At 33.5% G+C, this 53539-nt stretch carries 42 protein-coding genes and 5 pseudogenes; 19 read left to right on the top strand and 28 right to left on the bottom strand.

Going from position 1 to position 53539, the window contains the following annotated elements; translation table 11 throughout:
- Positions 1-231: 231 nt before the first annotated feature.
- From ACTDJC_RS21350 to ACTDJC_RS21335, 4 genes are all read right to left on the bottom strand, one after another.
- On the bottom strand, positions 232-756 hold the full coding sequence (locus tag ACTDJC_RS21350) for a DUF2695 domain-containing protein (protein ID WP_440604620.1): 525 nt from the start codon (positions 754-756) through the stop codon (positions 232-234).
- Positions 757-1220: 464 nt separating this feature from the next.
- The gene (locus ACTDJC_RS21345) at positions 1221-2234 is read right to left on the bottom strand and encodes a hypothetical protein (protein WP_440604619.1); all 1014 of its coding nucleotides are present in this window, start codon (positions 2232-2234) and stop codon (positions 1221-1223) included.
- Between the two features lie 239 nt (positions 2235-2473).
- Positions 2474-3337, bottom strand: coding sequence for a septation ring formation regulator EzrA (locus ACTDJC_RS21340; protein WP_440604618.1), 864 nt, complete (start codon positions 3335-3337; stop codon positions 2474-2476).
- A gap of 1554 nt (positions 3338-4891) precedes the next feature.
- Complete coding sequence (locus ACTDJC_RS21335; RefSeq protein WP_440604617.1) at positions 4892-6592, bottom strand: hypothetical protein; 1701 nt, start codon at positions 6590-6592, stop codon at positions 4892-4894.
- Positions 6593-7708: 1116 nt separating this feature from the next.
- Between ACTDJC_RS21335 and ACTDJC_RS21330 the strand changes: the two genes are divergently transcribed.
- Positions 7709-9427, top strand: a complete 1719-nt coding sequence (locus ACTDJC_RS21330; protein ID WP_440604616.1) for a helix-turn-helix domain-containing protein — start codon at positions 7709-7711, stop codon at positions 9425-9427.
- Between the two features lie 261 nt (positions 9428-9688).
- Here ACTDJC_RS21330 and ACTDJC_RS21325 read toward each other — a convergent pair whose 3' ends face one another.
- Positions 9689-9820 carry a hypothetical protein gene (locus ACTDJC_RS21325; protein WP_440604615.1) on the bottom strand — a complete coding sequence of 44 codons (132 nt, stop codon included), beginning with the start codon at positions 9818-9820 and terminating at the stop codon, positions 9689-9691.
- A gap of 672 nt (positions 9821-10492) precedes the next feature.
- Between ACTDJC_RS21325 and ACTDJC_RS21320 the strand changes: the two genes are divergently transcribed.
- The 4 genes from ACTDJC_RS21320 (at position 10493) to ACTDJC_RS21305 (ending at position 12833) form a co-directional block, all read left to right on the top strand.
- The gene (locus ACTDJC_RS21320; RefSeq protein WP_440604614.1) at positions 10493-10789 is read left to right on the top strand and encodes a hypothetical protein; all 297 of its coding nucleotides are present in this window, start codon (positions 10493-10495) and stop codon (positions 10787-10789) included.
- A 2-nt stretch (positions 10790-10791) separates the two neighbouring features.
- Entirely contained in the window at positions 10792-10977 is a 186-nt protein-coding gene (locus ACTDJC_RS21315) for a hypothetical protein (protein ID WP_440604613.1), read from the top strand.
- Positions 10978-11092: 115 nt separating this feature from the next.
- Positions 11093-12277, top strand: coding sequence for an FtsK/SpoIIIE domain-containing protein (locus ACTDJC_RS21310; protein ID WP_440604612.1), 1185 nt, complete (start codon positions 11093-11095; stop codon positions 12275-12277).
- A complete protein-coding gene (locus ACTDJC_RS21305; protein ID WP_440604611.1) occupies positions 12216-12833 on the top strand; it encodes a replication-relaxation family protein in 618 nt (205 codons plus the stop codon). Before ACTDJC_RS21310 ends, ACTDJC_RS21305 begins: the two co-directional genes overlap by 62 nt.
- Positions 12834-12868: 35 nt before the next feature.
- On the opposite strand, the gene ACTDJC_RS21300 is transcribed toward ACTDJC_RS21305, so the two are convergent.
- From ACTDJC_RS21300 to ACTDJC_RS21290, 3 genes are all read right to left on the bottom strand, one after another.
- Complete coding sequence (locus ACTDJC_RS21300; RefSeq protein ID WP_440604610.1) at positions 12869-13093, bottom strand: helix-turn-helix domain-containing protein; 225 nt, start codon at positions 13091-13093, stop codon at positions 12869-12871.
- A 559-nt stretch (positions 13094-13652) separates the two neighbouring features.
- Entirely contained in the window at positions 13653-14102 is a 450-nt protein-coding gene (locus ACTDJC_RS21295; RefSeq protein WP_440604622.1) for a DUF1648 domain-containing protein, read from the bottom strand.
- 53 nt (positions 14103-14155) lie between these two features.
- The gene (locus ACTDJC_RS21290) at positions 14156-14323 is read right to left on the bottom strand and encodes a DUF3800 domain-containing protein (RefSeq protein ID WP_440604609.1); all 168 of its coding nucleotides are present in this window, start codon (positions 14321-14323) and stop codon (positions 14156-14158) included.
- 197 nt (positions 14324-14520) lie between these two features.
- Between ACTDJC_RS21290 and ACTDJC_RS21285 the strand changes: the two genes are divergently transcribed.
- From ACTDJC_RS21285 to ACTDJC_RS21255, 7 genes and pseudogenes are all read left to right on the top strand, one after another.
- Positions 14521-15792: a Y-family DNA polymerase gene (locus tag ACTDJC_RS21285; protein WP_440604608.1), complete on the top strand. Its 1272-nt coding sequence runs from the start codon at positions 14521-14523 to the stop codon at positions 15790-15792.
- 15 nt (positions 15793-15807) lie between these two features.
- A complete protein-coding gene (locus ACTDJC_RS21280; protein WP_440604607.1) occupies positions 15808-16137 on the top strand; it encodes a YolD-like family protein in 330 nt (109 codons plus the stop codon).
- 22 nt (positions 16138-16159) lie between these two features.
- The gene (locus ACTDJC_RS21275) at positions 16160-16588 is read left to right on the top strand and encodes a hypothetical protein (protein ID WP_440604606.1); all 429 of its coding nucleotides are present in this window, start codon (positions 16160-16162) and stop codon (positions 16586-16588) included.
- A gap of 488 nt (positions 16589-17076) precedes the next feature.
- Positions 17077-18402 (top strand): hypothetical protein, encoded by a 1326-nt coding sequence (locus ACTDJC_RS21270; protein WP_440604605.1) that lies wholly within the window; start codon positions 17077-17079, stop codon positions 18400-18402.
- Between the two features lie 435 nt (positions 18403-18837).
- Positions 18838-19524 (top strand): IS6 family transposase, encoded by a 687-nt coding sequence (locus tag ACTDJC_RS21265; RefSeq protein WP_440604604.1) that lies wholly within the window; start codon positions 18838-18840, stop codon positions 19522-19524.
- A 58-nt stretch (positions 19525-19582) separates the two neighbouring features.
- Positions 19583-19843, top strand: a pseudogene (locus ACTDJC_RS21260) (helix-turn-helix domain-containing protein); the annotation flags it as partial.
- Between the two features lie 358 nt (positions 19844-20201).
- Entirely contained in the window at positions 20202-22046 is a 1845-nt protein-coding gene (locus ACTDJC_RS21255) for a pre-toxin TG domain-containing protein (RefSeq protein ID WP_440604603.1), read from the top strand.
- Between the two features lie 47 nt (positions 22047-22093).
- Here ACTDJC_RS21255 and ACTDJC_RS21250 read toward each other — a convergent pair whose 3' ends face one another.
- From ACTDJC_RS21250 to ACTDJC_RS21225, 6 genes and pseudogenes are all read right to left on the bottom strand, one after another.
- Positions 22094-24628: a hypothetical protein gene (locus tag ACTDJC_RS21250; protein ID WP_440604602.1), complete on the bottom strand. Its 2535-nt coding sequence runs from the start codon at positions 24626-24628 to the stop codon at positions 22094-22096.
- Between the two features lie 720 nt (positions 24629-25348).
- Positions 25349-25624, bottom strand: a pseudogene (locus ACTDJC_RS21245) (IS6 family transposase); the annotation flags it as partial.
- 44 nt (positions 25625-25668) lie between these two features.
- Positions 25669-26235, bottom strand: a pseudogene (locus ACTDJC_RS21240) (IS6 family transposase); the annotation flags it as partial.
- Positions 26236-26348: 113 nt separating this feature from the next.
- A complete protein-coding gene (locus tag ACTDJC_RS21235; RefSeq protein WP_440604601.1) occupies positions 26349-27356 on the bottom strand; it encodes a hypothetical protein in 1008 nt (335 codons plus the stop codon).
- 537 nt (positions 27357-27893) lie between these two features.
- On the bottom strand, positions 27894-29330 hold the full coding sequence (dcm, locus tag ACTDJC_RS21230; RefSeq protein ID WP_440604600.1) for a DNA (cytosine-5-)-methyltransferase: 1437 nt from the start codon (positions 29328-29330) through the stop codon (positions 27894-27896).
- On the bottom strand, positions 29323-29517 hold the full coding sequence (locus ACTDJC_RS21225) for a helix-turn-helix domain-containing protein (RefSeq protein ID WP_440604621.1): 195 nt from the start codon (positions 29515-29517) through the stop codon (positions 29323-29325). The genes dcm and ACTDJC_RS21225 overlap by 8 nt, the downstream gene beginning before the upstream one ends.
- Positions 29518-29672: 155 nt before the next feature.
- Here ACTDJC_RS21225 and ACTDJC_RS21220 point away from each other — a divergent pair, with 155 nt between their 5' ends.
- Positions 29673-31145: a MutH/Sau3AI family endonuclease gene (locus ACTDJC_RS21220; RefSeq protein ID WP_440604599.1), complete on the top strand. Its 1473-nt coding sequence runs from the start codon at positions 29673-29675 to the stop codon at positions 31143-31145.
- A 177-nt stretch (positions 31146-31322) separates the two neighbouring features.
- Here ACTDJC_RS21220 and ACTDJC_RS21215 read toward each other — a convergent pair whose 3' ends face one another.
- On the bottom strand, positions 31323-33164 hold the full coding sequence (locus ACTDJC_RS21215) for an AAA family ATPase (RefSeq protein ID WP_440604598.1): 1842 nt from the start codon (positions 33162-33164) through the stop codon (positions 31323-31325).
- Positions 33165-33398: 234 nt separating this feature from the next.
- Between ACTDJC_RS21215 and ACTDJC_RS21210 the strand changes: the two genes are divergently transcribed.
- Positions 33399-34085 carry an IS6 family transposase gene (locus tag ACTDJC_RS21210; protein ID WP_440604597.1) on the top strand — a complete coding sequence of 229 codons (687 nt, stop codon included), beginning with the start codon at positions 33399-33401 and terminating at the stop codon, positions 34083-34085.
- Between the two features lie 61 nt (positions 34086-34146).
- On the opposite strand, the gene ACTDJC_RS21205 is transcribed toward ACTDJC_RS21210, so the two are convergent.
- Both ACTDJC_RS21205 and ACTDJC_RS21200 read right to left on the bottom strand, forming a co-directional pair.
- Positions 34147-34923 (bottom strand): MerR family transcriptional regulator, encoded by a 777-nt coding sequence (locus tag ACTDJC_RS21205; RefSeq protein ID WP_440604596.1) that lies wholly within the window; start codon positions 34921-34923, stop codon positions 34147-34149.
- 444 nt (positions 34924-35367) lie between these two features.
- Positions 35368-36705 (bottom strand): hypothetical protein, encoded by a 1338-nt coding sequence (locus ACTDJC_RS21200; protein WP_440604595.1) that lies wholly within the window; start codon positions 36703-36705, stop codon positions 35368-35370.
- Positions 36706-37155: 450 nt separating this feature from the next.
- On the opposite strand from ACTDJC_RS21200, the gene ACTDJC_RS21195 reads away from it, so the two are divergent.
- Complete coding sequence (locus ACTDJC_RS21195) at positions 37156-38148, top strand: thermonuclease family protein (RefSeq protein ID WP_440604594.1); 993 nt, start codon at positions 37156-37158, stop codon at positions 38146-38148.
- A gap of 76 nt (positions 38149-38224) precedes the next feature.
- Here the strand turns inward: ACTDJC_RS21195 and ACTDJC_RS21190 are convergent, their stop codons facing one another.
- The 3 genes from ACTDJC_RS21190 to ACTDJC_RS21180 all read right to left on the bottom strand — a co-directional run bounded on the left by ACTDJC_RS21190 (position 38225) and on the right by ACTDJC_RS21180 (position 39822).
- On the bottom strand, positions 38225-38686 hold the full coding sequence (locus ACTDJC_RS21190) for a stress protein (RefSeq protein WP_440604593.1): 462 nt from the start codon (positions 38684-38686) through the stop codon (positions 38225-38227).
- A gap of 28 nt (positions 38687-38714) precedes the next feature.
- On the bottom strand, positions 38715-39194 hold the full coding sequence (locus ACTDJC_RS21185; protein WP_440604592.1) for a PH domain-containing protein: 480 nt from the start codon (positions 39192-39194) through the stop codon (positions 38715-38717).
- Between the two features lie 391 nt (positions 39195-39585).
- Positions 39586-39822 carry a hypothetical protein gene (locus tag ACTDJC_RS21180; protein WP_440604591.1) on the bottom strand — a complete coding sequence of 79 codons (237 nt, stop codon included), beginning with the start codon at positions 39820-39822 and terminating at the stop codon, positions 39586-39588.
- 180 nt (positions 39823-40002) lie between these two features.
- Here ACTDJC_RS21180 and ACTDJC_RS21175 point away from each other — a divergent pair, with 180 nt between their 5' ends.
- The gene (locus ACTDJC_RS21175; RefSeq protein WP_440604590.1) at positions 40003-40509 is read left to right on the top strand and encodes a hypothetical protein; all 507 of its coding nucleotides are present in this window, start codon (positions 40003-40005) and stop codon (positions 40507-40509) included.
- 104 nt (positions 40510-40613) lie between these two features.
- On the opposite strand, the gene ACTDJC_RS21170 is transcribed toward ACTDJC_RS21175, so the two are convergent.
- From ACTDJC_RS21170 to ACTDJC_RS21160, 3 genes are all read right to left on the bottom strand, one after another.
- Positions 40614-41276 carry an IS6 family transposase gene (locus tag ACTDJC_RS21170; protein WP_440604589.1) on the bottom strand — a complete coding sequence of 221 codons (663 nt, stop codon included), beginning with the start codon at positions 41274-41276 and terminating at the stop codon, positions 40614-40616.
- Positions 41277-41358: 82 nt separating this feature from the next.
- Complete coding sequence (locus ACTDJC_RS21165) at positions 41359-42279, bottom strand: DUF4435 domain-containing protein (protein ID WP_440604588.1); 921 nt, start codon at positions 42277-42279, stop codon at positions 41359-41361.
- A 1-nt stretch (position 42280) separates the two neighbouring features.
- Positions 42281-43675, bottom strand: a complete 1395-nt coding sequence (locus ACTDJC_RS21160) for an AAA family ATPase (RefSeq protein ID WP_440604587.1) — start codon at positions 43673-43675, stop codon at positions 42281-42283.
- Between the two features lie 864 nt (positions 43676-44539).
- Between ACTDJC_RS21160 and ACTDJC_RS21155 the strand changes: the two genes are divergently transcribed.
- The gene (locus ACTDJC_RS21155) at positions 44540-45382 is read left to right on the top strand and encodes a hypothetical protein (protein WP_440604586.1); all 843 of its coding nucleotides are present in this window, start codon (positions 44540-44542) and stop codon (positions 45380-45382) included.
- A gap of 302 nt (positions 45383-45684) precedes the next feature.
- On the opposite strand, the pseudogene ACTDJC_RS21150 reads toward ACTDJC_RS21155, so the two are convergent.
- A pseudogene (locus ACTDJC_RS21150) lies at positions 45685-46392 on the bottom strand (IS6 family transposase).
- Between the two features lie 312 nt (positions 46393-46704).
- A pseudogene (locus ACTDJC_RS21145) lies at positions 46705-46860 on the bottom strand (tyrosine-type recombinase/integrase); the annotation flags it as partial.
- 577 nt (positions 46861-47437) lie between these two features.
- Here ACTDJC_RS21145 and ACTDJC_RS21140 point away from each other — a divergent pair.
- Both ACTDJC_RS21140 and ACTDJC_RS21135 read left to right on the top strand, forming a co-directional pair.
- A complete protein-coding gene (locus ACTDJC_RS21140) occupies positions 47438-48340 on the top strand; it encodes a hypothetical protein (protein ID WP_440604585.1) in 903 nt (300 codons plus the stop codon).
- A gap of 295 nt (positions 48341-48635) precedes the next feature.
- Entirely contained in the window at positions 48636-50342 is a 1707-nt protein-coding gene (locus tag ACTDJC_RS21135; protein ID WP_440604584.1) for a hypothetical protein, read from the top strand.
- Between the two features lie 96 nt (positions 50343-50438).
- On the opposite strand, the gene ACTDJC_RS21130 is transcribed toward ACTDJC_RS21135, so the two are convergent.
- The 3 genes from ACTDJC_RS21130 to ACTDJC_RS21120 all read right to left on the bottom strand — a co-directional run bounded on the left by ACTDJC_RS21130 (position 50439) and on the right by ACTDJC_RS21120 (position 53128).
- Entirely contained in the window at positions 50439-51125 is a 687-nt protein-coding gene (locus ACTDJC_RS21130; RefSeq protein ID WP_440604583.1) for an IS6 family transposase, read from the bottom strand.
- A gap of 67 nt (positions 51126-51192) precedes the next feature.
- Positions 51193-51513, bottom strand: a complete 321-nt coding sequence (locus ACTDJC_RS21125) for a hypothetical protein (RefSeq protein ID WP_440604582.1) — start codon at positions 51511-51513, stop codon at positions 51193-51195.
- 73 nt (positions 51514-51586) lie between these two features.
- Positions 51587-53128 carry an SIR2 family protein gene (locus ACTDJC_RS21120; protein WP_440604581.1) on the bottom strand — a complete coding sequence of 514 codons (1542 nt, stop codon included), beginning with the start codon at positions 53126-53128 and terminating at the stop codon, positions 51587-51589.
- Positions 53129-53539 lie beyond the last annotated feature (411 nt).

The following is a 53539-nucleotide window of genomic DNA, read 5'->3' as shown; positions in this document are numbered from 1 at the left end:
TAGCGTATAAAATCCGCGTTTTACCGTCAGTACCCCTTCTCCAACATACGAACTATACAAATTACAAAAATCCCTATCAAACTTTGAAAGCGCATCTTAATATCTATACACTAGGCTCTGTTAAACATTAGTGTTGATATTTCACAAAAAGAAAAAGGACCAGTTTTTTCGGGTCCTTTTGTATATCTTCTTCAACTAACCTGCTCCATTAGTGGAAGAAATAATCGGTGTCTAATCCACCACATTTAAGAGAACCTCACAATCACAGAATCCTCCCTGATTCCGCATCGCTTTTATGATTTTTGAGATTTTGCTTTTAGGGACGTTATTTTCCAGCCAACTCTTTGTGTACTTATGCGAATGGTCGCACCCTTTTGAATTTATCATCTCGTCCAAAAATGTTCCAAGCGTCTCCAACTGAACTGGTGATAAATTTATTTCTTCCCACTTACCACTATATTCTTTTAACAGTGCCAGCCTTTTTAAATCCTTTCGATCTCTGCCACCTAATTCCAACGTTTTCTCCTGACAGATGACGGCTTCATTATAATTCAATAAGCATTCTTCCGCTTGGGAAAGCAAACGCCACGCCAAAGCATTATTCGAATTTTCAATGACAAATTCCTTTAAACCCTGCCGAGCACTCAATAAAAAAGGTACAGCTTTTTTTGATGGAGCTCTCCTTTGAAGGGAACCTTGCATCGATAATCGTTGCCCTTGTATAAGGGTTGCTTTTAATTCATTTAATCTATCCATCAAACCACCTTATTCGATTTACTTTAACCTATAATACTATGGACCTTTAAGAGGACTTAAAACCGATTAATATTATATCACTTTATTAAGCTAAGCTGCCCTTATATACAGTATGATTTTTGACCGTATTCATCGTAAATAAAGAAACAAAAACAGCCTATTTTCTAACTTTATTTACTTATTATCTTCAGTAAGTAATTATAGTTTTCAACGTAAACAAAGATAAAGGGTGCACCATATCAATGTTTTGTGTTTGATACTGTATATAACTGCTTTAATAGTTTAAGTGTAAACGAAAATGCAGTTCATGATGTGATGAATCTGTTTCTAGGGTGAGAGTAGCTTTCTTAGAAACGGGAGATATAGAACTATTTTCAACCAAATAAATGAGGTTTCGCTTCTAAGCGAAACCTCTCTTTATTTAGAATTTTTATATGGTAGCTGATTAGTTACTAAATCAGTTTTTATTCGTCTGGATTCGTCACAAGAAACGTTATATCTTCCCAGTTTTTGTTAAACATTAAGGTTGTCTCGTCTAGCTTTTTACCATCTTCTAGAGAATAGCTATGAATTTCTCCTCGTTTTTTCCCGCTTCTTGAAGATTCATTTGTATATTGATAAAGGAAGTATATTTTCTTTTGTTCAATTTGAATATCTGCAATTACGCCCTCTTTTTGACCTAATTCATCAAAAAAGGCTGATGTTTCTTGTATAGAGTAAGTTTTAATCGTTTCATAGTTGGTATTTAATACTTGGATATTCCCAGTCTGTTCAAATATGTATAATTCATTATTTATGACTTCTAAGTGCATTGGTACTGATTTCAATAAAATTTCCTTTTCAATACCTCCGTTGTCCGGATTAATTATAACAAGTCTTGTTGGTAATTTTTGATTTACATTATCGCTAAGTGACAATACAAGCTTGCCATTCCAAACCTGAAACATGGATTTATGAAAAGAAGAAGCGAATAATACATCTTGATTTGGAATTTCTACTTCTTTTAATAATTTATTAGTAGAAAGATTGATAGAAGATACATATACCTTTTGATCTGTTTGAGAGAAAGCGTATAAAGTATTATTTATAATATGAGCACCCTGTATAGTACCTTTTAATTTGATATGTTGTTGTGTCTGTCCTTTTTTTTCATATACTAACTCGCCTATGTAACCATCCTTTTGATTTAAAATACCAATATTCATATCATAAAAGACATAGCCCTGTTCTGCTTGGATAAAATAGGCTCCTGCATTTTTATCTTGTAAATCCTTTGGTTTAGATACAGTTTCAATCTGTCCTTGTTTTGTAACACTATAATGTTTGCCATTTCGACTAGAAGCGAAATAGTATGCATTCTCGTCTTTTGCATTTGTGATAATACTCTGTCCTTCAATAGGAGCCTGCTCTAAAACATTCCCTTCTTTATCGTATGTTGTCAGATACCCCCCCGATTTAAATCCATTTGTATAGGACACTAAATATTCTGCTTTACTGATTTGTTTTAATGCTTTCTCACTACTTTTAGGGAATAAGGAGGTGCTGCTTTCATTAGATATACAGGAAGTTAAAAAAATTATACAACATAAAATAGAGACACTAGATAAAAAACGGAACCTCATATGTTTTTACCCCACCTTCACTTATATACTAATTTAATACTAAAGCGACCATTAACAAACCGCTGATGGTCGCTTTTATATTTTTCTACATTTAATTAACTAGCATAGAAAATTGTTGTATTCCCTGACTTAACTAACTCCGCTGGTGAAACAACTGTATCCCATGTCACGTAATCGATATTGATTCCTTGCTGTTCCCAAGAACGCCAAGCTAATTGAGAGCAGTAGAAAGAGGAAGTAGAGAATTTGTTAAAAAAATACCAGTTATAAGGACTACCAACCTTACTTTGTGCATAGCCCGCAGCATTATAATACTTCGTATTAGAAGCACCTTTTACCCAAAGACCATATACTTTGGATCTTCCTTTCCATGTATTTTGATAATATTGCACACCATTTTTTCCAATAGGGCTCCAGGATTGCGCAAAAGACTCTACGGTACGGGTGTAATCTCTGGATACAATAGCAGCATGCCCTACCCCGATGGCAGAACTACCAGAGTTAATATCGTAGCTTACTAATACATCTCCTTTTGTACCAAGTGGAGATCTTGTTGCAAGTGTAGAAATTGTAGAATTAGAATCAGTAGATTTAGAATCAGTAGATTTAGAGTCAGATAAGATATCTCTATATTCTGGATCATTAAGTTTTACATATTCACCTTCGCTCGCCTTCGCACCAGCTACGAAGTTTTGTTGAGAATTTTTTAATTTTTTTAGATTTGCAATATCGTTAGCTGCTTTTTGTTTTGCTTCTGTTGCGAAGAATTTTTTATCATTTTCCGCTATTTTTATGTACTCCTGAACCTGCTTGTCCGTTAAGCCGTTTTGTTTAAGTTCTACAACTTCCTTCTTTTGAGCTGGTGAGAGATTTCCCTCTGCTGCTGCTGTACTTAAACCAAATCCCCCAAATAGTGTTGCCGATAAAATGGTTGCTGATAAAATACCTTTTACCTTCATTTTATTCACTCCTTTGTAAGATTTTTACTTTACACACACATTATACACTATTTCTTTAGGGAATAAATGGATTTTTTGGAATTTTTTTAATATTTTTTATAATCAGGCAAGCAGAAAATAGCATCTACGTAAGGAGATTATCTCATGGGTTATTTACAACTAGTAGGTGGGGAATATTTGACGCTTACGTTTAAGTACATTTATTCACAATCTCTCCTATAAATTTTAACATAAATATCCATTTGATTTACCAATGAGTTACTCCACAATATGGCCCTTTAACGGAATAATTCTATGTCACTCACTAAAGCGGCCATATCATTCTTATTGAAGGATGACTTGATGAAGTTAAATGTGAGGTTAATGTTTTGCAAAGATATTGTAAAGATATGACAGGGGGCTGAGAAATGAAAGAAGCGGGCATGACTGTATAGCTGCATTCCTGAATGAAAAAACAGGTTTTTGGGTTTTGATGCAACTAATCTCTAAATCTTATACATACTGATACTATCATTCTGAAACAGTCGGTGCTTTAGCAGTGGCTTCTTGAGGACCTAACCGAATTGATGTTTTTACAAGTGAAATTGACAACTAACTGAAGCATAATTGGTTTACCTAATCGTAACTAGTAGATTAGCCTCTCTAGACATTGAGTTCATTTAAATATTTATCAATATATATTAATATTAGAACCTCAACGAATTATTCTAATCCTGGTTATCTTATAAATAATACTCAAAAATCTATACTTTAAACCAAGCTTCAACTACTTCATTTATGTTTCCAAAATAAAATTGTTATCTCTTTAATAAAATCTAATATAAATATATATCTTATATATATTAAAAATATAAAGATTAAACTTATATAGGATCAAAAAATATGGATAAAGTACTACTGTAACAAGGACTTTTACTATACTATACTGTAAAAAATCATAAATGGCAGGATTTAGAAATAAAAAACAAGGCATTATGGAGATACATTACCTACAAATAATCAGAAACTAAAACACATATTTCTACATAAAAAATGAAACAAATTGATTCAGTCTAAAACATATTTATTCAATAGCTAGATTTCTACTCTATCCCCTATATTTCCACAATTTGATGTTATTCATCCCCAATGTATTCACAGAAATAGCCACATACTCCACATAATTCAGTTATTCCACATTACTCACATAAAACTTGATGAATTTAAGTAGATGAGACCATAGAATCCTTATATTACAACAATATTGGGATTATTTTATTCACACTGGACTAGATCTATATACATATCCACTAAATATAAATTTTTCTTTCTGATTTTTTGTAGAAAAAAGACTCTCTTTGAGCATCTGTCTGGAAGAAGGAAAGGAATGTTCTGTGGAAACAGAAGGATAAGAATAAATTTCTTGTATAAGAGTGCATAAAAAAAGGCTCTATTTTCAATAGAGCCTAGTAAAATTTCATATTAGTGGAGTCAACTAGAAGGTCTTTAATTTATAGGGTCAGCACGAATAGCCCTCTACTTTTGATTTTTTCAAAAATAGAGAGCTGCATGCAGTTAATTTGCTTCCATTATTTCTAGTACCTGTTCAGCTGTTGATACCTGGATACCAGAGCGTATTAACCGTTCAAAGGTGCGCGTAAATGTAAGCAGATTAAAACTGTCCGGTACTTCAATGACACGAAGCTTTTCTTTCGGTAATGTATCAATCTTTTCAATGAACCATTCACGAACATCACTAGGAATAGAACGTTCTTTATGACCTCTTGTTTTGAGAAGTTCACGCATTTCAATTTCTAAAGCAACATAAGCATGTAGATTTGTACCTTGTTCATAAGCGTACTTTCTAAATAGCGTTTCTTCTTGATACTTTAGATAATTACGGTGATAGGATTCTTCCGTAACTGGTACTGCGAACTTTTGTTTAAGGAGTTCGTGAGTCTTTCTGAACAAGCTCTTGATACTTCGAAGTGAATACATCGAGAAGTGTAATCCAAAATCGAATACAGCTTGTTCTTTTTGTTCTTTCGGAACATGTTGTGTAATAAGAGGATAAATTCCTTCTTTAGCTGCCGTATCAAGAATTTGATATTGTGATGTTTGATTTAATAATTTTTTAAGAGTGTAAACAAGTTTAGTTGGGTATTCTTCATTGCGATCTACCATGTCACGTAAGCCACGAACTACGCTACGAATTTGTCGATGGCATGTATATTTCAGTATATGAATGAATTTATTCATGTCTCGCGCAAACTCACCAATGTTCATCTCTTGTAAGACCGACTCGATAAAACGAGCTTTACGAGCATAAGTAACTTTTGGTACAAATGGATCACGATATTGTACTTCTCCTGCTTCTTTGGCACATAAGAAGTCGTTATGCAAGGATACATATAATGTTGTGTATCTTTTTTTGTTCTTAACCCCTTTTTCTAGTTTGCAAATTTTGAAAAGGGGAGTACCTGTGCATGATAATGCCGTTGTGATTTCCGTCATGACTGCGCGAATTTGATGCGGATATTTCTTATGTAAAAAGCGATACATCCCGCCAAAGTGAGTTTTGTTTCCTCTTTCATCTTGTTTATCTAAGGAACGTTTAAGTGTAGTCTCTGAATGTTGTTGCATCGCAATGTCCAGGAATAGTTTCTTAGCTGCAACTGACATTTCAAAGAATTCCTTTGTAAATACAACTGGACTAATGTAGACATAAGGGTTTGCTTTTTCTGTCTCTGGATTCATAAAGTCAGTTAACTTAATCGTATATCGACCATCTAATTCATTTTCAATAGAGATAATGTTATGTAAGCTCAATTTCTTTAAAGCTATATAGAATTGAGAATGTTGTATGTATGCTAATTCTTCTTTATATTGCTTATAATCTTCCCAAAGCATATGTACAGTTACATTTGGGATGACCCCATTTGTATAGCACTTCTTATGTAAGTATAGGAATACTTCAAGATCTGCGTTTGTAATACCATACAATTTATGTTTTCTTCCCATTACTTGTGTAACAGTAGAAATGGTTCGGCGTGAAAAAGATGGTTTCGCTTGTGTCACAAAGCCGTCTACATCCGCAATACGTTCCTCATATGTCATATGATCGAGAATATCCCCAAGATATGTATCTTTAAAGCTATAGTATTTCCCTTCAAAAGCTTCAACAAGTTTTTGCCAAGATTTTAATGTGACTAAAACAGCATTGGTAGATTGTCCATTTAAGCTACGTTGATTGCGAATAATAAATGACTTTCCCATCTCTTTCACCTCCTACATATAAATTCAGAAATATATGTCAAAATACTATAAAATATACCAGTTTTTATTATAACAAATCGAAAATTGATGAAAGGTACTCCTTTAAGGGGAATTTTTAAAAGATGAAACACTCGATAAAACCAGGTATGACAAGGGTTTCAAGATTTTTGCAAAAAAACTTTGTGTCAAGGATATGGCAAAAAGTGTTTCATGTATTAATTGTATAAAGTCATTAGTGAAACAACAGTAAAAGCATTGATATATAAGGGGTTTATGAGATATTTAGAGATTTTTAGGTCAAGGATATGGCAAAAGTGTTTCATGTTTATATATAAGTTATTTATTATGACAAAACACGTTAAATGTAGATGGATAGAGGGTTATCAAGGATATATTAAAAAATTTAGGTCAAGGATATGGTAAAAGAAATTTTGTGATTCAAAATTTAAAAGGTCAAGGATATGGCAAAAGTGTTTCATATTTTACATGGTGGCGGAGAAATGCAAAAATAGGATAAAACCCTTGGTACAGAAGGAAATATTGGTGTTTTTTATGTATTTTATGGTCAAGGATATGGCAAAAATGCTTCATAATGCTTTATGTTTTCTATTTGTATAACGTGCTTTAAACCGTTGATATATATAGGTTTAGGACATATTAAAAAATTTTTTCCGAGTATGTACGTGAGAAGAGAAAAATTAGCTAATGTTTCATGTTTTGTTTTTTAGGTCAAGGATATGGTAAGGATGTTTCAAGTTATTCGTTTCAAATGGATATGAAACATTTGAAATCGTATATGGTACAAGGGTTACTAATATAAAGAGCGGTATAGTCTACAATATAAAGAAGTGTTAAGGGGAAAATAGCGTTTCATATTTATTGAATAGGTTCACTATAGGGGAAAAGTGTTTCATATGTTCATTCTTTAGATCAATTGCTGATGTATTGGGGAGTAATGTATAATAAATGTTATTTCGTTTATAAAACCAAAGATAAAAGTGTTTCATTCCTTTTGTAAATATAAATGTGCCCGAAAAATAACAAGTTTTCTATATATTTAGGAGACTACGTTGTGATGTATATGTAAGTAAAGTATAGAAAGGAAGGAGTGACCAAATGGAAAAGTTAACACAAATGTTCACAGATGCTTTATTAATATCTGAGCCACTGTACGGGACTAATAAAGTAATTTGGGATAAATGGACTTCTTTTAGTGCAGACGTAGAAAAAGATAATAGTAAGGTTGTAACTTCTCAATATGTTTCCCCCTCCTTGTCAGCTTTAGTATCATGGCTTAGTAAAAAGAATGATGAAGGAATCACTTCGCTACAAGTTGCTATTAAGTTGAACCAGTATAAGGACGAAATTCATTCGGTACTTGAAAGATATTTAGAAGAAGAGTTTCAAAATATTATTAATGATAAATCAAATGTTGAACCAGTATCCATTTTAGAAAAAAATGAAGATGAAACAGACGATAAAGATTATTTTGAAGTCAATAATTCAGCTGTTTATTTCAAATTACGTGATGGGATTTCAAAAAATCATTTTGAAGATACTTCAAATACGGGGATAAAATCATATCCACTTGAAACGAAGGATAGTAATGCAGTAGCTCAACTTTCTTCTCATCGAGATGAAGATTTAAAGCTTACCAAAGCAAATGAAGCATCCCGGTGGAATACTTTAGTTAATGATGTAATGAGTAATATGGATGATTTGACGGCAGATGTATTAGACTCAATCACTATACAATGGTTAGCACAAGCCAAGTCACCAGATGAATTTATCGAATTTTCCTATGAGCAAGTATTGGACATGTGTAATGTCCCAAAAAAGAAAGTAAGTAAAGGGGAATACTATAGACCCGAAGATAAAATTAAGGTTGCTCAGCGAATTGCTGCTTTAGCGAGTATTTTCATATATTTAAATGATGAAAATGAAGTAGTGGTTTTAAATGATGAAAATGAGCACGATGAGCAATATAAAGTAAGAAGAGAAGTAATCAAAAGATTGTTTGTATTAGATTCTGTTGTACTATGGAGACACAGTACAACGAATGAATATATGGGAATCGAATCTTGTCGTATCAAACCTGGAAGCTTTTTATCTAGTTATTTATATGGCTCAAGTAATACGACAGCCTTATTATCAAAAAAGGCACTAGAGTATAACAGTTACCGACATAAATACCATAAACGTTTAATTCGCTATTTAACATGGCAATGGAGAATACGTCAGATATATTCAACTTTAAAGCGGCCTTATTCCATTGGAGGGGATAACGGATTATTAGCTGTTATGGCAGTCCCACTAAAATGGAAACCGAGTCGAATTCGAGAGCATCTAGAGAATATTCTCACTGATTTGGAACGGGAAAACGTAATTTCTAAGTGGGAGTATACAAGTGAATTAGATGAGAAACGTTTAAATAAGAAGAATTGGTTTAAGGATTATTGGATGAATTTGAATATTACTATTTTTCCACCAGAAGAATTAATTAAATCTATGTACAATTTGCCAAAGAAAAAAACTTTAGAAAGCAATGATGAAACAGCTTTAGAATATGTTGAAAAAAACGAAGATGTTTTTGATATGCCACAAGTGAAAAGGAGTCAAGAGACTTACATATTTGATGAAGAAGTAGTTCGAGAAAAAATACTAAAACGGCATAATATTGACAACATTAGTATACGTGAACTAGCAAAAGAAATTAAAATTTCGGCTCCTACATTATCTAGATTTTGTAACAAGCAAACAAAGCGCTTATCGGCAAATGCAGTTGAAAAAATGTCCAAGTGGTATGAGAGACAAGTAATAATAGAAAAAATGTAACCTATTTTTATATCTGAAAATTAGGTTACAAGGCACTCGAAAGAGTGCTTTTTTATTTGCATTCTAAAATGATATTATTAAAAGTAAAGTGGTTTCAAGTCGAAGAAAGATGTAGCTTTGAAATAAAGTTTGATTAAAAGCATTTTATAAACACGTATTTTATAACAAATTAAAAGGATTCATTTTGATTAAACTTTAATCAAAATGAATCCTTTTCTTTTCAAATGTACTTTCAGTTTTATAAAAAAGTTTGAACAAACCTTACTCTTCATCCTCCTTCCAAACAACAAAGCGTATTGTTACTTCTTCACTTCCACTAACTGGATCACATCCTTTACAATGAAGACCTTCCCAAATTTCTACGCCACATCGTTCACAATATTTAGCCGCCATAAGTGATTCCTCCTTATACGCCCTTAAAAAGCTTGATTTAGTATTCTAACTTACATATTACTTATGCTATTTAAAATCAATTTTATGTGGATCAAAACGAAATATGAGTAAACTTTTTTTCAAAACATCGCAACTTTTTTATAAGCGGTTTGACTGTATTCTAAACAATTAAACTTTGTTTAAATGCAACAATTGGCTAGAGTATATGACTGTCAAACAGTTATATACTCTCTTTATTTTTTAATCTTTTTAACTATTATTCTAGCTGTTGCTTTGAAATTAACTTTAATTAAAAACAGCTTACAAATCCTTATTCTACAGACAATAAAACAAATCCATTTTGAAAAAGTTTAATCAAAACACATTTAGAATTCTTTAATTAAAGGGATAAAGCATCGCACCTTTTTTTAGAAACGTCGCAACTTTCTTCAAAACATCGTAACTTTATTTTAAAGCCACACTTAATAAATAAAAGGGACTCTGTAAATCATTACGGAGTCCCTTTTATTTGCTCATTAGAGCTATGAGCATAAGATCTTTCCTTATTAATGGGTAATTACTATAAAAATAAATAATATTTGGTTGGTCTTTTTTTATGTACAAATTCGAAAAGAAGTCTCTTCATCATATCTATTTAACATGCCTAGAATTTTATATGGATGGTGAGACAATATGAGTCAATATCAAATGTTATACAGTACCCCGTATCTATATTCTTCTCGAACACTAAAACAAATGTACAAAAGCACAAAAAAGGAAGATGACATATGTGCAATACAAGAGCACATGCTACGCCACGAAGTATATTTAAATTCTGAATATCGAGGTTATTATTATTTAAGCCGCAAAATCGAAGAGGATCTACACGATGATGAATATCCTGTATCCTGGAATGAATTGTTGGACGATTATCAATTGTATTCTGACCGTAGTGGCAAGCTCTCTATCAAAAGGAAAGGGAGGGAATAACTTTGACTATTATAGGAGAATTAGGAGTTGTATATGGAGTTACTGGGGCTACTTTATGTGGTATTAAATTTTTGAAAAAGCGTGGTCTTCATCTTCCAGATTGGGTGCTACATGCTGGGCTAAAATGCTTGGTTATTGGAAGCGTTTGGTACCTGCTAGTTGATATGCTTGATATGTTTCTACGTTAGACACTTATCTGGTAGCTGAAGATCGTTGCTACTATCTCTGTTTTTTAAACATTTCTCCTCTTCTATTTTTCCTCAACTACCTCCTTATAAGGAGGTTAAAGGAGGCACTACAATTATGTTAGAACTTTTAATGATTCCTGGTGCTATGTTCACTGCTGCATTATTAAGTAAAAACTTTAAACAAAGTGATAAACACAAGATCGCAAGATTTTTTGAGATTGCTAATATTTGTGTAAAAGAAAAACACAAATTAGAGTATCCCAGGTTCAAGAAACAAGAAGAAAAAGAAAAAAGTACAGTGTATATGTATGAGCTGCCGTTAGGTATTCCCTCTCAACTTATTAGGAAATTGGATGAAGTTATTTCTGAAGGATTGAATAAGCCCGTACGAATTAATTATGAATCTCCTTTTCTATATGTCCAGGTGTTCGAACAAAACATACCCAAAAAATGGGCATGGACGGAAGAACTATTACGTCCTGGGACGTGGAAGGTTGCAATCGGAAAAACATTAGATAGAACTTTATATCATGATTTTGATCAAACTCCTCATATGCTTCTCGGTGGTCTTACTCGAATGGGGAAAACAGTGTTTTTAAAAGTACTCATCACTTCCCTGGTTAAATCTAATCCAAATCATGCCCATTTTTTCATTATAGATCTAAAAGAGGAAGGATTAGAATTCACTGAATACCAGGATTTAAAGCAAGTAGTAGAAGTTGCCGATAGTCCAGAAAAGGCCTATGAAGTATTGGTGAAAGTGATGGCACTTATGCATCAACGAGGAAAATATATGAAGAAAAATCGAATGAAAAACATCGTACAAACAAAAGAAAAAGACCGTTTTTTTATTATTGTTGATGAAGGAGCGGTTCTTGCACCAGCGAAGGGATTGCCTAAAAATGTGAACCGGATGTTAGAAGAGTGTCAGTATATGCTTAGTCACATTTCAAGGATAGGTGGAGCATTAGGGATACGATTGATACTAGCGACCCAATATCCTACTGTAACGTCTGTCCCATCGGTTGTAAAACAAATGAGTGATGCGAAAATAGGATTTCGATTACCAACTACAGTTGCATCACAAGTTGTTTTAGATGAATCTGGATTAGAAAATTTACCTTCGCTTCCAGGTAGAGCATTATTCAAAACAGATCGTATTCACGAGTTGCAAGTTCCTTATCTTTCGGATGAGATGATGAGAACATTATTGCAAGAATATGAGGTGAAGACACAAGATGAAACACCAAAAGCTCAAACAAAAAGCGAGACAAATCGAGATTTTATCGAGTTTAAATAAATTAGAATTTGCAACCAGAAGACAATTACAAGCCATTCACACCTTGGGAAGTATACGGAATGCAAACCGAGTTCTAAAAGATCTCAGGAAATATTGTCATGTGACTACGTATAACCGTGAATATGTATACTACCTTAATAAAAGAGGTTTAGCCCTTTTAGGATTAGATTCAGCTGAAAGAAAAAAGAAACACCATCTTGAACACATACTTTTAAGAAATGAAGCTTGGATGTGGCTAGATTTCCCTGAATGGAAAGTGGAACAAATTATACAGTTTAGACATCAAGGAGAAGAAAAAATAATTATTCCAGATGCTTATTATGTAAAAGATCGGATACCTAATTTTGTTGAGATCGATCGGCTGCAACATATGAAGACGAATGAACAAAAGATACAATACTATGGTTTAATTGCAAGAATTTATAAGGAACAGCAACATATAACGCCTAATGTTTTATTTTTTACCATATCAGATTATCGAGAAAAGAAATTAGAAAGCTATGGCATGAAATATAACGTGTATGTCAGGACATTTCTATTAAAAGATATTCTATAAAAACCAAAAAGCACAAGGATATGCTCTTGTGCTTTTTACATATCCCAAAAATCTGTTACTTTGGCATTTCTCTCGACCTTTTTTATTGCACGAATAATTTTTTGGACAACAGGAAAACTTGGCATATGAGATTTATTATTGCAAAGCCGAGAAATTGTATTGCGACTCACTCCTGTTTCTTCTTCTAATTCTTGTTGTTCAATTCCGTGTCGATCTAGCCATTTTCCTAGTTTAGTTCGATTTTTTCGTTTTCCTTTCATGAAAGTGTCTTCCTTTCTTGTTCCCTATTTAACTGTTATTTTGGACACTTTCAAACTAATTTATACGTATGCACCATTCATGGTGCATACGTCTTTTCTAAGGTGCATATATTAAAAATAGATAAAGAGAATAAAAGATTTTTTGTAATTATTTTGTGGAATATAGCATACATAATAATAGCTACAAGATGCGGATACGCTGAAATATAATTGCATCTTGTTGCAAAGCGTATTCCTAGAAAATAAAAAGCTCAAACTCATTGATATTAAAGGAGTTTGAGCTTTTATTATTTTCTAGATAAAGTGTAACAGGAATAAAAACTCTTAAACTAAGATAGCTGTAGAATGACAATAAAGTTATTAAATTTTAAAACCTCAAACACGCATACCCCCGTCCTAAAATTAGGGCGGAGGTAAAATAAAGTTGTTTAATTTTTGATAAAAATACTTCACTAAACGAAAAAATAACAATAAAGTCGTTTGAAAATCTAAGTTTTATTCCATAAGAGCGCCCGATAACGAAATAACGTCATAAATTAGATTGTTTATTCAGTCCGTATTATTTAATTTTTCGTTGCCTTATTATTCCTACAACAATTGGAATAACTGTCCCAATAATTGTTATCGGTAAAAATAATTTACCAAAACCGCTTCTCCAACCTAAAGCTATTGAAATTGTCTCAAATTGGATTAAAGCAAAAATAACTAAACAAACATTTTTTAATTGATTAATCACTTTTCGGCTATTTAAATAAAACTGCTTAGCATTCGATTCATTAAGTCTTTGTGGATAGTTATTAACTTCTGGAAACTTTTCTAAAGTCTGCATTAAAAGAAGTATGAATGTCCCTATTCCTGGTAGAATCAAAAGTTCCCACTTTGACCCCCAGCGATCTACAACCCCAGCTGCGTTATAATGTCCCGGTACTTCATCGGGTAATCTTCCCCAAATGGTGATTAAAAAAATTATTGATCCTAAGAAAAATGAATATCCAACGATATCCCAAATCCATTCACTTTTTGTTTTTTTGATTTTTATTCTAGGTCGTCCCCATGAATTTACTATATTTCCCCTCCCCCTTCTATGATATCTATAGTAATTCGATTTTCAGCTAGGTATTTCAAATTTCTTTCAACAAACCATCCGGCTAAAATGTAGAAAGGTTGTTGAGGATCTAAATAATTTCCTCCACTGTTACCAGACTCGTCACAATAAATATCGTAGTTCATTTAGTCTCCTTTCAAATCTGAATAGTAAGTATCTTAATTATAGAACTATATTTGATTAATTCCATAAAAACATATTCATCCCTCTTATATAATTTCACATACCATAATTATAATAAAAATTTTAATAAACCATTGTATGAACCCAAAAAATAGGTTTATAATAGGAACAAACGTTCTGTTTTTGGGGGGGTAAAATGATGTTTGATTACTCAAAATGCATGAATCGGATGATATTTTGTATAGACCTTTGTTCATTTTTCGCTAGTTGTGCTTGTGTGATGCGAGGTTTAGATCCACTCAAAGTAAAATTAGCGGTTGTTGGGGATACGAACAGAAATGGATCTATTGTGCTAGCCGCCACTCCTGAATTGAAAAAATTAGGGATTTCTACAGCAACCCGATTATACGAAATACCAAAAGATCCAAACATCATTATTGTAAATGCAACAATGAAAAGGTTTGTTGAAATTTCAAATCAGATTACAGAAATTTATACGAAGTATGTAGCATTAGAGGATCTACACGTTTACTCAATAGACGAGTGCTTTCTAGATATGGAACAGACATCACATTTATTTGGACGTGATCCAATTGTAATTGCTAAAAGGATTCAAAAAGAGATATATGACACAACTGGCATAACCGCATCCATTGGAATTGCGCCTAACCTATTCCTTGCAAAGGTTGCTTTAGATGTGGAAAGTAAACATTCAAGATTCAGGATTTCAATGTGGTCATACGAAGATGTCTCGAAGAAATTATGGGAAATCAAGCCTCTTCAAAAAGTATGGGGAATCGGATCAGCTACTCAAGAAGCACTACATAAAATGGGTCTATTTTCCTTAAAGGATGTTGCAAAAACGCCCAAAGAACATTTAATAAAGGGGTTTGGCAAAGTAAAAGGTGAAGAACTATATCGTTTTTCATATGGTATTGATGAAAGTCGGATTGCTAATAAATACATTCCTAAAAGTACTTCAATAACAAAAGGACAAATATTATTGGAAGATTGTTTTAGTCTAAATAAATTAAAATTACTCATTTTAGAACAGATTGAGGAAACCTGTTTTCGATTACGATCTATGGATAAATGTTGTAGAACGGTTGAGCTTGCTATAGGATACAGCAAATATATTGGTAGAGGATTTAAGCGAGCAATTACCTTAGAACAACCGACCTGTTTAACTGAGGAGGTTTATGAGGCGTGCTTACAACTGTTAAAAAAATTTCATTCTGGGCATCCAGTGCGCCAAATACATATAACTTTAAAGAATTTGACCAGGGACGATGCAATTCAAATGTCCTTATTTGAAGATACCTCAAAAAAAGATGTTCAAAGGAAATTAGCAAAAACAATGGATGGTATCCGTCATAAGTATGGGGAAAATTCAATTATGAGAGGCATAAGTTACATTCATGGGGCTACACAGCGTGATAGAAACAATAAAATTGGTGGTCATAAAGCATAAGGAGGAATATAAGTCATGATTGATAGGGGTATGATGAGATGGATGCCGTTTTCCGCAATAAAAGAGCAATTTGAAGGGCTAAATGAATTGTATGAAAAACAAAATCATGTTCCAATGCCAATTTTAGATGAGCAGCAATTAGAAGCTATAAATGAAATTGTATGTGAGGCGATGTCCGAAAATCTTGAAGTAGTCATTTTATATCATAAACATAACAGAATACATTTGGAATCAGGTTATATCCACTATTATGATACGTCTCGAAATGAGTTAAGAATTATTAATAATGATAACAAGGTACGATACATAAATATCAGCTATATTACAGATATAAAATATATGTAAATGGACAATAGGAGATGAAGATGTGAAATATTTTGTATTTGAAGACGATGAATTAATAGGCGGATGTGAAGAGAGAATATGTGTTTTTGAACATACTAAAAGAAAAGATGTATACGACAGTATTAAAACCCTAAAGGAGTTTACAGTACAATGCCAATTCATTGAAGGAAGAAATACGCATTGGTATTGGCATAAAGGGAAAAATGTTAAAGAAATGACTATGGAGGAATTCGAAGGGAAAATTAGGAAAGAACAAAAAGAATTAAAGTCGATATCCAAAGAAGAATTTATCAAAGTAAGAAATAGATATGCTCCCTTTATCAAACCTATTGAATTTCCTAGTGATGGAATCAGATTTTCTTATGCATATGAACCAGAGTGGAATGATGTATTTTTTGTTATGGAAACGGAAGCAAATTATTTTGCTGTTTATTGGTTTACAAGCGCTTAAAAAAGATTTTATTTAAAATTGAGGTTTTTTCAATAAATAATAAATGAATTTGCTATAGAAATAGAGTCCTGAATAATTAAAGATATATAGGGACAATTAGTTACTGATAGATAAAGCCTGTATCGTAGATTACCAAGTAATCATTGATACAGGCTTTTTTCGAAATTTCTTATTCAACAAACGCCCCAATTAGTTTAAGTGTATTTTTTCACAAGCTACAATAATAGCAAAGCAATTTGTAACGAATCCAAATAAAAAGGGCCATGCAAAGCATAAGTCCATTACAGCAATGTTATTTTTTATACTTGCATCTTATGAAACTTTGCAATTCTTCTGGTTTATCTCTTTTTGGGGTCCTATTTGATTAATAATTAAACTCAATGGTTTTAGAATAATAAGAAAATCAAATGTAAATTATAATAAATGCGTTTTTTTATAAATTGATTTTTAAAGTAATTCTTATTATCACCACAAAGGAGAAATAATCCATGATAGAACACGTGACAGGAAATTATAGATGGGCAATTATTCTTTGCAGGTTTTCGGACCAATCCCAATTGCCACAAACCACTCAGTTTTTTAAGGATCTTTTTGTCAATCCTGGGACAGGGGGAATGTTTGACTATTGGCACGATGTATCGTACGGAACAATTGATTTGACTGGCTCAAAAGTATATGACAACGGAGGGGCTTGGTACCAGTTGCCATATACATTGGCTTTTGACAAGAGCAGAACAGGTCCCCAACCAGTACAGCGTTGGAATAGAATTAATGATGCCATTAATGCTGTTAGAGATTCCATTGTAAGCGAGGAAAATAACCCAAACGCACTTTTAAACTATAATGGAATCATCATTATCCTTAATGCGCAAGTTGATTCTGGTTCCATTATCGGTCCTCAGATGCCGTCTGTCCCAGTAGGTACCCATAGAGGAGTGAAGTTCGGCTTGGTTGTACTAGACCCAGGTGCTTGGACTAATTCGTGGGCATCTCATGAAATGGGACATGGTTACGGTCTAAATCACTCCTACAATATAGATACTGGTGTGTACGGTGATGGATGGGACATTATGAGTGCTTTCACATTCGGAGGTGCCAGTGCAACGTTTAACGATCGACGTTTTGGGACAAGTGGTCCAGGTTTAAATGCACCTGGGCATGTCTTTCTCGGTTGGAATGGCAACGAATACGCATCTGTAAACTTGAATACCATTAATCCTGGCGAATTTAAAAGAATTATTCTTGCCCCACTTAATCAGTCGGTACCAAGTGGAGCTAATTCTTTTGCCTTGGTATCGACTGGTGACACAACATATACTGTTGAATATCGAAATAGTTTAGGGTGGGACCAAGCTATTACAAAAGCAGTATTGATTCACCAAATACGGAATGATGATACTGGGTTATTACTAAAGGGAACACATGGAAAAGAGGCCTTAAAGGCTGGTGACGAGTTCTCAGGACCAGGCTTCATCGTGAGCGTCGACACAATTAAAGAGGAACTTGCAACTGTCCTTATCGGAAAACCAAGGCAGGTCCCACCTCCTCCTGTTGGAAGAGAGAAATTTTGTAAAACTCTAAAAACCGAGATAGGTATAGACAAGGATAACCTTGGGAAATTAGGTCGCAAACTCCAGAATGCAACCACTGAGGAAGAGAAAAAAGAAATTCAAAACCAGATTGAAGAGCTGTACGGTGAATACACTTTACTAATTGATGAGTTCAATGATAAATGTAGGGGGAGTGGGCATGGACCTCATCCTCAACCAATACCTTTAAATGATTTTATAAACAGTAATACAGGTGATTATTAATTGGTGAAGTTAAAATAAAGTAATATACCCGTAAAAGGACCGTTTTTGTCCATTTTGGTCACTTAAAAATTTCCTTTTCTTTGTCTTTAACAGAAGGTAGGTCAACAAGTGAATATATTCAAATTTCTTGACCGTGTTTAATTACCATGTATTTTTTATTTATTCTTTAAGATAAAAAAAGATAGTAAGGATAATCAATCCTTACTATCTTTACTCCTAATATTTATATATCTTTAATATATTAGGACCCTATTTCTATGATCGGATTCGTTTTTAACTATTAAGCACATCCCACACTTTCTGGTATTCTGTAATTTATATCCCACATAGTTCAAATAAAACGAGGAACGGATGAAACTATTACAATTTGGGTTCTGTTGCAAAGTTTTCTAAACTAAGCTACACTTTCGAAAAAGAAAACAAGGAGAATCACAGATGGGATATTTTAAAGGGAAACAGTTCAAGAAGGATATTATTTTAATAGCCGTTGGCTACTATTGTCGTTTTTCTTTAAGTTATCGCGATGTGTCTGAAATTCTCAAAGAACGTGGTATTTCTATTCATCCAACAACTATCATGCGCTGGGTTCATGAATATGGAAATCTTATCTATCACATTTGGAAGAAGAAAAACAAAAACACATTGTTATCTTGGCGTTTGGATGAAACCTATATCAAGGTGAAAGGGAAATGGTGTTATTTATATCGAACAATTGATAAAGAGGGACAAACACTTGCTATTCAACTTCGTCAAAAACGGGACACACAAGCAGCATATGCTTTTATGAAAAGACTTGTTCGAACTTTTGGAGAACCAACGGTTCTGACGACAGATAAGGCCCCTTCTTTAGCTTCCGCATTCAAAAAATTAAAGGAGATAGGTCTTTACAAAAATACCTTTCATCGTACAATCAAGTACCTCAATCATATCATTGAGCAAGATCACCGACATGTGAAACGTCGATTCTCCCGTTCTTTAGGCTTTCAAAGTCTTCGCCATGCCTCACGTACTATTAAAGGTATCGAAACTGTTCATGCTATATACAAACAAAAACGAAGTCCTCAACCAAACTTCGTTTTTTCGACGTATAACGCATTACATGAATTATTAATAGTTTCATAAAACTGGTCCACAATATTCTCCATCTCTTTATGTCTTCGGAAACTTTGCAACAGAACCCCAATTTTTAATGACGGTCATGGGTGGAGTAAATCAATTAGAGCGTGATCTAATTCGAATGCGTCAACGTGAAGGAATTGATTTAGCGAAAAAGGAAGGGAAATACCGTGGAAGAGTCAAAAAGTATCACCATAAGCATGCCGGGATTAACTATGCAGTAAAGCTTTATCGAGAAGGTAAAATGACCGTAAAGCAAATTTGTGAAATTACGAATGTTTCAAGGTCGACTTTATATCGAAAACTTTCAGAAGGGAAAAAATAGTTCGTTTTTATTCCGTTAAAGGGCCAAATTGTGGAATAACTCTTTATCAAGGAATCGGATATTTATGCCAAAAACATAGAAAGGATGCCGATATTCTATCTTATTAAACCAAAAATGATTATTTTCAATTTTATTTATATTTATCGTACGAGAATGAATTAGGCCCGTTTGTTACTTTATCAATCTGAACATACTAGGGATTGTTGGCAAACCAATAAATTGTGTATATAAAACCAGAGACTAAATTCTGAGTGGGGGAGTATCTCGATTGAGATTAGAAAATCAAACAAGCCTCGTAAGAAATCTCTAGCCTAACACTTTGATGTCTCAAGATTAGAATAGGAAAGGTAAATAAATTATGACTCAAAATCTTTCTTCATACGTCGCCAAAGTAGACAGCGCGCGAATTAGGCTGAAGAGCTACCTGGCAAGTGGACAATCCAATGATATCAATATCGCCGTAATGCGTCGCACTTTAGAGACAATGGAGCAGCAACTCCGGGAAAGTCCCGCCTTTGTTCTTATGTATGATCATTTACCTCCAGATCCACATAGCGGACTCAGAGGGGCAGACTTGTGGTTTTCCCGTTTATTGGAACAAACATATTTCGTACTAGCTCCAGAGACCACGGATTCTTACATGAATAAAAGATTGGAGTATATAGATTATACGACACATCTTGTCACGAGGTACGACGCGGCCCAGAAAGCGATAACTGACCCTGATACGGGGCGCTCTTACTTGGTTCAAATGAGTCAGTATATTCCAGGAATATTACAGACCATAGCCAAAGAGTTGTTGATTTGGTTTCAGAAGCAAGAATTCAATGCTATCTTTTCATCGCTAAGTCCAGAAGCCGGATTAAGGCTCATGCTCAGCGAACGACCCGATTTAGTGGCTTTGCTTCGCCTAGCACAGACTCTTCCATATGACACTGAAATAAGTGAGACACCCATCCAACCTTCCACGATTGAAGTGATGGTGGAGTTGGCCATTGGGTTGGTTCCTGTAGTGGGCAACGTGGTGGCGTCGTTTGAAGCCTATACCGGCCGAGACCTGTTTGGCTATCGACTGACGAACTTAGATCGTGGGGTTCTGGGAGCCTGTATTTTATTACCTTTAGCCGGGCGATTGGTGAAGGGTGGCAAAGCGCTTTATACAGAGTCCAGGTTGATGGCACTCTATGGAAGAGATGCCCGTGACTGGACGCGTATCCTTTCAGCCACTCGACGTGCAAGTGCAGATGAGAAATTTCTAGAGACTTTGAAAAAAGCAGAGGCTTCCGTCCGTGCACAACAAAAACTGGAACCGCAACTAGCAACCGATGCTGCAACGTTGTTATCACAACTTATAAGGATTGGAGGCGGCACTTCCTCTACGGTTGATCAAAGGGTGATTGATTTTTTGAAAAAAATGTCTGTTAAGTATCCGATTCTAAGTAATCTTGATGGTTATGCGATGCAACGCATCTTGGAAAAGGGACCTGTTGTTGATCATTTGAAAGGTCGTTTGCTGGAGGAATTAATAGAATCCCGGGTAGTTCCCTGGTTGCAGAAACGCACTGGCCCGGCATCATTGGGTGTTACCGCACAAGGAAAGAAATTGGAGTTTTTTCCAGGTCATATAATCCGAGATGCAAAAAAAGGTGAACTTACCGATGGCATGATCGGTTTTCATAATAACGGTGTTCTCGAGATCGTAGCTATTTTCGAAGCCAAGGCAGGCCAACGTGGTGCCCGTGAATTAAGCAGCGCATCCGGTAGCTTTTCTTCGCTTACTCAAGAGGAACGACTAGAACTTCGTGCCTATGCCAAGGATGTTCTTGAAGAAGAACAAGAATTAGCTCAACAGAAGGGAATACCTTTTAACCGTAGCCTGGAAGAAATAGAACGAGAGATAATCCTTACGGAAAAGGGTGGCCAAATTCGCAGGGATATCGAACGATTAGTAGCTGATGCTAATGGAAACTTACCACAAATCTACGTCGGTACACAGCAGATTCCCGTACGCTTTACGCCAAACAAGGCCAAAATATTTTGTGTGTTACCAAAGGATGTGAACTCTGCCAATATTGAACGTCAATTGGCGGCAGAGTTGATCCCAAACTTCGAGATAATCGGGGTTGACATTGGAGCAAGCGACCTCGATACTATCTCAAAAGAAATGGTGCCATTGGCAACGTCACTCGCTGAGAAGCGGTAATAAAGGCGCCCTCTTCAGAAAAAGGGCGCCTTTGTTGTTTGAAATATTTATGGGCCGGTTGTCGTCAAATCTGGTAGGGTGGAATCCTTTTGCAAATGGACCAAAGTGGTTGGGATGATGACGTCCCACTCTGCTTCCAAAACTCCATCATGTAAGGGATCTTGCTGATCTTTCAGTTCATCCACAATGGAAAGATAGAGCGGATCACATAATGTAGGTGGGTCCCCACCACCCCATATGATCCCCGGAAAAAGCGGATCATTTTTTGTTTGTAAATAATATAAAACTGCATTTTCATAAGCTAACCTAACAGGCACTATCACTCGGGCGGATCCTGCTTGTAAGAATTGTGTGAACAGGGGGTCTGGATCCTGGAGAGAAATATGTTGACTATGTTGCACCCAGTTTTTTTTCTTTCCCCAGAAATAAGGATAAAAGACATAAGTTATATTTTCCCATTCAAAGGCTTGCTCGAAAAATTGGATGTACTTCCCTTCACTTCTCGCCCTGTCTACATCTATTTCAGGATAAGTGGATGGGTCACCTTCCTGCATCGCCTTGAAAATGCTGAAGTTTTGGTTCGTGAACAAGTTGATACACCATCTCTTCAGCTCTTCCTTTTCAATCGTTCGATTGATGTTGGGATTATTGCCGGAGATAAAGTTCGAGCTCGGTTGATTGTCCTTTATGGATTTATTAAAATCGTCTACCATCACTTTATAAGCATCAACAATCGCCTTATATACCCCATTTTGCCATTCTTCCAGCTTCTCTGAAGTTCGTTGACAAAGAATCTTAATATTGGCCGTATACGCTTCAATGTTCATCGTGAGAATCGTGATTGGAACGGTCCCATCTTGAAGAGTAGTGTTATCTTGATCTTTAGACATATCATCGCTTACCATTTTCCCCAAATTTTCCACAAAAGGTTGTCCTGTTTGATATACATAATTACTCATACCAACAGTGACACTGGCAAATAAACTAGTAGCAGCTGGTCCTGGGGGTCCTCCACCTGGATTGAAGATTACCATATTTTTGATGGCCTTGTAGCCAGGTGGGACCTTTACCTCCGAAGTGGATTTGGTAAATGTGTGCAACGGTTGGTCGCTCACCGGTTGATCGAGGGCAATGGAAATCGTAATAAATTCATCTGGAGGAGGACTCACTCCCGTCACTTTGTACTGATTCATAAATAGCAGATAGTTAGCAGGCGTAATATCCGATGGTGGAAAGTTAATGCGCGCTGGCATTTCAGGCTTGATAATAGGTTCACGTTCCGGTTGAGAAATCTGTTTATAAATATAAAATGCAGCCGGTTCAGGAACGATAAACTCAAACATCAAACGTGGTCCATAGTTATAAACCTGTGCCTTATAGTGTTTGTCCACCCATCGATATATTCCGGATATGTTCTCGGTACCCGGAGCTGTATTATCAAACCCATGATCATTTATTTCTTCAATTTCCTGGATCGTTTTTCGGATTCGCTCTTCCCGTGTTCGTTTCGTAACCTTTGAAACAGAACGATCCATAATATCCTTAGAGAAATTGGTGGAATTCCTTGTAGACTCAGAAGTCGAAGTGTTGGACGCATAATCCCCATGGGCAGAAATCACTACAGGACCATACGTTGCAGTTACATTGACACCTGCCTTCACCGCCTCATCTGATTTGATAATCTTATCAGCCTCATTCTTTAATTCAAATCTGTCGGTACTTTGTGTGTCTCTTTCATTGACTTCTGTATTATCTTGAATGGTGATAAATGTCTCCTCTGTTCGATCTAACCTGCGGTGCTTTCGATCTTTATGTTCGCTTTTAAGCACATTTTCGATGTGAGCTACCTCTCCATCCACATATTTTTGCAGTTTTTGTTTAACTACCTTGACGTCTCCGAATCCCAGCGGTCGTATCGTGCCGGGGTCGGGAAGTATATCCACGTGGATGGGGATAACCCGTGCCAAGTCTGTTACGTCCCCAACAATCGGTTTCATGATTTCTTTTGGCAACGCAGGCACAGCATTATACACATCTTTTAATTCAGCCATGTTTTGAAATGATTCATGCTTGGATAAGTAATCTAAAACATGAAGAATGCGTAACTGTAGAATCAGCTCCTCTAAATTTGACACTTCCTCATGATTCAAAACCTGAAAAGCATATAGACTGTCCCATAACTTAGCGAAAAAATTGATAAACTCCTTTTTCTTTACAAACTCAACTGGTGACGCTCCTAATAGATTTTTTATCTTCTTCAATAGGCTTTGCGCATCCCATTCATGTGAATTGAACTGATCTTGAATAATCTTATTGATCCCCATGGACCATTGATAATTTACATCTTTCGAATAATCAAGAGCATATCCATTGGCTTGAATTAATCTTCGCGTAAGCGAAATAGGTGACTCCTCTCTGATTCTAGAGGCTGTAAATTGAGTAAGCTCTTTTAATACAATGGATTCTTCTGGTTTTCTGTTATCATAAATGAATCGTTTTTCCTCAGATTCAGGGCTAATTTTTTTTGGGGGTCTAATGGATAAAAATTTAAAGACATCACTTTGAAGATAAATATCCTCCATCATATCATCCTTTCTATAATCGATTATGAGACAATAAAAGTCTTGGACACAGTAGTTACTTTTCCCATGTATAATAATTTTATTTCCTTAAATTTCGCCTCACTCCTGATTACAGAAGCAGTAATTTCAAACATCGTTTCGGTAGTGATAAAAACGCGTTAAAATCGGATTTAATTGTAAATAGGATGTAATACTTGTTTTTGAGAAGAAGGGAATGTACATAGGATTTGGGCACTCTTAAAAAGAGACAACAAGGTGGGAATTATTAAACTTAAGAAGAATTTAAACTTTAAATTTCTTAGAATAATGTAAGTTCATTCCACGAGAAAAGGCATGCGATTAACATTGTGTTGAATCCAGCAATGACATATCAATTACTCAAATGGCAACTTTTATTTCTGAAGTAACTCCTGAGTGCCTTTATTATTTCGTTCAAATATTTGCCATTTAATTCACTCCTTTATGGCAATAAATTTTCTGGTTCTGTTGCAAAGTTTCCGAAGACATAAAGAGATGGGGAATATTGCGGACCAGTTTTATGAAACTATTAATAATTCATGTAATACGTTATACGTCGAAAAAACGAAGTTTGGTTGAAGACTTCGCTTTTGTTTGTATATGGCATGAACAGTTTCTATAACTTTAATAGTACGTGAGGCATGGCGAAGACTTTGAAAGCCCAAGGAACGGGAAAATCGACGTTTCACATGTCGATGATCTTGCTCGATATAAATAACACCACTTTCCTTTAATTTTGATATAGGTTTCATCCAAACGCCAAGATAACAATGTGTTTTTGTTTTTCTTCTTCCAAATTTGATAGATAAGATTTCCATATTCATGAACCCAGCGCATGATAGTTGTTGGATGAATAGAAATACCACGTTCTTTGAGAATTTCAGACACATCGCGATAGCTTAAAGAAAAACGACAATAGTAGCCAACGGCTACCAAGATAATATCTTTCTCGAACTGTTTCCCTTTAAAATATCTCATCTGTCATTCTCCTTGGTTTTTTCCAGAGTTTAGCGTAGTTTAGAAAACTTTGCAACAGAACCCATAGAACGGATTCGCTTCTTTATAAAGCGATGATCTTGTTCTACTATATTATTGAGATATTTAACTTGCCTTAGTTGTATGCCTTCAGGCATATGTTTCTCTTCTTTCAACTCTTGAATCGCTACAGGATAGGCAGGGTTCTTATCTACTGTTATCACGCGAGGTTTAGAAACATACGAAAAAGCCAAGGCTTTCTTGAAAAAGCGCTTGGCTGCTTGTTTATCTCTTGATTTACTTAGATAAAAATCAATTGTATTGCCCTCTGAATCAACCGCACGATATAAGTACATCCATTGACCTTTTACTTTAATATAGGTTCTCCACGAGTCATTTGTTGATTTAAGATGATGTCGTACTTTCTCTTCTAATTGAGGTCCATATTGATGAACCCAGCGCATAATCGTTGTATGAGAAATGGATAAGCCCCGTTCCTCCATCATTTCCACCAAATCACGAAAACTGAGGTTGTACCGTAGGTACCATCTTACCGTTAATAAAATAATATCCGGCTGATAATGCTTCCATTTGAATACATTTTCCTTTTCCATACCAATCACGCACCCTTTCTAGAGTAATAGTATCAGTATGTCCAAGATTTATAGATTCGTTGCAATGGTCCTGAAGTTTTTGCACCAGAACCAAAACAACAAATATCAAGAAATTAATATGTGATTCCTGATTTCTCAGATTTTTCAATATTTTCACCGAGTCCAAAATATAAATCTCTATTTCTTCTTTCTTTTTTAAACCAATCTAATCCTTTATAAGGTATTCCATTTCTTTGATCCCCTATATAATTCACCCTATGAGTTTTAAAGGCAAGATCTATGTATGGACCCGAGGTTATAAGTATTAACCCTTCCTTTAAACGAAAATCAGAGATTAAATATCGTCTAACTTGATCACATAAATAATTAGCCGCACGAGTTAATTCAACAGTTAAATCCATAACTAAATCTACATGAAACATATACTCTTTATACAATTTATTATATAATTCAGGATCCCAACGATCAATTTTATAAATTTTTTCAGTTTTGTAATAACCCTTAACTTCAATTGCATGCTTATAAAAAATATTAATTAAATCTTGTAAAACTAACATAAAATTATTAAATGCATTTTCTAGTTCCACATAAGTATTAGGCATAACCCTAGAAAACAACCAAGTTTTAACATCTTCTAATTCTTTTAATTTTTGTTTTTCAATTTTTGGTTGACCTAAACTTATTAACCCTGAAGTCCATGATCTCCAATTCTCTAAATCAATCTTTTGAACCAATTCATCAATATAAGTTGAATATACCAAATCATCTTTTAATTTTTGTCTATCAATACTAAGAGATTGACGAACCCACTCTTCATGAGAGTTTTTCATCTCTTTTAAACTCTCAACTGTATAAAAATTTTCTTGATCATCAACAATTTTATGATGAACATTGCATAATAAAATTAAATTACCATATAAATCTCTTTGCTCTTTTGGAAAATTAATATCTCCTCTAGGTCCATCATCTTCTCTAGCTATAATATGACATTCTTCACCTATAATCGATGGATCATCTGTTTCTGTTTCATCCATAACTAATTCTCTTCTACAATCTGAAGATGCACATCTATTAGCTGCTTTTCCCCATAACATCTTTCTAGTTTTTACCGAAATAGCCATTTTGAAGTCCTCCAATTTCATTTAAACTGTATAAACAAAAGTGCGAATCTTATAATCACATCATAAATATATAAAATCAATTAACAGCTATTAATTATACATATAAAAAATAAAACATATTTCACATATAAAAGTCCATTTCAATAATTAAATAGCATTTTAATCTATGTAAACTTTTAAATGAAAAATTACTTTCATATTCATTATAAAAAACAAAAGATTATTTAAACATAAACCATCTTTCATAGGCCAGTACCAACGTTCTTGTAACCAAGAGCAAAGTAGCAATTAAGTGTAAAAAATTCTAAAAGAGAAAAGGGCAAGCTACGGGAGTGTGACCACACTCCCCAAAAACAATGTTTTTAACTTGGTAGGAGATCCCTACAACCTTTACCTGTTTTCGGTCTCAAAATTTCATTTTCTCGTCCTAAAACAGTTGTCGCTTCGCTCGATTTTCTATCTTTTTTGAAAGAAAAAAAGAACCCTAAAAAACAAGTTCTTTTTCCTATTCTCCAATGTAAACTTTTAGATATTAATTTACGATGTTTTGGTAATTTGTTTTTGATTTAGCGATTTGTTGCCCATACCTAAAGTTGACTCCTTAACAATTGTCGCCATTTCTTGACCGATACGCTCAACTATACCAGTTACCAAAGCATTTCCCATAAAAAACATACGCATGCGGTCAGAAACTTCCGCTTCGCCGTTTGCAGTCATTTTGTATTTCGTCCAATTTGGTGGGAAGTCTTGAAGTAACTCAGCTTCCATTGGTGTAATTAAACGGTAGTTGTCATCTTCTTTCAAAAAGTGCGTTGAACGGTTCACTGAACCTTCGCTCGTCAACATCGTGCGCGCTGGCACATTCAAGTTGTCGTATGGAGACATTCCACCTTCTGAGTAAATCCATTTGTGACCGTCCGCAGTTGTGCGTTCAATCTTCTTTGGTCCACGTAAGTAGTGGAATTTTTCAAGTTTTGCGTCATCACGAATGGTATAGTTGTCGATGTATTCAGCATAAGCTTTTTCGCCTTCCGCTTTGTCTTCGTATTCAGCGATAAATGCGTCTTTTGCTTGAGAAACTACGTCACCAAGCGTCATTGGCTTTTCTTCCATAGTTGGCTCAGTATCAATCGTAAAATATTGACCGTAACGCATAACACCTGTATTCCAAATTTTTCCAGTGAAGTTGTCTGATACATCTAGAATGTAATTTTCTTCATCATCTGAACGGAACTCAGATAATTTTTGCATCCACTGACGAGACTTGTACGGCTTTTGAACGATTGGAAATTGGCGTGCGAATAATCCATCTTGGAAAATATAATCATTATACATTGCATCATCACAAATCTGCTCTGGAGCACCATATTTTTCATCAATGCGTTTCGCCCAGTCTGTATCGTTTCGATATACAAAGAAGAATACACGACGACGACGTTGAGCCCGTCCATAATCAGCTGCGTTAATTACACGCCATTCAACCGAATAACCAAGTTGATCGAACGCTGCAAGCATAATCGCAAAGTCACGACCGCGTTGACTTGACGGAGATTTCAATAAGCGATCTACATTTTCCAACACTAAGTATTCGGGACGAATGTGGTTCGTTGCACGAATAATTTCCCAGAACAGAACACCTTTCTTCCCTTGAATACCCATTTCGTGTTTCTTTGAACGGGCTACTGAATAATCTTGACAGGGAAAACCTCCGACAATCATATTTACACCATTTTCCTTCATTTCATCGAAGTAGCTGTTTGGTACTTGCATAATGTCTTGATTGCTGTGATTCATTTCTGGAAAACGGTAAACACCAACTTCAAACGCGTCCTGCGCTTTACGGCTTGGCTCAAATTGATTTGAGTAAGTCGTCTTATAGAAGTCTTTCCCACATTTCTTATTGGCGTTATCTAGTCCAACGATAAATCCGCCGACACCGTCAAACATTGAAAATATCTTAAATTGATTAGACATACATTTTTTCCTCGACTTTTTCAAACATTTCGTTGTAATCAGTTATATCCAAACAATCCATAACTTTCTCTAATGAATCCAAGTTGACTGAAGTTCGAATACCTCGAACCATATCGCTTACAGTACTTTCACGAAGTCCACTTAATTCAGCTAATTCTTTTTGTTTCATATCACGTTCTTTGAGAATATCACTAAGACGTAGCTTGATTAAGTTTTTTCAGCTCACTTTCTAAATACGGAATCTCGTATTATCGAATTATAACTTAACAAGCAGAAAAGATCAAGTAAAAGTATAATTTAAGGGAACAAACTTTGTAGAATTTCTTAAAAGGAGTTGAAGATATGGCTGACCATATTTTTACGCGTGAAGAACTAGATAATATTCTTCGCCCTGTTGTTGGAAAAACACTTGGCGAAGTTGATATAAATCACGTATTCGCCAAAACCAAAACCAATCCAAAAATCACAGGAATTGCAGGAGATGTAGTTGAGCAATCCATTCTCGGTTATCCGCCCGATACAAAACAAAAAGCAGATTTGCTTGTAGACGGCATTGATACCGAATTAAAAACGACTGGATTGAAACGTACAAAGCGTGGTAAACACGCACTCGAAGCTAAAGAGCCAATGAGTATAACCGCTGTTTCGCCCGAAAAGATTGTTGATGAACACTTTTTCCAGTCAACCTTTTGGAATAAAATTGAGCATTCACTATTAGTTTATTATCTGTATGACTCAGATAAAACTGTGCCTGCTTCGGAGTATGCCAACTTTACAATTCAAGGCTATCAATTTCATAATTTTAGTGAAGCTGACGTACAAATCTTGAAGAATGACTGGACTATAGTACGCGATTTTATCAAAGAACTTCAAGAAACCCTGGAAAATCCCGAAACTGAATATCCAAAAATTTCGAAGCTTCGCGACAAAATGATGTACATGGACACTGCACCAAAATGGCCTAACCGTCCACGGTTCCGTTTAAAACAATCAGTGGTTAATACAATAGTACAAGGGTACTTAGGAGAAGAATTTGAACCTCTCCAACCATCTAATAAATTTTCAAGCTATACAGAACTCGACAAGAAACTTCATGACTTCACAACCCAATTTAAAGGACAAACAGTTGAATATATCGCGAATACACTCAACATTCCTTTGAAACGAAACACACAAGGTAAGGTTAACAAAGCAATCACTGAGCAAATTATTACTCATATGTTTGGATCAAGTGGCGAAAAACTCCGAAAGATTGATACTTTTGCAAAACTTGGTATGATACCTAAAACAATGGTACAAACCATGAAAGGCGGACGCACTGAAGATATGAAATTCGATACTATCGACTTCGATGAATGGACTAATCAAGAAATTAAATTTGAAGATTCATATATCTATGATTTCTTCTCAAACCAATCTATGTTGTTCATTATCTTCAAGGAAACTGATAAAGATACACCACTTGAACAAACCGTCTTCGAAGGCTTCAAACGTGTTCAGTACGATGATGATTTCTTATATAACAAAGTTAAACCTGTATGGGATAAGGTACGTGAATTAGTTTGGAATAACGAAGTGGATGTATCTGTTATGAAAGATAAAAACGGAAATACTCGTATTACACCTAAAACAGGTTTACCCATGGAGGAAACTAATTTCCCTAAATCAAAAAACTCGGATATTTTCTTACGTGGTACTGGAAACAACGCAACCACAAAAACTCTTATATTAAATGGTAAACGTATGTATCAACAACAAGTTTGGCTGAAGGGATCCACCTTAGTAAATATACTTAAAGACATTCCATATCTCTAAAAATAAAGCAGGGGAGACCTAAAAGGACTTCCTCTGCTTTATTTTTAGAGAAAAAATGCAAAAGTGTCCTAAATTAAGAGGGCTCTTTTGCGTTTTATCGAAAGTAAACAACAAATGAGCTATTTAAATATTAAATAGCTCATTTGTTGTTTTGAATGTTAGGTATAAATTTAACTGTTATTCATCATCTTCGTTAATTATCTCTTGTATAATTCCAAAAACAGGACGGAAACTTTCGAAGTTAACGTTGTTAAAGGGCTCAGTTCTATCATAAATATATTGAGCGAAATTATTTTTAGAAAGAGCTATATTTGTGTTCTCGTCATTAATAGAACAAACGCCACTATCAATAATTTGTATAGAATTTTCTCCACATTTATTTTTTAATTTACAAATTTTATCAGAATTACTATGTAATCCAAATGTAGAAGAGAATTCATTTCCCATATATAGTCTTCTAGAATGTAAATCTTCTAATTTAATGTCTTCATCTGTGTAGTAGTGTTCTATGCAAATGTTCGGAGTTAAAGTTCTATGATTAGGTATTGGTAATGTAAAAGAATAAACATTATTACCCCATTTTTTGGAATTTTCACCGTTATTAATAGACACTTTATTTATAATATTTGTTTCATCTCTGTCGAATACAGCAATGATTTTCATATCATTCTTTAATTTTGAAAGAGAAGTACATAAATTTAATAAATTACTGCTTCCCATATCGATTTCATCTTCAAATTCATAGAATTCAAAGTTGTCTTCAGTCATTTGTCCATCTTCTTGGAATTTATTTAAAGCTGAACTTAAATGTTTCCAATCTGTTTTACCTTCAGTAATGACTAAATGTTTAGGTGCGTTTTGAATTTTTTCTTGTAAAAAATTGATGTCAAATGCTTCTTTAATAACTTGTTCTTCAGTCCAATTAAAGAATTCTCCTTGTTCAGGTATAGAAATTTCTCCGGTTGGAGTTCTTTTTAAAATTAATACTTTATCATTTGTGCGGTTATCATTATGAATAACAAAAGGAGAATGAGTTGCAAAAAACAGTTGTGATGTTTGAATCCCCTCATTGTTTTTAAATAGATTTTTATAAAAATCAAGAATTTTTAATTGCCATTTAGGGTGAAGACTTATCTCAGGTTCATCTATCAATACAATTGATCCTTCTGTTGAAAGTTTATTTCTTAGTAGAAAACTTCCTCTGAAAACAATTTGTTTTTCTCCTGAGCTTAAATCATTTATTGAGATTTCTTTTCCGAATTCTTCGAACAAAATTTGTTTTCCGTTTTCTGTATTAATTACTTTTTTATATTTTTTATTTGGAAAAATACTTTCAAATGCATTTTTGAATCTTTTCATACGTATATCTCTTATGCCTTCAGATACTTGAGCTGTAGGGTTTTGATCAGCCCATTGTGCAAAATCTCCATTGTCTAGAGCTTCAATATCAATTAATAATTGAGTAATTTCTTGTGCAAGATTTGCCGTAGATTTAGCTAGGTAGCTATCAGGCATATCTATCTCTAAAGAGGTAGTGCTATTTACTGATTGTGCTGTATAGTTGACGTCTACATCAGAAAAAATACTTTTAAATATATTTTTAATTTCAGGACGACTTAAAAGATAACCTGGAAGTTCTAAAGGCTGTTCTCCATTTTTTCTTGAAATGCTTACTTTAACTGCATTCCAGTCATGCATAATAGAATTATCAACTGTAACTGATAATTCATTACCTAATTCATATCCTCGTACTCTTGATTCGAACTCTCCAGCACCTTTAAAACTCAATATTTCATTTTCACTTAGTTGAAAAACAAAAATGGTTTCTCCATTAGATTGTTTTGTAGGTAGTGGAGATGCAATAAAATTAAATATTACATTTAATAAAGTTGATTTTCCGGTTCCGTTTTCTCCTGCCAAAATAATAGTTTTAAAAGGTTTTCCATTACTATCACAAAAATTAAACTTCAGATCATTATATATTTCATGATTGACGAAATTTATTGATTTAATATACATATGTTATCCTCCCTGTGATTGTTATATTTTTAGGATATTCTATAAATAGGGATTTATCAATATTTATGAAATATGAAGGGAAGAAATCTGTTACTATAGTCTGTCAACGGTAAATCGCAAGACCGATAGGTCGAGAATTTAAGGAGTTGATAGATCCACTATCCCAGACGGTTCTGTTGCAAAGTTTTCTAGAGTAAGCTAAACTCTGTAAAAAACAAACAAGGAGCGTAACAAATGGGATATTTTAAAGGAAAACAGTGCGAGAAAGATATTATCTTGGTAGCCGTTGGCTACTATTGTCGTTTTTCTTTAAGCTATCGCGATGTGTCTGAAATTCTCAAAGAACGTGGTATTTCTATTCATCCAACAACTATCATGCACTGGGTTCATGAATATGGAAATCTTATCTATCAAATTTGGAAGAAGAAAAACAAAAACACATTGTTATCTTGGCGTTTGAATGAAACCTATATCAAAATTAAAGGAAAGTGGTGTTATTTATATCGAGCAATTGATAAAGGGGGACAAACACTTGATATTCAACTTCGTCAAAAACGAGACACACAAGCAGCATATGCTTTTATGAAAAGACTTGTTCGAGCTTTTGGAGAACCAACGGTTCTGACGACAGATAAGGCCCCTTCTTTAGCTTCCGCATTCAAAAAATTAAAGGAGATAGGTCTTTACAAAAGTACCTTTCATCGTAAAATCAAGTACCTCAATAATATCATTGAGCAAGATCACCGAGATGTGAAACGTCGATTCTCCCGTTCTTTAGGATTTCAAAGTCTTCGCCATGCCACACGTACTATTAAAGGTATAGAAACTGTTCATGCTATATATAAACGAAAACGAAGTCCTCAATCAAACTTCGTTTTTTCGACGTATAACGCATTACATGAATTATTAATAGTTTCATAAAACTGGTCCACAATATTCCCCATCTCTTTATGTCTTCGGAAACTTTGCAACAGAACCTTTTTTAATCTATCTTTGGAGTATACATACCATTTTGAATCATATAATACTCCATCGCTTGATTTAACCATTCCTCCTCTTCTTTTGTATATGGAGAGGAAAATATATTTTCAAGCTTTTCTTTTTCTAGATCTTCTAAATCTTGTATAGCGTATATCGCTTCTTCACCAACAAATTCAAGTGTTGTCTTCATATGCTTATCTACTAACTCTTGTACCTCAGGATCATGCACCGATTTTCCCATCAACCTTTTTACTTCCTTAGACAACTGAATAAATTCTTTATCTAATGCCACCAGTTCTTCTTTAGGCCTGTTAAATAACTGATCAGCCACATCTTTTGATATATGTTGTTCAACCCATAGTCTTTGGTCCTTCTCTGTTTGCATGCTGTTAATTAAACTCATTAAAACTGGACTATCGACTTCTCCTTCATCTGCTATTAATTTAATCGTGCGATTAATAGCATTTAGTGTGGTTTCAATTTGTTCTTTTTTCTGCTCCAAAGCCTTTTTTTGTTTTTGTAATGTGTCATTTAAGTTTGAATTAAAACTGGACTCCTTCATCATTTTACCGATTTGTTCTAAACTATAGCCTAAAGATTTAAAACCAACTATTTTTTGCAACGTAAGGACATCCTGGTCATTGTATTGCCGATGACCAGAAGAAGGTTGCTTTTCAGCTTTGAGTAACCCTATTTCATCATAATAATGTAATGTTCGTATTGATGTCCCGGTTTTAGCAGAAAATTCTCCAATTGAATATTTTTTATTATTACTCATTTTACATTCTCCCTTCTTTATTCAAACCTGTTTACCTTGATCATACTACCTCACGTAACTGTAGGTACAAGTTTAAAAATTCAATTTGCTATTATCAAAAATATTAACTATCCCTTATGGATAGGAGAAAAAGCATTTTTACCAACCTTTATTCAAAAGATACATCTACATCCTAGATAGAAAGAATACCGTTTTTTCGTTATGGGGGGATTTTGATTTTTTAGCTTGATGGTGATGTGGCGATACCCCTTTAAGCACTACAGAAACTTTATTATCATTACACAAGTATCAGAATTTACTTTTTAATTATTATGGCTCCTTCAACCATGATGATTACACAGCAATAAAAATACCCTTCACAAGTGTATGAAGGGTAAAATTCATGTTCCATAGTCTACAAAGTATTTATAGATTCATATTGTCAATGATGTACATATAACATTTTTAGTTTTTATATTGGTCATATTTTGCTTTTGCAATTTGTCTAACTACATTTGAATCTATAGGTCTTCCGTTAGATGAATTGAGGAATATGATAAACTCTATATTCCCAGATGCACCATTATTAGGACTTACGTTTGGAATTTTTAAATCTATACCAAGACCAAGCGAACCTTCCCCTAATTTATCAAAAGGACCTACATCTGCAAATATAGCGTAAGCAGTTGTATCATTTGCGTTGTGATTAATAACAGCAGCATAATCACCTAAATGTGCACCCCATTGTGTATATTTATTACCAGGGAGAACAAAGTATGGATATTCACCAGGATCAACGTGAATCCCTAATGATATGTCAGGTTGATGATAGTAGTCTTCTTTGTAACGTGATTCATACCTTACTTTACCATCGCCATCAGTATCAATAGCCATTTTTGATGTAAATTTAAGTATATTTTTATTACTATCTTTCCACACTACATAACCCTGAACAGTATCAATTTGAACAAAATGTTCGTCGATGTTAGATGCTTTATATATCGTTGAATTGGTACGAATATCAATTACCACTGTATCTTGATATTGTTTAGCTTTGTCTTTAGCTTGGTTTTGATCGATAAACCCTCCTATTCTTATAGGTTGATCCTTACGAACCCCTTGTAATTGATAAACTATATATCTAAAAATGTCATCCCAAACCAAAGCCTTGGGATTATAAGGGTCAAGACTGGTATCTACGACTTTTACATTATCGAAATTACGTGCATAATCAATAGCATCAGTAGGACTACTAAAACGGTTAATTTCTTTAAACTGTCCGCCGATAGGTGGGCCACTTACCAGTTGATATACAGCATACTGCCCTGGATATGAAGTTTTATTGTTAGAATCTAAAACAGGTGCTCCCGGAGCATTGTATCCCAACCATTTAGAGTTACTTTGAGTATTAACATAGAACCATTCCTGCGAAACAACAATTGTTTGCGGCGCTATCCATCCAATTGGTTCAGGGTTATTTGGATCTGCTAAAAGTTTTTTCCCTGAGTAAATTGTTAGATTTTTACCATCAAAACGTACATTATTAAATTCCGACTCGTTGAACCCAATCCATACTGGTTTTTTAGTAAAATTATGATCCGCATCTATTAAAAACCACTGTTGATTTACATCTAGTGTTTGAGGATCAAACGTAACTGGATTGGAGCCATTTGGATTGCTATAAAAAGTTGATTTCTCAGGCATATAATACGGTGCCGCGAGAGCAGAACTACTAAATCCACCAATAATCAATAAAGCCAACCCTGTTACGATAGCTAATTTTTTGATTAGCTTTTGTTTCACAAGCATCTCTCCTTTTTAAAAATAATATTATGAATAATCAGTTTTTTATTTGTGTTACCTCCCACCCTCTCTCCTTACTTAAACTCTCGGCCACAGTTATCACAAGTGTCAGAATCCCACCACGTTAAATGACCGCGATGCGGACAACTTCCCACTTGACGGGAACGGATGAAGAATGAAAAGAAGCGTTTCATTGTTCCACTACCCTTATATTTATGGTTGTAAATGGCATAACATGAAAATTACATAAGATTTGGATGTAATTTAATATCGTTAATTCTAGAAATGTAGGGATAGTACCACACATCCATCAACTGGTTCTGTTGCAAAGTTTTCTATATATCTCATTTTCTTACAAAAAGAATTCTATGAATGCAAGTTTATGCAAAATTCTTCTATAACATCTGGTATACTTAATATCGTAATAATTTATACTCAAGGGGGATATGCATGAAAAAGTCAAACGGATGGACGATATTTTGGCTCATTTTGTTCTTTCCGATAGGTTTGTATCGCATGTGGCAATATAAGCAGTTTCCAAAGATTGTACGAATCATTATCTCTGTATTTTTCGCACTAGTAGTAATCATAAATATGTTTAATAAAAAAGAGGAAACAAAAATTGATACAGTCACTTCTGCAAAACCTAAAGAAGAAGTAAAAAAAGAAGAAACCAAACAAGAAGAAAATAAACAAGAGGCCGTTAAACCTATTACATATCAGATAAACGGTATATCTATTGTAAAACCTAATGTTAAAACAGCAAATGTTTTAGAAGTAATCGACGGAGACACTATCAAGATAAAATTGGATGATAAAGAAGAAACTGTTCGTATGATTCTTGTTGATACTCCAGAAACGAAACACCCTTCTAAGCCGGTACAACCTTTTGGACCTGAAGCTAGTGATTTTACAAAAAAAGAGTTGAGCGGAAAACAAATCGGTTTAGAACTGGACGCGCAAGAACGCGATAAATACGGTCGTCTCTTAGCCTATGTCTGGTTAGATGATCAATTATTTAACGGTACCCTTTTAGAAAAAGGTTATGCACGTGTTGCAGTATTTCCGCCAAACACAAAATACGTAGATCAATTCCGTAAAATTCAAGATGCTGCACGAAATAGTAAGACTGGAATATGGAGTATTGAGAATTATGCAACGGATAATGATTTTAATGAAGATGTTGTAAAACCAAAACAGCAAACTGCAGCGTCAACTCCAGCTCCTCAACCAAAACAAGAAGCAAAGCCAGAAACGAAACCAGAAGTAAAAACACAACCTACACCGAATGGTTCTTGTAATATTAAAGGGAATAAAAATAGTAAAGGTGAAAAGATTTATCATATGCCAGGACAACAATTCTATGATAAAACAAATCCTGAGGAAATGTTTTGTTCGGAAGCAGAGGCAAAAGCTGCAGGTTATAGAAAATCAATGAGATAGTAAGAAAGCAGGCTCATATCAAGAGCCTGCTTTTGTATTATCTAATTCATTTCACGTAACGGTTCTGGTGCAAATATTATTTCACGACTTTATCCATAACTTCTTTATATTTATTAAACTCTTCATCTTTCATATCACCGTTCATTTGTACAAGGAAATTCCCTTTAGCGTATGTATGTGAAAATAGCATAGGAGCAGAGTTTCCTAGTTCATCATAGTATTTCTTCGCTTTTTCTAAGTCTTCTTTCTTACTGAACTCAAATACACGACCGCCTTTGTCATCACCTAAAGCAGGAGTAAGGATTCGTTTCCCATCTTTACGCATATTACCGAATTCTTTTTGAGGTAGATCAGTAGCATTCTCAGCTTCTAATCCTGCTTTCTTGAATTCACTAATAAGTGATGTTGTTGTAATTGGCTCTTGTTTCTTTTCTTCTTGCTTTGGTTTTGAATCTTTTGCGGTTTTCTCGTTAGAACATGCTGTAATTCCCATAAGTAAAGCGCTACACGTTAATACCATTAATAGTTTCTTACTCATTATCTGTCGCCTCCAATTACTAAAGTGTTTACTTCAATCTGTCACGAATCGTTTTCAAAAGTGCATCAATGTTGTAATCAGGAATGTTTCTTACAGTACGTTTCTTAGTTCCGAACATTTTCTTCATTTCGAAATATAGAATACCTGTATTCATAAGAGACACGCCAAATGGACCTTGAATAATATCAAAGTCTACTTCTTTAATATCTTTGTATTTAATCAATTCAGCTTCAGCGCCTCCAAATAGACCGCCTTTCATCATTACGAAATAAAGGTTATGCTCACCAACAACAATAAAACCTGTTTTCGTTAGTTTTGGATCAGCAACTTCAAAAGCATAAATCTTTTCTCCTGATTTCATAACCTTTTTTAGCGCATCAAAAGCATATTCATAAAATTTACGTTCTGTTTTTGGAAGTTCTTTAGATATATCAACCATTTCCGTAAGTGTTACGGGAAAATCTATAACTCCGAATCGCTCATCAAGTTTAGTGTATTTTTTTGCCATTCGTATTCGCTCCTAAAATGTAAGATTCTCAACACATCATAACAAATCAAGTTACAACTGTTTTGTCATATTTTGTCGAATGAAATAAAAAAAGAGAGCCGAATCCCATTGGGGTATTAAATCGGTATATTGACGAATTCACAATTATTTCAGTTACGTATCCCTTCACATTGTGTGGGGTTTTTTCATAAAGAAAAGACACCCTAATGAGCGCCTATTCTATTCCGCATTATTTATTAATGGGGTATCGCCGGTATTTTGGAAAAAACCCACACTAAGCAAAAAATACAAAAAACCGTCCTGATGGACGGTTTTACTTTTTACATAATTCTCGTTATTGGAAGTTAGATAATCTAAAAATAATCTATTTTTAAAAAGAGTTTTATATCTTTTATCCTATCCATGAAAAAGCATACATAATAACTGTGACAACTAGTACTACAACAGGACCAATAATAAATAAGCCAAATAATAAAGATGTTACAGCCTCTGTAAAAGTATGAACAGGTCCTACCCGTTTAATATTTTTTATTGGTTCATGTTTCGTTTCCTCAAGTATTTTTTCAAGATGAGCAACCCTTTGATTTAATTCCCTTAATTCTTTAATTACGTCTGTATCTTTTTCCATATACATCCCCCTTATATAGGATATTTTACCATATATAGGTAATATATATCGTATTCATGTGAGGTTAACATAACATTCTAGGAATAAAAACAAATTCTCTAAAAAAAGTCACCCTTTTCTTACCTTTTAATGTAAAATTATCCTTATGTTTTGATTTTTTGGATACAGAAAGGGAGCCCTATGAAATCTTTAATAAAAATAACATGTACAGCATTTATACTTACAAGCTTAATGGCAGCTTGTAGTGAAGAAACTACTCAGCCAAAGAAATCGAAAGAAATATCTGAAGAAAAGGAAAAGAGTATACTACTATATGGAGAATTTACAAAAGGCGGATCTTACAGAGCGACAGTTGAAAACGCAAAATATAAAAAAGTAGATAAAATGGGGAACATTACAACTCGTGTTACGATTAATAATGTTCGAGACGATGAAAAAACAATTGATCTTTCAGAAATAAAGTATTTCGTTAAAGATGAAAAGACGGGAAAAAAATATGAAGGTCAACCTATGCCTATACACGAAGATAAATTTAAAAATGTTCCGGTTGGCTACGCTTTAACTTTTGAAATTTCATTTATGATGGAAAATCCACCAAAAGATTTGAATAATATTTATTTATATATGGACAGTAAGATTGATCCATTAGATACCTATTGGAAACTTGATAATCTAGTATCTAAATAAAAAGATGTCTAATTTAGACATCTTTTCTTGTTTAGAGCGTTGGGTTCTGGTGCAAAAAATACTCGATAGAAATATAGAGTGTCAATTTCCTTTAAATTGCTAGCTTATGAAACTAATCCAAACAATTTATGAATGAATTCTTTTTGATTTTGGAAAGACTTCTCCCTTTGGAGAGTCTGTCCTTTTTTGATCATGTGCATAGCCTCTATCCCCGCAATAATTCGTTTTTTAATGAAGCGATGATCCTGCTCTACGATATTGTTGAGATATTTCACTTGCCTTAGTTGGATGCCTTCAGGCATCTGCTTTTTTTCTTTTAACTCTTGGATAGCGATAGGATAAGCCGGATTTTTATCAACGGTCACAACACGAGGTTTAGAAACATGAAAAGACCGCAAAGCTTTCTTGAAAAAGCGCTTTGCAGCCTTATGGTCTCTTGTTTGGCTTAGATAAAAATCAATCGTATTTCCTTTCGAATCGACAGCTCGGTACAGATACATCCATTGACCTTTAACTTTTATATATGTTTCATCAACTCTCCAGGAATCATTGGTTGACTGAAGATGACGCCGTACTCGTTCCTCTAATTCAGGTCCATATTGATGTACCCAACGCATGATGGTTGTATGAGCAATAGATAGTCCGCGTTCTTCCATCATTTCCACCAAATCACGAAAACTGAGGCTGTACCGTAGGTACCATCTCACGGTTAATAAAATAATATCAGGCTGATAATGTTTCCATTTGAATTCTACTGGTTTTTTCATACCGATACACGTCCTTTTTAGTTTAGTAGTATCAGTATGTCCAAGTTTGATAGATTTTTTGCACCAGAACCCTTATTAGCCCCTACACTACACTTCTTGTTATATAACATTTTAAGCATGTAGGAGTCTCAGCATATCTTGACATATCATTTACAAAGTTTTTCTTACTTAAAGCTACAGAGAAGCTTCTTTTTTTTAAGCCATTTTTTCCTTCTCTAAGACTTTTTATCATAATTTCTAAAAACTCAATAAAAAATGCTAATTCAAATTTTCCACGTATGGAACTATGATAACCTCTATCTCTAAGCTCAATTACCTTAAATTCCAACTCTTCATCAGTTATAGTTACAGCATTAGGAAATAAATTTTTAATTGTCTCTATTGAATAACATTTAGTTATTTCATTTAAAGTAATTGAAAGCATTTCATTCAACTTAATATCACTTAGCGGATAATCAGACTCTTGCCCATTCCTCACTTTATGATCTTGGCAAGCAATCCACGCATTCAATTCTAACATAGCCTCATGAAATTCCCTTTGTCTTTGAAGATAGATATCTAAACACTTACTATAATCTTCTTCAAATTCTTCAATTTTCAAAAATCTACTCATTATTTTCTTAAATGCTTCCTCTGTTGTATAAAAATGCTCTAAAGAATGATACGGTGTTTCATAAATATCAGCATTGTTTTGCGACTCTTCAAAGTCCTTATCTACAAAAAATAACATTCCCTTTAAAAGGGATGCCTTATTTTTTCTGATTTTCTCATAAGTATTAATAACACCTTGTTTCCCCTTACAATCAACAAATCCAGTTAATGATTTTTCAGATAAAGATTCTACCCTAACACTATAATAGGCCTCATCATCTTTCCCTTCAACAAAACAAATTGCACTATTTTTATAATAAGGGTATATCTTTAAAAATTTTTGATATCCTACAACACCATTAGATCTTTTCTTTCTATCTTTTTCTGCCTTGTTTATTTTTGATTGTGACAATTCATTCCCACTCCCCTAAATAATCGGAATTTTCTATGTATAATCCAATCCCATCTGCATACTCATCTAATTCATTGTCATATATAAAAGGAGAATGTGTCACTGCTAATAGAAAATGACAACGATTTGATTTCATGATATCTGGTAGTAATTTCTCTTGCCACTCAATAGATAAGGATAATTCAGGTTCATCGAATAAAACTATAAACTCTTGCCCTAATGACAGATAAACCTTAGTAAAAATTGAAACTATTTGTTTCTCTCCAGAAGATAATTGGCTTAACTCCAAATTGTCCCCTCTTCTGTTTTGAATAAATAGTTCAACTTTATGCTCATCGTATACAAACTTTTTATTAACCAAATACTTATTACAGACATTAACAAATCTCTTTATAGCATCATCTTTCTCACGACTCGTATTATAATTTTTTATTAAATTATATAAAAAGTGCATTAACAAATTATATTTTGGACCTGGATGACTATCACTTTTTAAAAGAATATTGATATAATCCTTATCAGTTTTTTCAAGGTTCTCACCAAATCTTGCTAGTATTACTTTTATAGTTTCTTTATTTTGCAATATAACTTGAAACTGCTCATCTGAAATATATTCATCCATATATATGAGCTTTTTAATCATATTCCCAGTAACTTTGGAATATCCATCTAGAGCCTCATCTTTTATCCGTTTCTTCAAGTCAGTAAATATTGCTTCAACATCTTGCATACCAAACTGTATTTCCCCAGCATTTTTTACACTATCTAATCGCTTGTTTATATCTAGGCCTAATTTATTTAAGTCTTCTTCAATTCTTCTATAAGTAGGAAAATATAAAATATTAAGATTCTGAACAATTTGTTCTAATGATCTATCAACTTCTTTTATCTTAGTACTGTACTCAATATAAGAAGTATTATTCTCTAGTACAGATTTTAATGTATGTATCCGCCTTAGGACTGTTTGAAAAGAGTACATACTAGGCCTAGATCTAATAGAATCTTCGAATTTAATCCGAAATTCCGAAAAATTCGCTCTTCCAGTCAGTATATAGTTATTAACGAAGTTTAGTTCTTCCTTAGTCAATATTTTTTCTAATTTTTCTTGTAGCATCATAACTTCTCGGTTTTCTTCTAAAGTAATCCATTCTTTTTTTATATTAACTTTCCCTATTTTATTATCATAAATATTAACTTCTTTAAAATCGTATTCTCTTAGTTTGCCAAAACTTCTACATAACGTATGATACATTATACTTAGGATTGTAGTCTTTCCTATCCCATTCTCTCCAACTAAAATTTTTATATTATCTTCAAAGTCAATAGAAACATCTACTTCTCCAAACAAACCTAAAACTTCAAATTTTGACATTGTAAAATTACTGTTAAGTAACATCGATTCATCTCCTTTTTTTCATATTCATCTTAACAAAAATAACCAGTTTATCAAATATAAATCGATGATCAGTTTTTAGAGATATCCTTAAAATTAATATCAATTTAACTTGCATAAATTTAACACAAATTAAACATTAAAAGTCACAAACCATGGTCACATATTGGTCACACACGCTTAATAATAGAAGTTACTTCAAGGATACAATATTATAGTAAATCATTATAAATATAGGAAAGTAGATCCTTTATGATTATACTAGGAGTATTTAGGATATCCATGTAACTATCTTGACAGGGTGGAGGTCGTGAGTTCGAGCCTCTCCGGGGTCATATAAAAAACCCCTTGATTATCAAGGGATTTTTGTATGTAGCAAATAAATACTTATTGTTAAAGCTAAATTTTCTTACCTACTGGTCAAGATTTGGTCAATAACTGTTTCTTTTGGTTAACATTTAGATTTTTCTATGAAAATATATTAGTGAATTTAAATCTCTTACCCATTGTATGAGCTATAGACAATTAGATTTTAACAATAAAAAAGTAAAGATACCGCAAATCACGGTTTCTCGTATATGTTTTCTATATCTTTATAAATTATAAAATCACAGAGTAATAAAGATCAGTGCTATTTAAAAATTCTTTAAAATCCTCTTCATGAATACATTTATATATACTATATGTTTCCATTACACTCCAAAATTCCTATGCATAATATATATCCATTGCTTGTTTACTATTACTATTGCTTTTGATACGATTCATTGTAACTACGAAATATATGTAATAGTATAAATGTTGAACAGGACTTATAATAGCAAGTACAATAAATATATCCAAAAATTTCTATTCGGAGGTAAAAACATGCAAACAGTAAATACATGGATTAAAAATATGATAAGAGAAAATCCAAACTTTAATCTTAGCCCTAAAGATGAAAACTATACACCAAGGGCCTATAGGCTATCAATAATAAGAGACTTAGAAGTACATGAAATAATTAACTTTGTAAAAACTGACTCTCAGATATCAGATTACGATACCTTAATGAACAAAATCACTAAAGCATATCTATCTCTACGCGCAGAGCGCCCTTCAGTTTACGATATAGATAAATTGTCATCATTTATTTATTTTATAACTGTTACCCAAAGGTTTGATGCCAACAGTATGGATGAAGCAGAGGAATTTTTAGCAGATGTGAAAAAAAAGGATAATGCTTTCAAGTATATTGAAGACGATGACTCTATAACTATTGAAAAATTAGTTTATATTGGTGAAACAATGGATATTAAAAATAGATTCATAGGGGGACATAGTGCACTAACAGAAATTAACAAATATACAGGCGCTACTAAGAAAATATACATTGCTCAAGTACACGTACTAGAGGCTACTAATGAAATGCCATACGTCAATTATCCCGAATGTTTGGATGCGGTTAATCCTCCAAAATTGGTTAAAAACATTTTAAAATTTCTTGAGAGTTTATTTATTGCTTATTATGGAGAACCAGAATTTAATTATAAAGATAAGGAACCAAAAGTTAAATTCGGTAATGACCCTTGGAAAAAAATAGTTGCTCCCGAATTTATTACCATGAGTAAATATCAAAACTCAATTTTATTTAAAGATGATTCAAAAATTTTAATGCATACAATTGATAATTTACTTCAGCCAACAATTGAAAAACTTCTATCGAAATAGTTTTCCAATATCTATATCAATTGATAGCAATCAAAAGCCAAAAGAACAAAAACCCCTTTTTCCTATAAGCAGAAGGGGTTTTCAAATTAAATCTTGCTATTTAACTTTCGGTAAAATATGGATAAATTTAACAAACGGCATTTTCAAAAACATGTTCCTTTTTTCACCGATTACTGCGTAACTTAGAATTGATATTTAATTTATAATAAATAACATCTATTAAATAATCTAGTTCATGCGGTTCTGGTGCAAAAATAGCTTAATAGAAATATAGAATAGCGATATCCTGTTGATTTTAAAGATTAGGCAGCTAATCCAAACAATTTATAAATAAGTTCAAGCGTATTTTGGGCAGATTTCACCCTTTGGTGAAGTTGCCCTTTTTTTATCATATGCACAGCTTCGATGCCTCTCAAAATCAAGGTAGCTGTACGAAAAGATTTCAATCCTAACATGGAACGAACTCTCTTCTTTATAAAACGGTGATCCTGTTCCACAATATTGTTGAGATATTTACTTTTCCTTATCTGTATACCTTTAGGCATACGTTTCTCTTCTTTTAATTCTTGAATCGCCAATGGATAGGCTGGATTCTTATCTACTGTAATGATGCGAGGCTGGGACACATGGGAAGAAGCCAAGGCTTTCTTGAAAAAGCACTTGGCTGATTTCGCATCTCTAGTTTTGCTTAGGTAAAAATCAATCGTGTTCCCTTCGGAGTCTACTGCACGATATAGGTACATCCATTGTCCTTTTACTTTTATGTATGTTTCGTCAACTCTCCAGGAGTCATTTATTTGCTTGAGATGACCACGAATTATCTTGTCCAACTCAAGACCATATTGGTGTACCCAACGCATAATTGTTGTGTGAGCTATGGATAAACCTCGTTCCTCCATCATCTCCACTAAATCACGAAAACTAAGGCTGTACCGAAGATACCATCTCACTGTTAACAAAATAATATCAGGTTGATAATGCTACCACTTGAACAAATGTTTTGTTTCCATACCGATCACACACCCTTTAGAGTAGTAGTATCAGTATGTCCAAGTCTCCTAGATTTTTTGCACCAGAACCATTAATTAAGTATCACCAAGATAGTTTACATTAAATGGAGACAAACATAGGTTAGTCTCAAAAGTATGTGTTGAAATCAATAAAATGTAATTTTGAAAAATAGTGAATTATTATAGACGTATAATTGATTTATTATAAAGAAGAGCGTTCTTATTGTACGAACGGGTGCGAGAATAAAAAAAGCAATGCTTTTTAAAGGCATTGCTTTTATGCTTCGTTTAAAAATACTTCCTATAAAGTTCTTACCTTAAATTCCCGCTTAATTGTGCATATATCCTAGTAGTCTCACTTTTTTCATGTCCCAATAAGCTCTGTATAACTTCAAGAGGTGCACCATTATTCAACAAATGAGAGGCATAGCTATGCCTCAGCTGGTGCGGATGAATGGTTTTATTAATTTATGCCCGACTAGAACTGCCCGTTGAACAAGAAAATCAATGACATGGTTATATAAGTCTAATTTAATTTTTGGGCATTTGAATCAATTATTTTGTTTTTTTGAAATTACTTCCATTAACATATTTATTGTACTATACTAAAGAATATATAGTTGCAGCAAAATATGTGCTAACATCAGGCAGGCATCAAATGTAGAAGGAGATGAGTTTGTTTATGAGCAGTAGTTCAGAAGTTTGTCTCAAGTGCAACGGTACAGGAAAAATATACAATCCAGAATGGGATAGAATCTGGGAGTATTATGACAACATAGGGCAGTTCGATATGGATACTTGTTGTAGGAAAGCAGATGAAGAAGCAGACAAATACATAGATTGTACAGAGTGTTCTAAGACGTCTGCTTAGAAAAAGCATCTTGTTTACTCTCTATACAAGATAAGGGAACCTCTTTACAACAGGGGTTCCTAATTTTTGTATAAAGTAGTAGCGTCAAAATATAAGGCAGTCTTTAATTAATAAGGATATTACTTATGGTACTGGGAGTGAAAAATTATAGTAACGAAAATTGAATTATCAAACTTGGAAATTAGAAATTTACTTTTAGAAACACTTGCATACGAAGGAAACGACATAGACACAGAAGGAAAAACTTTTAAGTTGTATGAATATCAAGGAAGTCAGTCAGACTTATTTCGCTTACTTAATGGATTACTCATAAAGAAAAAAATTAGACCCGCTGAACATACCATGCACGCATCAGCTTGGGGATGCAGTGCAAATTTATTGTATGAACATCAAAATATTAACCTGTCTAGAAATGAAATATTAAAAGTCTACCAAGAATTTAATAATCTGATTGTACAAGGAGTAATTGCACCAGGGGCATACGGAAGCTATGGACCGGACCTCCCTTATTTTCACATTACGGAATACGGTATGGAATGTATTAAACAAATCGATATATTGCCATATGACCAAGAGGGTTATTTAAGGAAATTGCAAAATATTAAAGATATCAATGATTGGGTAGTTTTTTATGTGACAGAAGGATTACGTTGCTTCAATGCTAGTTGTATCAATTCTGCAATGATAAACGTTGGTTTAGCTGGTGAAACCATTGTAGAAGAACTAGCGTCTAGCTTTTTGGACTTCCTAAAAAAGAATGATACCCAATTATCTGTAAATTACGAGACAGAATTAAATAATTCACGAACTATTTCCCTGAAGTTTACCAAATATTTAGAATATCAAAACAAATATTTGAAAAATAACAAAGATTTAGGTTTATCTGCCTTAAAGCCAAAATTGGATAGTTCCAGCTCAGAAATTTATGCAACGTTTACACGGTTGACCAGGAATTCACTCTCCCATCCTAATGGAATTATTATGGATAGAATCAAAGTTCTAATGTTTTTTTTATCTTTCGTCGATTATTGCGAGATTCAATACTCTTTTATCAACTACTATAAACAGAATTCATAATTTATATATTGAACGGGTGCTCTTGTTTAAGTTCTCAGCTGTCATTTAGGCAGCCTTTTTTCTTCTTCAACGAAGAGCAGGTTAGTTCAATAAGGTGTTGGTTCTAAGAATAAATACCTCATTACAAATATTGCAGGACAAGTCTCATCTGCAAGTTTTGTTACAAGCATCCAAGTTGTATATGGATACCGAGATAAAATGCATCAAGCAAAATGGGATGGTGTCAAACCAAGAGAATATTTAATATTGGGTTTGTCAGTGTAAATTATTATCATATACAGGAAGTGAAACTAGAATGTTACAAATTATATCTGGGAAATTCTTCAATACAGAGGATCTCCACATTAGTGATGGGAAAGGTGTACTGTATTCTAACTACTCCTGGGTTCAACCGATCGAAACATGTATCGGAATTATGGAACCAGTAGATTTTCATGGGGATATTACAACTTATGTATTTAATTATAAGAACAAATTGGAAAAAAAAGGGTTACTAGTAAGAACTGGGGATTCTGTTATAATAGAGCAGTTTAAATTGATTTTTTCCTTCTTTTTCCAATGCTTTACAGATCCTGATAGGAATGCTGTGGAAATGAACTGCCGAGCGACAAAAAGAAATATAAACGACCAATTCTTACCTAATGATTTTGTTGGCAGGATTTTTGAACCTAAAATTCAGGGGAGTATTGAAGAAGTTAGCGAATTCAATGATTTTATGAATAAAGTGATTGGCCTCGAAAGAGAAAAATACAACAAATTTATTCAATGTATTAATGCTTATAATAATTCTCTTGTAGCGTTAAATTACAATTTTGAAATCGCCTATTCCTTACTAATTTATTGTTTGGAATCGCTGGGCCAATCATTTGACGAGTTCGAAGCAACCTGGGACGATTACAATCAACAAGTACGATTAAAATTGGAAGAGATATTTACCGGTTTAGATGAAAATAAGGTTAATGAAATGAAAACAATCCTATTGACCGATGCACATTTAAAATTACAGAAAAGATTCGTGAGTTTTATATCCAAAAATATAAATGATAATTTTTTTATTGAAGAAGCTATGAAGAGACAAGCCCCTTTAAGGAAGTCTGAAGTGCAACAAGTTTTATTAAATGCGTATAATATTAGGTCCAAATATGTGCATTCATTAGAATCAATTATGACACAATTAAAATTTCCTGGAATCGGTAAAGGTGAAATTTTCTATTGGGAAAATAACCCCTATTTAACATACAAAGGGCTACTAAGACTAACGCATCATGTTATAAAAGAGTATTTCACTTCACAAGAGTTAGTAGAAAAGAAGGATTATAACTGGGAAGATGCACTTCCAGGAATGATTTATTTACCTTTATCAGAGGAATACTGGCTAGCTGAAACTGAGGGGTTTTTGCAAGAACATTCCACATTAAAATTAAATGGATTTCTAAGCCGACTAGAAAGAGTTATTGTATATAATGAAAGCATGATTGATTTAGTAAATTTAATGCAGTTATACGAAAAAGATATGCCTCAAAGCAAAAAGATTCATAAACTTGAAATGTTTGGGTTGTATATATTATATAATTTATTTTTACCTAAAGATTTACGAGTAGAAAACTATGAAAAAACCATCGACAGGTCCAAAGAAATTTTAGAGGAACCATCAATAGTTTCCCTATTAGTACATGTTCTATTTGGTCAAAAATTACCGTGGGATTCTTCACGTTGCGAGGCAATTTTTAAAAGTTACAGGAAGAAAAAGTTTAATCAAAATGCTATTAATATACCAAAGTATTTTGAAATAATGATAACATTAAACATAGCAAATATCTATTTAAGTGAAGAAAACCATGAAAAGTTTGATGAATACATCGAATATGCTATCTTAGATGTACCAGGTAACGAAAAATTACAGCAAATATTGATAGGAATAAGAGAAAATAAAGATACAGATACAGTTGAATTGAAACAATTATTTGAAAATCAATTTTATGTCACTAAAGAATCAAATTAATTAAAAATTTTAATCTTAAAAATTGGAGATACTATGAACAGTTCTGTTGCAAAGTTTCAAAAAGCATAAACAGGTGTTGCTAAATGGGGGAAGTATTTAGGCAGTGATTAATAATTTGTGTAATTCATTATACGTTGAAAAACCGAAGTCTAAGTCAAGACTTCGGTTTCTTTTATATAGAGCATGAATGGTTTCGATTCCTTTTATCGTACGTGAAGCATGACGAAGGTTTTGAAATCCTGCGGATTTGGCAAAACGCCTTTTGACATGCCTATGATCCTGTTCGACGAGATTGTTCAAATGTTTGATTGTGCAATGAGTTGTATTTGAATAAAAACCTTGTTTTCTTAATTTCTTAAATGCGCAAAGTAATGCCGGCGCTTTGTCTGTTGTTAGAGCCGTTGGTTCGCCAAATGTTTTCACTAATCTTTTCATAAAGGCATAAGCAGCCTGATAATCTCGTTTTTTACGAAGTTGAATATCCAATGTATGCCCGTCTTTATCTATTGCACGATATAAATAACACCATTTTCCTTTGACTTTTATATAGGTTTCATCTAGCTTCCAAGATAATTGGACGTTTTTATTTTTCTTCTTCCAAATTTGATAGAGAAGGTTTCCGTATTCATGAACCCAGCGCATGATAGTTGTTGGGTGAACTGAGATTCCACGTTCTTTTAAAATTTCAGAGACATCACGATAACTTAAAGAAAAACGACAGTAGTAGCCGACGGCTACCAAAATAATATCTTTCTTGAACTGTTTTCCTTTAAAATATCGCATTTGTGTTTCTCCTTACTCTTTTTTCTAGAGTGTAATCTCATTTAGAAAACTTTGCAACAGAACCCTGTTAGCTATATTGTTCTTCTAGTTTTTCCATTTCCTTTTTAAAACACTGAGAGCAAATATCTTTGTATTCTCCTACCCAACTTTTTACAGGATAATGTATAGTAGCCTTTTCTTCTTTGCACTCTTCACAAGTATCTTTCTTTATAAGAGTTTCATCTTTATAGCTCATTATAGCCATTGCTACAGCTTCACACTCATATGTTATACAATCACAAGTTTTGCTTGTTATATCATAATCGGTCGTTCTAAAACCTGGAGGACCAGTTCTTTCCTTTGTAATACTGATTTGTCCTTCTTCACATAGTGGACATAAGTAACTCATGCATATCTCTCCTAACATTTGTGAATTCTAAATTCTTTATAATATATTGAACTTCTATTAACATAAATTCCTCTTAGCTTACAGCTGAATCTCCTGAACTAGCTAGATTTATTCTCTCATGTTCATCTGCATACTTTTTATAATCATAAACACACAAAATTCTTCTATAATCCGTAGACCTCTTATCATCATAATTCCTTAAATGCTCTTCAACTGTATCTAGTGGAATCCTTTCGTTTATTACTCCTAATATTATGGCTAGGTTCTTTTTCGATTGTGATATATCTTCATCTTGTAAAATCCCATCAATACTTGTATGTTGTTGTGCGAAATCGGTTACATTACCAATTATATTAGTTATTTTCTTATTTTGATTGTCTTTCAAATCCCTAGAACTTTCGATCTCTGACTGAATTTTACTAAAGGCGTATATAGGGAAATGCTGAGTCTTTTGAATCCTATGCTTGTCAATTAACTTTAATAATTGATGGTTAGATTCATCTATAATTTTAAAATAATTTTCCATTAGCTCTGAAGTTGTTTGAAAATCATAAGTGATTGTCTTTAATGATCCAATGGCTAAGACCTTTTCTCCATTTTTTAATGAATCTACATCTTCTGTAACACTAACTTGTATATTACCTCCTGCATAAATCTCTTTAACTATATTTTGTACTTTTCTAATATCCATCGCAGATACGGGCAAATTTAAATCTGCTAAGTGTTTATAAATTTCTAAAAAATTATCCGTTTTAATTTTATTAATACGGATTGTAGAAAATCCGCTCATATCAATATCATGATCAGTAACTTCTGTATTCTGCGATCCTTCAGCATATTCTACGAGTAAAAAGTTTTTCCTAATTTTTTCTGCTTGTTCGGTATTAGGATTTATATATGTAAAAATAGTTTTAAGAATTCCTTTAATGTTATTATCACCTATATTATAACCTAAAAATATTATTGGGTTATGAATAAACAGTGATAATAACTGTGCCCTAATAAGTTCATATTTATCATCAAAATCCTTATAGTCATTATCTGTAATAATAATTTTATTAGGGTCTTTAACACACCCATGAATTTTGTAAACAGAACCATAGGGATTGCTTAACAAAATATCGTTACCAATTAATTGTTTAAATTCAAATATATCCTCTATAAAACTATCATAATTTGTAGTAATCACTGAGCCAATATTTTTTCTTACTTTTTTCAGCTCAGAAATCTCATGTATTTGGCTATCCCTAATCTTATAATCAGATAATAATTGTGAAATATACAATTTAAAACGACTAATATTAATACCCTTTTCCATATTCTCATAAAATTGATCGTTAATTTCCTTAAACTCACCATTACGATCACTCTTTAATACTTCGTTAAATTCTATTTCAAGGTCTTGCGCAATTTTAGTATAGTCATACTCTCCATCTTCTTCATATTTTGATTTCAGATCATAATAAAATTCGTTTGATCCTTTAACCTTATTTGAAATGTATAAAAGTAGACCATCCCATGTAAAAGAATTTTCTAAATACCTAAGGCTTAGTCCAGTACCTACAAACAGTACTGGATGATTAGTAAAATTTTTAATGAAATCACTAATATGCATCTAATTCCCTCTTTTCGTTTTATTGATTTAAAATAAAATTCCAAGCTCAGTATGTACCTTGACTTTTAAAGATTAATATGTTGTTTAAACGATTAATTAAATTATACCATTTAATATAAAACTAAATGTTTTAGTTTATGGATTCTTCCAAAATATCACAAGAAATAAATTAATAAACAGTTAAATATTTGGGATTCTAAATTAACATTTCCATAAAATCTTTACGGAAGCATATCCTTGTACAGAAAAGAAAGAAGGAAGCATAAACCTGCATTTTATGCATAGTTATGCTTCCTGTTATAATTATATCATTCTTTATCTTGATTAAACGAAACAGGTAAACGGAAAATACCGGAAGGTGCACCTCTTGATTTTGTATCAAATAGATGGCAAAAGCACGTATATGATGAA

Origin of the sequence: Bacillus sp. GB_SG_008 (assembly GCF_052038115.1) — a bacterium.
Classification (GTDB): Bacteria; Bacillota; Bacilli; order Bacillales; family Bacillaceae_G; genus Bacillus_A; species Bacillus_A rhizoplanae.
This window is presented reverse-complemented; position numbering and strand designations above follow the sequence as displayed.

Bases quoted from the DNA above. Each gene is read 5' to 3' on its own strand.
- ACTDJC_RS21270 (WP_440604605.1), top strand. From the start codon at position 17,077: ATGATAGAACACGTGACAGGAAATTATAGATGGGCAATTATTCTTTGC.
- ACTDJC_RS21195 (WP_440604594.1), top strand. From the start codon at position 37,156: ATGAAAAAGTCAAACGGATGGACGATATTTTGGCTCATTTTGTTCTTT.
- ACTDJC_RS21325 (WP_440604615.1), bottom strand. From the start codon at position 9,820: ATGGCGGCTAAATATTGTGAACGATGTGGCGTAGAAATTTGGGAAGGT.
- ACTDJC_RS21310 (WP_440604612.1), top strand. From the start codon at position 11,093: ATGTTAGAACTTTTAATGATTCCTGGTGCTATGTTCACTGCTGCATTA.
- ACTDJC_RS21265 (WP_440604604.1), top strand. From the start codon at position 18,838: ATGGGATATTTTAAAGGGAAACAGTTCAAGAAGGATATTATTTTAATA.
- ACTDJC_RS21330 (WP_440604616.1), top strand. From the start codon at position 7,709: ATGGAAAAGTTAACACAAATGTTCACAGATGCTTTATTAATATCTGAG.
- ACTDJC_RS21320 (WP_440604614.1), top strand. From the start codon at position 10,493: ATGAGTCAATATCAAATGTTATACAGTACCCCGTATCTATATTCTTCT.
- ACTDJC_RS21285 (WP_440604608.1), top strand. From the start codon at position 14,521: ATGTTTGATTACTCAAAATGCATGAATCGGATGATATTTTGTATAGAC.
- ACTDJC_RS21170 (WP_440604589.1), bottom strand. From the start codon at position 41,276: ATGAAAAAACCAGTAGAATTCAAATGGAAACATTATCAGCCTGATATT.
- ACTDJC_RS21135 (WP_440604584.1), top strand. From the start codon at position 48,636: ATGTTACAAATTATATCTGGGAAATTCTTCAATACAGAGGATCTCCAC.
- ACTDJC_RS21340 (WP_440604618.1), bottom strand. From the start codon at position 3,337: ATGAAGGTAAAAGGTATTTTATCAGCAACCATTTTATCGGCAACACTA.
- ACTDJC_RS21235 (WP_440604601.1), bottom strand. From the start codon at position 27,356: ATGGCTATTTCGGTAAAAACTAGAAAGATGTTATGGGGAAAAGCAGCT.
- ACTDJC_RS21155 (WP_440604586.1), top strand. From the start codon at position 44,540: ATGCAAACAGTAAATACATGGATTAAAAATATGATAAGAGAAAATCCA.
- ACTDJC_RS21305 (WP_440604611.1), top strand. From the start codon at position 12,216: ATGAAACACCAAAAGCTCAAACAAAAAGCGAGACAAATCGAGATTTTA.
- ACTDJC_RS21290 (WP_440604609.1), bottom strand. From the start codon at position 14,323: ATGAACTACGATATTTATTGTGACGAGTCTGGTAACAGTGGAGGAAAT.
- ACTDJC_RS21210 (WP_440604597.1), top strand. From the start codon at position 33,399: ATGGGATATTTTAAAGGAAAACAGTGCGAGAAAGATATTATCTTGGTA.
- ACTDJC_RS21160 (WP_440604587.1), bottom strand. From the start codon at position 43,675: ATGTTACTTAACAGTAATTTTACAATGTCAAAATTTGAAGTTTTAGGT.
- ACTDJC_RS21175 (WP_440604590.1), top strand. From the start codon at position 40,003: ATGAAATCTTTAATAAAAATAACATGTACAGCATTTATACTTACAAGC.
- ACTDJC_RS21185 (WP_440604592.1), bottom strand. From the start codon at position 39,194: ATGGCAAAAAAATACACTAAACTTGATGAGCGATTCGGAGTTATAGAT.
- ACTDJC_RS21125 (WP_440604582.1), bottom strand. From the start codon at position 51,513: ATGAGTTACTTATGTCCACTATGTGAAGAAGGACAAATCAGTATTACA.
- ACTDJC_RS21220 (WP_440604599.1), top strand. From the start codon at position 29,673: ATGGCTGACCATATTTTTACGCGTGAAGAACTAGATAATATTCTTCGC.
- ACTDJC_RS21180 (WP_440604591.1), bottom strand. From the start codon at position 39,822: ATGGAAAAAGATACAGACGTAATTAAAGAATTAAGGGAATTAAATCAA.
- ACTDJC_RS21300 (WP_440604610.1), bottom strand. From the start codon at position 13,093: ATGAAAGGAAAACGAAAAAATCGAACTAAACTAGGAAAATGGCTAGAT.
- ACTDJC_RS21350 (WP_440604620.1), bottom strand. From the start codon at position 756: ATGGATAGATTAAATGAATTAAAAGCAACCCTTATACAAGGGCAACGA.
- ACTDJC_RS21255 (WP_440604603.1), top strand. From the start codon at position 20,202: ATGACTCAAAATCTTTCTTCATACGTCGCCAAAGTAGACAGCGCGCGA.
- ACTDJC_RS21120 (WP_440604581.1), bottom strand. From the start codon at position 53,128: ATGCATATTAGTGATTTCATTAAAAATTTTACTAATCATCCAGTACTG.
- ACTDJC_RS21190 (WP_440604593.1), bottom strand. From the start codon at position 38,686: ATGAGTAAGAAACTATTAATGGTATTAACGTGTAGCGCTTTACTTATG.
- dcm (WP_440604600.1), bottom strand. From the start codon at position 29,330: ATGTCTAATCAATTTAAGATATTTTCAATGTTTGACGGTGTCGGCGGA.
- ACTDJC_RS21335 (WP_440604617.1), bottom strand. From the start codon at position 6,592: ATGGGAAAGTCATTTATTATTCGCAATCAACGTAGCTTAAATGGACAA.
- ACTDJC_RS21215 (WP_440604598.1), bottom strand. From the start codon at position 33,164: ATGTATATTAAATCAATAAATTTCGTCAATCATGAAATATATAATGAT.
- ACTDJC_RS21205 (WP_440604596.1), bottom strand. From the start codon at position 34,923: ATGAGTAATAATAAAAAATATTCAATTGGAGAATTTTCTGCTAAAACC.
- ACTDJC_RS21130 (WP_440604583.1), bottom strand. From the start codon at position 51,125: ATGCGATATTTTAAAGGAAAACAGTTCAAGAAAGATATTATTTTGGTA.
- ACTDJC_RS21280 (WP_440604607.1), top strand. From the start codon at position 15,808: ATGATTGATAGGGGTATGATGAGATGGATGCCGTTTTCCGCAATAAAA.
- ACTDJC_RS21250 (WP_440604602.1), bottom strand. From the start codon at position 24,628: ATGGAGGATATTTATCTTCAAAGTGATGTCTTTAAATTTTTATCCATT.